This is a genomic window from Conexibacter sp. CPCC 205762 (assembly GCF_030646155.1).
Lineage (GTDB): Bacteria > Actinomycetota > Thermoleophilia > Solirubrobacterales > Solirubrobacteraceae > Conexibacter.
This window is the reverse complement of record NZ_JAUTDN010000005.1, coordinates 111,559-169,229: the sequence shown is the minus strand read 5'-3', so window position 1 is coordinate 169,229 and position 57,671 is coordinate 111,559. Positions and strand designations below refer to the sequence as shown.

The following is a 57,671-nucleotide window of genomic DNA, read 5'->3' as shown; positions in this document are numbered from 1 at the left end:
CTCGTTCTCCTCGGGCTCACCGCTGCTTCGTCTGCACAGGTGGGCGCGTTGAGTGCCGCCGGAGCGTTCGGCAGAGGCGCCAACCAGTCGATGATCAGATCCGTCAAGGCGATCACCGAGGCGCTGACGAACAACCTGCTCGGCTTCATCGGCGCGACGATCGTGCTCGTCATCGTCGGTCTCGCCGCCGGCCACATCTACGGCGACGAGCGCGCGCACGAGAAGACGCTGAGAGTCGTCAAGGGCGTCTTCATGCTCGTCGCCGCGACCGGGCTCGTCGCCTAGGCGATGCGTCGCGCCGCCGCGATCAGCGTCGGAGCTGTCGGCGTTCTGCTCGTCGTCGCCGCGCCGGCGGCGGCGGCGACGCCAGCGGCACTGCTCGACTTCCCGTCGGTCAAGGAGATCGTGCAGGACGTCGTGAAGTTCTTCTTCTCGTCGTTCTTGGACGCGCTCGTGCCGGACTGGCTGCGCGACGGGTCTGTCGACCTGATCCGCCGGCTGGTGACGGTGCCGGACCCGACCGACCGGAAGGTGTGGCCGACGCTCGCGACATTGTCGGAGGGCGTTCGCTGGATCGCGATCCCGCTCCTGTCCCTGGCGTCGGTGGCGTCGTGGACGCAGCAGTGGCTGCAGCAGTTCGCGGGACGCGCGGTCGCGTTCGAGCAGGCGCTGACGAGAACGGCGCTGGCAGCGATCCTGCTCGTCGCCTACCCGACGTTCATCGGCAACGCGGTCGCGCTGACTAACAGCGTCAGCGCCGCGCTGCTCTCCTCACCGGCGGCTGCCGAGGGACTGGAGCGGATGGTCGGGCTCGTCTTCGCCGGCAGCCTGCTGTCCGGCAACGGGCTGCTGCTGGCGCTGCTCGGGATCGCCGCAGTCGTTCTGGCGGTCGGCTTGCTGATGATGAGCGTCGGACTGCTGGTGCTGTTCGCCCTGCTGTACGTGTCGGCGCCGCTGGCGATCGTCAGCTCCGTCGTCGATGAGACGCACGGCATCTGGGCGGCCTGGCGCTACACGCTGTTGAGCGCCGCGTTGGTTCCCGTCGGCTGGTGCGTCCTGTTCACCACGGCCGGCGCCTTTACAGCCGACATGACGCGCTGGTCGGCGGGCGTCTCTGGCGAGCTGGGCGCCCAGTTCGTCGGCGTGCTGGCGGCGATCGTCATCCTGCTGCTCGCCGTGCGGTGGCCGCTGCTGCTGTGGAGCGGGATCAAAGGCAGAATCGCGGGCGCGCTCGCGACCGTCGGCCCCGCCGCGCGGGTCGAAATCGGGGGAAGCGCCGCCGTTCGCGGCGGCGCGCGTGTCGCTCGCGCCGCGCTGGTGCGCGCTGCGACTCGCCCGGCAACGCAGCTTGCGACGGCAGCAGCGGGCGTCCAGCCGGCGTTCGCGATGGCTGGTGCCCGGCGGTCTGTCAGCACGACCGGCAGGACCGCCGAGGGCGCGCCTGCTGGAGCCGGCGCGCGCCAGCGAGAGTGGCCTGCCAGAGACGGGACGGCAGCGCAGCGCGATACCAGCCGCGCGACGACGACCTCGGTTGAGGGTGCTCCTGCCGGCGCGGCTCCGCGCAGCCGTGCGGCATCGCCTAGCTCGAGCGCTGCTGCGCCGAACGTGCCCGGCCCGGGTGAAGCGAGGGCGCAGGCCACGCCCGCTGGCGCGGGCGGTACGAACCGCCGGCAGCCAGACAGCAGCGAACGTCCGCCGACGAGGGCCGCCAGTCCAACGTCGCGGCGAGCGCTCAGACCTGCCCAGACGTCGAGAAGCGACCGGACACCGCCACCGCCCGCCGCAGGTGACGACCGCAGATTGGCCGGTAGGGCCGCAACGCCGTCGCGAGCGACGGCGACTCCGTCGGCGGCGCCATGGGCCCAAGGACCGATCCCGCACAAAGCCGGCGGGGCCGGTGCGAAGCCGTCGCCACGCGCAGCCGGCGCGGCGCGGCGCGGCGCTGGCGCCGTCGGTCCGGTTTGGCGCCCGCCCCCTGCGCCGCGCGATCCCGCGCCGATCTCATCGGCACCACCAGGGGCAGCGCGGCCGATGCAATCGCCAACGCCTGCGTCGAGCCGCGGCCCGGTCGCCCCGAGCGCGGCAGCGCCCGCGAACGTACCGTCTCGTGATCCGCGACCCCCGTCGCCGGTTCCGCCAGCCCCGCGTTCAGCGCCGGTGCGGCGCGTGCGACGGAAGTGGCGGGAGGGCTGAGCGATGTTCCATCCGACCGCGCGGCGGCTCGACGAGCCGTACAAGATCGGCGGGTTCACCGTTTGGCAGTGGTTGACGCTGCTGCTCGGGGGCGGCGGGCTGATCGCCCTGTTGCGCGAGCTGGAGGTCGGGATCCAGCTCGGCGGCTTCATCGGCACGCTCTTGGTCGGCGTACCGGCGATCTGGTGGCTGATGGGCGAGTCGGGACGGATCGAGCCGGGCGAGCTCGTCCTCGACGCGATCCGCCACATCGGGCATCGCCGCTACGCCCCGGGCGCCGGCAGACCGGCGTCACTCCTGATCGAAGGGGAGCCCGTCGCATCGAGCTCTCGGGGAGGCAACCGGTGACCGCGGTCGTCTTAGGCGCCAGACGTCGCGCGGCCCAGGTCGGTGATCTGCTGCCGCTCGTCGGGTTCGACGGCGAGCAGCGGGCGCTTTTGGAGGACGGCACGGTGGTGTCGGCGTTCGCGGTGCAGCCGTTGGATCCGCTCGTGCTTGACGAGGAGCGGGTCGGTCAGCTGGCCGGGCAGGTGCACAAGCTGCTGGCGCGCGTCCCCGCAGGGCAGCAGCTGTCGCTCTACGTTGACTCCGACCGACTGGACGTCGACGAGCTGAACAGCGACCAGAACGCGAGCGCCGACCGCGTCGCGCGTGAGATCACGAAGGAAGGCCGGCCAGAGCTCGCGGCCGCCACGCGGCTGTTCGCCCACGCACAAGCGGACACGCTCCGGCAGCACACGGCCGCGAGCCGGCTGCGCTACTACGTCGTCTGTCCAACGAAGCCCGAGCGTGCCTCGCGACCGCGCCGAGACCGTCGTGGCAGCATCGCGCGGATCGCGCCAGACGCGCTGGCAGCAACCGTCGCCGAACACGAGCGTTACATCGCCGCCGTCTTGGCGGGGTTGCAGGCGATGCGCCTCGGCGTGCGTCAGCTGAGCGCCGCCGACCTCGTCCACCTGCTGCGCGAACGCTGCTCACCGAGCGCGCCGTCAACGGGCCAGCGCCCGACCGACACCGGCTTGCTCGCGCCGATCGACACCGTCGAACGTGCGGACGAGGCGACGATCGCGTTGAAGACGGCGATCTGCGACGAGCAGCTCGACGCGCGCGGGCGCAGCCACCTGAGCTGGGAGCGGTGCGTCGAGCGGGTTGTGCGGCTCGGCAGCGTCCCGGACGAGACCTGGCTGGGGTGGACCCAGTACCTGACGCTGGCGACGCTGCCGTTCACGCTCGCGGTCCACTTCCACGGCCGCGACCGCTTCCGTGAGCGGTCGCGGCAGAAGCGCCGCTACAAGCAGATCTGGGCCTCCAACCGCGGGCAGGAGCGGCTCGGCAAGCTCGTCGACCCTGACCGGGAAGACGCTGAGGCTGAGGCGCGCGAGGTCACCGCGACGCTGAAGCGGCAGGCCGCATCGACTGTCTACGACGTCTGCGTCTACCTGGCGATGCGTGAGCCCGGAGGTGATCTCGCGCGGCTCGCTGACGAGCTGAGAATGACCTGCCGGGAGCTGACCGCCGCGACCGACGCGGTCGTCAACGAGTGCCCTTTCGCGCAACTGCCGCTGTGGCGGGCGACGCTGCCGCTCGGCATCGATGAGCCGCGCCGCGGGCGCCGCTACCTCTCGCTCAACGCGGCCGACACCTGGCCGCTGATCGGCGCCGGCAGCGGCTCGCCGCCGAGCCCGACCGCGATGCCGCTCGGTCTCGCGCAGCCCGGCCGCGAGTTGGTGTGGATGGACCCCTTCGACAGCGATCATCCCAACCATGTGACCGTCGTCAGCGGCCAGTCCGGCGGCGGCAAGACGATGGCCGTCAACCTGCTCGTTGGTCGCGCGCTCGCGAAGGGCGCGACGGGGGCGGTGATCGACCGCTCCGGCCACTGGGACTTCCTGGTCGAGACCGTGCCGGGGGCTGCGGCGGTGCGGATCGGTGGCGGCGTCGGCGAGCACCGTCTCAACGCGTGGGACGGGCCGCCGACGAGTGCGAAGGTCGCCTTCCTCGTCGCGCTGCACGAGCTGATCCTGACCGACGCCGACTCGTCCGTCAGCTCGCTCGGCGCCTTGGAGGAGTCGCTGTTGGGCTTGTCGATTCGGTCGGTCTATCGGCGCTGCGCGATCAGCTGCGAGACGCCGCGCGAGACGCTGCTGCAGGAGGAACTGCTGCGCCGCCAGCGCCAGGCGCAGGCCGACGGCGCACACGAGCTGGCCGGCACGCTGCGGCTGCTGGCCGAGAGCCTGCACAACTACGTCGGCGACGGCCCCTACGCCTGGTTGTGCGATCACGAGACGACCGTCGACGTCGATGCGCCGCTGACCGTCTACGACACCCGGACCCTGCCGGACAGCGAGGCGCCGGCGGCGATGTTCGTGATCTGCGAGGCGATCGTCCGGCGGATCGAGGAGGAGCGCGAGCGGTTCCTCGCGACCGACCATGCCGAGGCGCCGCTGCCGTGGGCGGGGAAGGCGTTCCTGGTCTTCGAGGAGGTGTGGAAGCTCGTCAAGCGCGCCTCGACCGGCCGCTGGGTCAACGAGCTCGCGCGCCGTAGCCGTCACCTCGCGTTGTGGCTGGTGGCGATCTCGCAGCAGCTCGGCGACTTCGACGGGCCGCAGGCCGAGGCGTTGATCTCGCAAAGCTCGATCCGACTCGTCGTGCGGCAGAGCGCCGGGCAGCTCGACCGGCTCGCCGAACGGCTCGGGCTCGCGCCTGCCGCAGTCGAGCTGCTCCGCGAGCTGCAGACGGTCAAGCGCCACTACAGCCAGATCTACGTGCAGAACGGCAGCCGCGGCGAAGGGGTCGTGACCGTCATGCCAGGAGCGTGGGAATACTGGCGCGCAACCTCCGACCCCGTCGGCGACGAACCGATGCGTCGGCAGGCCCTGCGAGACGTCGGCGGCCACGGCTGGGCGCGCGCCTGGCGCGCGCTCGAACTGCTCGCCGACCCCGCCCGGCGAGACCGACGGGAGGCGCAGCTGTGAGAGTGGCGCTCGTCCACGCGCTGCGGCTGCGGGCGGCGACGGCAGTCGCCAGCGGCGCCGGCCGGCTGCTCGCTGTCGCGGCCGTGCTGCTCGCGGCCGTGCCGCTGCTGCTGGTCACGGCCGTCGTGTCGGTCGTCGGCACGCAGCGGCAGGCGGCCGCCACGAGGTGCGAGCAGGCCGGCGCAGCCGGCGGGCCAGCCGTCGGCGGCGGGATGCCTGCCGGGCTGAGCCCCGGCGCTCGGGCTCGCTTCCATGAGCCGTTGCAGCTTGAGCCCGGCCGCTGGTACCGCACCGGCGCGACCTGGTTCCCCGACGGCACCGGCGCGATCCCGGATTCCCGGCAGAGCGACCTCACGCAGCATCCGGACAGCTTCGCGGAGCTGTCGCTGGCGCCGACCAACCCGGCAAACACACGGACGTTCCGGTTCGAGGACGCCAACGCGCTCGGCACGCTGCCGTTCATGACTGCGCTGCGCGTCGCCAAGGGCGACCGCAGCCTCGTCGTCTACAAGCGCGACGTCGGCTACGGCCAGGGGACCGACGTCACCGCCAGCGGCGAGCGCTTCCGCATCGACCTCCTCAAGTCTGCCGCCGACGAACTCGGCGTCACCAAGGACGAGGTGAAGATCGCCCTCGCCCCAAGAACCGGTGCCGGCGCGACACTCGGCGAGACGCCCGACAGCGTCCAGACCGACGGCGCCGATCTCGCCGGCGCCGACTGCGCGGCGATGCTGCAGCAGCCGACCGGCGGAAGCGGCCCGCTGCCGCTGACCGCCGGCGAACGGGCGCGATTGCTGCCGAGCGGGCTCGCGGCCGCGCCGCGCAGAGCGCCGCGCGCCGTCCGGGAGATCATCGCCGCCGGCAACCGCATCGTCGGCAAGCCGTACCTCTACGGCGGCGCTCACGGCAGCCCGCTCAGCGTCGTGATGCCGGCCTACGACTGCTCCTCCTCCGTCAGCTTCCTGCTCTACGGCGCCGGGCTCGTCGACGTCAACGACACGCCGCCGTCCGGCGAGATGGCGACCTCGCTCGGCCTGCCCGGTTACGGCCGCTGGGTGAGCGTGCTCGCCAACGGCGGTCACGTCTACGCCTACGTCGCCGGACTGCGTTGGGACACCCACAACGCGGTCGCCGGCGAGCAGGGCGTCGCCGGCATCGGCTGGCACACCGGCCGCCGCGACGACCACGCCTTCACACCCCGCCACCCGAAAGGACTCTAGGCATGCCACGACCTCCCGCACTCCTCACCGCCGTGCTCGCCGCCGTAACTGTGACCGGCTGCGGCCTCAGCGATCCGCTCAACGACCAGTTCGCGGCCGACACTCCGGCGACGGTCCCGGTCGACAACGAACTGCCGGGATCCGCGCAGGGGCCGACGACGCCGGTCGCGAACCCGGCGACGACGGCGGTCGTCGCGGTCCAGCGCTACGGCCGCCGCTACATCAACTGGGACTACCGCTCGCTCAAGCGCGTTCAGCAGCAGCTCGCCGCCAGCTCCGTCGGCGCCGCCTCAGCGATGAACGCTCGCGCCGCCGCCCGGATCGACGACGACTACGAGCTGCGCCGAGGCAGAATCGCCAACCGCGGCGAAATCGTCGCGCTCGCCCCACACCGCGGCGTCGAAGCAACTGCAGTCACACGGCGGTTCGTCGTCGTTACGCTCGAGCTGACGACCGGCGGCGCCGCCTACGACGGCCTCAGGCCGGCGACCCATGTCACGTTCGCCGTTGCCCGCCGCATCGCGGGCGGCTGGGTCATCAGCGCCTGGGAGCCGCAGTCATGAGCGCCCGCACCCACCTTCGCGCCGGCCGCGTTCGTCTTGCTCGCAGCCCGATCTCGACCTTCGGCGCTGTCTTCGCGCTCTTGTCGGCAGCGACGGTCGGCAGTGCGTTCGCGTTCGCGATCGTGCCGCCGCTCGGCGCAGCGGCCGAGCTGTGGATCGGCGATCGGCTGCAGCTCTACCCGCACGCCGTGCCGACGGTCGAGGCCGCGGTGGCGACGCTGGTCTACAACGTTCGCGTCGCGATCTGGCCGCTGGTGCTCGTCGCGCTCGGCTGCCACCGAGATCGCGACCTGCGCGTCCTCGGCAACGCGCTCGTGTCCGGGTTCCTCCTCGTCAACGCTGCCCTTGTCGGTGCCGCTGGCGCGGTCGGCGGCGTCGACCTGTTGCCCTACCTCATCCACCTGCCGGTCGAATGGGCCGCGCTCGCGCTCGTCAGCACAGCGTGGTTCCACGCCAGTGCGACCGGGCCGACCCGCAACCAGGCGGTCGAGCTCGTGGTCGGCTTTCTGCTGCTGCTCGCCGGCGCCGCCGTGCTGGAGACCTGGGCCGTCCCGCACCTCTGAGAAAGGAGACGACCATGGGCACCAGCCGCTGGAGCCGAATGCTCCTGCTCCTCGTGATCGGCGTCGTAGGAGTGGCGGCGACGGCGAACTCGATCACCTGGAGGGTGCTGGACGGCGTACTGCGGAGTTCGCCGGGGGCGGGCGTTGCGGCTTCGCCCTGGATGCTGGTCGTGATCGGGCTGCTCTCGCCCCTCGCGCTGGTCGCCTGGGTCCGCGTCGACCGCTGGCGCGGTCAGTCCCATGCCGCTGCCGCGTCGTGGAGCCTGCGGCGGAGGGTGTCGCCGCGGGCGTGGGCGAAACCGCGCGACTGGCTGCACCTGCAGCCGCGAGACGCGGCACGCGCCGGCGTCGTCCGCCGGACGGTCACGGCGGTGCTGCGGACCGTGGTCGGCGAGTGGCGTGAACCCGATCCGCGCGACCGCTGGTCGTTGGGTCGGCTGCGCGGCGCCGCGGTCTGGTCGGGGAGGGAGATGCACTTCGGTCTGTTCGCGGCGTCGCGCTCGGGGAAGACGATGCGGGCGCTGATCACGCAGGTGCGCTCGCATCCCGGACGGCTCGTGGTGATGTCGAACAAGCTCGACGTCGTGATCCACACGATCGCGGCCCGCCGTCAGCGGGGACCGGTGTGGATCTTCGCGCCGGCGAGCGACCTGTCGGCGCTGCGCGCCAAATGCTGCGGGTGGACGCCCCTGACGGCGTGCAAGTCGTGGAGAGGCGCGCTGGCAATGGCGCAGTGGATCTTCGATGCCGACCCGTCCGCCTCGGCGACGTCCGCTGGCTCCAGCGGCGCCCGCTTCTACAACCGCGAGGCGGTCGAGACACTGATGCCGGCGCTCCTGCACGCCGCCGCGCTCGACGACCGGCAGATGGGGGAGGTGCTCGGCTGGCTGCGCGGCGGACTCGACGGCCTCGACGAACCCCGCGAGATCCTGCTCGCCCACGACGCCGAGGCGGCCGCGGCACGTGCGCTCGCCGACGTGCAGCAGCTCGACGAGCGCGCCCGCTCCTACCTGCTCATCTCGGCCGCGCAGCTCATCAGCGCCTATCGCATGCCCGACGTTCAGGCACACGAGCAGCACGACTTCGACCCGGGACGACTCGTCGAGGACGGCGGGACGCTCTATCTGATCGCTCCCGACAGCCAGCAGGACCTGATGGCGCCGATCTTCGGCGGACTGCTCGGCGAGCTGCTGCGCGCCTGCGAACTCGCCGCCCAGCACGCGCACGACCCGCGCGAGGTGCCCGTCGTCAAGGTCGTCGTCGACGAGGCCGCAAACCTCGCGCCGCTGCGGAAGCTCCCGACCTACCTCGCCGTCAGCGGCGGCTGGGGCGTGCGCTGGATGCTCGTCTACCAGTCAGTCGCCCAGCTGCGCCAGCGCTATGGCAGCGACGCCGACACCGTCCTCGCCAACCTCCAGCTGCGCGGCGCGATGGCGCCCGTGCTCGACAGAATGACGCGCGACGAGTTCGTCGCGCTCCTCGGCGACGAGCAACGCTACGAGACTTCGCGCACCGCGAACACATGGGGATCGACCCGGTCGGTAACACGGCAGCAGCGGTCGCGACCGAAGCTCTCCGCTGACGACCTCCTGCGGCTGCCGGAGGGGGTTGCGGTCGTCGTTCACGGCCGCGACCTCCCAGCGAAGGTGACGCTGCCGTTCTGGTGGGAGGCCGAGGGCGCCGGCTCCGCCGCAGCGGCGCACGAACGTGAGGCTCCGTCGCGGTGATGACGGCCGCCAGCATCCCTGCGTCGGCCGCCTGCGACTACGCCGAGTACCTCGATGGCAAGACGGTCGCGCCGCAGCAGGGCGACTACTACCTTGGGCCCGGCGGGACACCGGCCGAGGCGCCAGGACGCTGGATCGGCAACGCCGACGCGCTCGCGCGTACCGGCGCGACGCCGGGACGTGTCGAGGCGCTCGACCTGCGGGCGCTGATGGCCGGCCGCCGTCCAGGCGAGCCGGAGAGCTTCCTGCGAGTCGCCGGCCCTAACGGCACGCGCGCCGCGGGCATCGACGTCACCTTCTCGGCGCCGAAGTCGCTCTCGATCGCCTGGGCGCTCGCCGATCCTGTGCAACGTCGCGAGATCGAGCAGGCCCACCACGCTGCCGTCGAACGCGCAGTCGACTACCTGCGCGAGCGCGTCGAGCTGAGCGCCCGCTGGGATCCGGCAAGCAGACGGTCGCGACCCGTTCGCGCCGCGCACCTGCACACGGCCGAATTCCTGCACACGACCGCGCGCGGCGTCGGCGCCAGCGCCCCCGACCCGCAGATCCACAGCCACGTCATCATCACCAGCGCCGAGCGCGACGACGGCAGACTCACCGCCATCCGCTCGCGACCGCTGCTGCGCTCGGCACGAGAGGGCGGCGCGTTCTACCGCGCCGAGCTCGCGCAGCAGCTCCGCGAGCTTGGCTACGAGATCGTCGCGGCCGGACAGGACGGCCGCTACTTCCGCATCGCCGGGATCTCGACGGAGGCCGAGCAGGCTTTTTCCAAGCGTGCGGCGGAGGTGCAGCAGGCGGCACGGCAGTTTCGCGCGGATCACGGCCGCGAGCCCGAGCGCGGCGAGCTCCGGGCACTTGCACTCCGCACCCGCTCCGACAAGCACCCCCACACCCGTCACGAGCTCGACGAGACCTGGATCGCGACCGCCGCTCCACATGGCCTCACCCGCCAGCACGTCGCGGCGCTGCGAGACGGGGAACCGGCCGACGCGCCGGACCGAACGGCCGGTTGGCGAGCGGCCGTCGAGCTGGCGGTGACCGCAAAGCGCGCCGTCTTCGACGAGCGCGAACTGCGCACCGTTGCGCTCGAGCAGGCAGCCGGCTACGGCCTCGCACCGCGCGCGGCGCTCGCGTCGACCGACAACTTGCGCGCGGCGGGTCGCGTGCTCGACCTTGCCGACGGGCAGATGACGACGGCGCTCGTGCGGGAAGCTGAGACACAGATCGAGATGAGCTTCCGCACGATGTCCGCCGACGCCTCGCGCCACGTGAGCGACCGCGACCGCGAGGCCGGCATCGCGATCGTCGAGCAGCGGCTCGCCGCGGCGCTGAGCATCGAGCAGCGCGCCGCCGTAGCGAGCATCACCGGCGCCGGCCGCGCCGCACTGCTGATCGGCCCGGCCGGCACCGGCAAGGGCGTCGTCATCGACGCCGCCGCCCACAGCGAGCGCGCCGCCGGCCGCGACGTCTACGGCGTCGCCGTCGCCGGCCGCACCGCCCAGCGCCTCGGCGAAAGCGCGCCCGCCCTCGCGAGCCGCGTGAAGACGATCGACGGGTTCATCGCCTCCGTCGAGCACGGCCGCACGCCGCTCGGCGAGAATGCGACCGTCTACGTCGACGAAGCGGGAATGGCCGACACCAACCGCCTGCACCGTCTCACCGAACTCGTCCAGGAGCGCGGCGGGGCGATCGTCGCGATCGGCGACCCGCGCCAGCTGCCCGCGATCGGCGCCGGCGGCATGTTCGAACGGCTCGCCGGCACCGTTCCGACGGTCGAGCTGCACGAAGTCCATCGCGCCAGCGATCCCGCGGAGCTCGCCGCCTGGAGCGCGATGCGCGACGGCAACGCCGAGACCGCCCTCGACTACTACCGCGCGCACGGGCACGTCCACCTCAGCGACACCCGCACCGAGGCCGCCGAACAAGCCGCCCAGGCCTACGACCGGCTCGCCGCCGAGCACGGCCACGACCGCGTCGCGCTGATGAGCGACGCCAGCAACATCGAGATCGACCACCTGAACCTGCGCATCCAAGCACTGCGCCGCGCCCGCAACGAGCTGTCGAACGACCGCGTCGCGCATCCAGCAGGCCACCACCTCCACGCCGGAGACCGCATCATCTGGACCCAGCCGATGGCGGTCCCCGGCGCTGCCCGTGTCGAAAACGGCCACCGCGGTCAGATCGTCGACATCGACCAGGCTGCTGGCGGCTTCGTCGTTGCACTCGACGGCGACGGGCGCCAGGTGACGGTCGCCAGCGGGCGGCTCGACATCGTCAGACTCGGCTACGCGACCCATGTCGTGCGGGAGCAGGGCGCCACCGTCAGACGCTCCGTCGTCATCACCGGCGGCTGGCAGACCTCCCAGGAGACCGCCTACGTCGAAAGCACCCGCGCCACCCACGGCGTCGACTGGCACATCGCCCGCGACGACCTCGACGGCGACCACGACGCCGACCGCGTCAGCCACCTCGCGCGACGCATGAGCACCAGCCGCGCGCAGACGCCCTCGCTCGCCAGCGAGCTGATCGACCATCGGCGGGCCAGCGGCGATCCCCATCAGGCGCTGCACATCGAGCGCCTTGCCGCTGCCGTTGCGGAGCCGGCCCTCGACACGATGCGAGACCGGACGCCGGGCCTCGAGCCGTGAGCGCGAGCAGACGGAGCCCACGGCTGCAGCTCGTCCTGGGGCCGAGCGAGCGGGAGACGCTCGCACTGCTCGCGCGCCGCGCCAACGAGCCCGAGGCCACTGCCGCCGCGCGCATCCTCTGCACAGCTCTCACCGCTCCTCCCGCGCCACCCTGCCCGCCGGCGTCGTCGCCTGCCGCTGAGCCCGCAGACGCCGACGCGCTGTGGCTGCCGCCCAGCAACCACAGCGACGCGATCGGCGCGCTGCGGGGCCGCTACCCGCGCGAGCTCAGACACCTCACCGACGAGCTGCTCGCCGACCGTGCCGTCGCCGAACAGCTCGCAGCGCTGACGGTCTGGCGCGCACAGCTCGACGGCGGCGAGTACGGCGACCCCCGCATGGAACTCGCCTTCGCGCACGAACTGCGCTCCCTCGGCGGCTGGCTCCAAGCCATCGCCCGACGCACCCGCTGAGCCGCAACAACCACCGCTAGCGCGTGGAACGCGCAACGCCGCACCGTACTCATCAGCCGCAGCGCAGGACACCTCCCGTCGACCCCCAGCAGCCGAGGAATCCCCAGAAGCACGGACAGACTAGATGCACGGAGTGCGGAGGACCCCGCGGCTGGGGTGGCGGGCGCGAGATGGCCGCGGCGTCTCGCCAGGCTCCAACGTCGCTGTCGGCGAGGCTCGCGGCGACGCAGCCGGTCGATCTCGAGACTACGCTGACGATCTCATTGTCCTGGCCGAGGCGGGCGACGGTCGGTTCGAGCGGTAGTCGGCGCATTGGGTGCGCCGGTTGGCCGGGCATGAAACGCAGCCGCGCCGGACGCCAGCCCCGATTCAGACGGTCAAGCTGAGCATTCGGGCGCTGTTCGTGGCGCCAGCAGACCGCTAGAGCCGCGGATTTTTGAACACCACGTGTTCGGGCAGTCTCGCGAGGTCTCTCCTGCCGCTAGGTGCCATCGGACCCTCGGGTCTGAGCCACCTCTTGTCGTAGGTCACCAGCATCCACCGGCCTCTTTCGTGAGCCATGCGAACGGTGTATTGCTCCAGCGGCAGCGAGACCAATCTGCCTCTCTGCGACAGCGTTTCCATCGCGATGAACTTCACGTCCGCGCGTCCGCTCTTGAGCCTCGTCGATTTCCATTGACCGACCGTAATGGCCTCCGTCCACGGCTGTGTATAGGCCCTGCCGCCAACGTTGGCGATCGCGTCCGAAACCAGTCTTGTCCGTCTCTCAACCCAACCATTCGCGACGTAGCGCTCCATCCGGTTCCGAAGAACCTGAGGCTCATAGGCTCGGGGCAACGCAGTCGCGTTGACGTCTGCGAGTACGAGTCTGACGCTCGCATTGCGCGCATCAGCTTGGGCCACGCCGCTCGTGGCCGACATCGGTCTAGCGTGATCGGTTCCGCCGCAACCGAGAAGACTTGCCGACGCGACTGCGGCGATCATGACGCAGCTTAGTCTCATTATCTCAGTCTGACGTGGATGACGCGGGTTCTCATGTTATCTCTCGCGATGGCGCTAGTTTGATTGTTCCATCCTGTGCGCCATGTCTCTTCTTTCCGATTGGTGCTGTGCTGCGAGATCTTCGTATTGGTGCCGTCAACCTTGACGATAACCGCGAGATGGCTCCAGCCGTGGCCCGTCCCCCAGTCGTATTCGACCACGTCCCCCAGTTCTGCTCGCGGAGACAGTTTTGCGGCCCCAGGTCTGGCTCTGATAAGGAACGCGATTCTGCGTGTGTTTCGCATGTAATAGTCGAAATCTCGGACAAGCGCCCAACTTCCCGAATACCGACGTTCCCATGAGATACGGCGCATGAACCACTTCTCCGTCATGTTCAGACCGCCACCGAAGTGCCAGGTTTGGCTGACGAAGTTGGTGCAGTCGTTCAGTTCGAATCCAGCGAACAGCCCGGTCCGAGGCGACAAGGCGTGTGCGTTGGCGTCTGCGACGACTCCCAGACGGTTGAACTTCGATGCTCCTGAGCTCGATGCTCTTGGGGTCGGAGGCGCAGGAGGTGAAGCGCCCCCGTTGTTGTCTGTCAGCGCCCGGCCGATTTGGCAGGACGGATCCGATGATGGATCGCAGCCTGCGGCCGAACCGTCGTTGTAGCGCTCCGGGGCACCGCCCGTCTCCTCGCCAGGAAGCGGGGGGTCGTCCGCTTGCGATGCCTCTGCGATAGGCGTCTCGTCCGTCGGGCCGTCAGGACCATCGGTCGCGATCTGGGCTCGTTCGGGTGCGGTCATCGGTGCGCCGAACCGGTAGATCGTCTGGTGGGTTGTTGGGTCTGCGAACGCGCTGTGCGTCGCGGAGGCGCTTGAATCCAACCCAAAATCCCAGCGGGCTTGTCGGGCGTCGGCTGTCAGAGAGTCCTCATAATATCCTCTGTCCGTCGGCGCGAGATTCCTCCAATTGGACTGGCGCCCGGGGTCTGTTGTTGCGCCCATAGCGACGAGGAGTCTTATGAGTTCAGCGGTGGTGTCGACGTGTTGATTGCTTCCACCGAATCGCCACGAAGTCGGGTACGTGACTCCTGCAACTCCGTCCCACGTAAGGGGGCTTCCGATGGGCGTCCGATCAAGGAACCCTTGCGGAACTACTTCGGTCGCGTTCAGATCGATGCCGAGCTGAGTGGCGACAGCGGCGGATGTGACGTGATGTCGCACACCCTCGCGAAGAAGATATACGGCCGCTTCTCCATTGGTCCGCACGCTCTCGGACACACCAACGATGTCGCCGAGGCGAGGAAGTGACTGGAGCGCACCGTCCGGAAGGACGCGGACCGCGTTGCCGCTGATCCCGAACGGCTGCAGAGTTTGAACCCAGTGGCGCGCAGATCTCGCGATGTAATACACGGCGGGATCGCTTCTTTCACGGATCAGAGAGCCGTAACAGTCGGCGAGAACGCGATCCTTGTCCATCTGACGGAGCAACGCCCAGATCGTCTCTGGATTGCTGCTCGTCCAGAGGTCGCTCTCAAGCCGCTGGAAGTCGATCGCATCATCGAGGCCGCCATAGAGCCACGCGGCTCTGTAGAACGTGACATCCCAGTCCATTCTTGCCACGTTGGTCGCCAGATCGCTCGTCTCTACCCGCAGGTGATGGACGCTGTCGGTCCATCCGAGCGCGAGCGGATCGACAGTGAAGTCCGCATTGAGAGCCGTTGGCAAGCAGGAGAGCGGGCCGCAGACGCGCTCTTTGTGCCCGAGCAGGAGATGCGGCGGGCTCAACAGCAGCTCCCACAAGTCGATTGTTCTCACACCGGACCCGGAGTCGTCGGTCATGACTCGGATTGAACCCGACGCGACACGGTCGCTGCTTCCCGCATACCAGAGCCCCCCGCTGGCTGCCGTGAACGGAGGCGTGTTATCTACCTTGATGACGAGCGGTGCAGTCTTCGTTGGGTTTGGCGAGGCGGAGACCAGCACCTCGATGGTATGGGTGCCCTCGCTAAGTCTTCTCGTGTCGATCTCGAATCTGGCGGAGTTGGAGAAGGCGAATCTCCCTCTCCACCAGCCGTAGCAGACTCTGGACTGGTCGAGCCGGAGGACGCTGGCGCAGTCGGTGCGGTAGCACCCGGAGGTGGCGCAGCCGGCTTGAGTGCCGCTGCCTCTCCCATCGATCAACAGCGTCATCGAGTCAATCCCACCGGTCATTCCTGGCGTTGTGCAGTTGAGAGATCCGCCGCATCCGCCGTCTGAACCCCAAGCGCGGACGCTGAAGTTGCCGCTAGCAAGCGCCACCGGGCCGCCCGACAGCACCTGGTTGCCGTCGGGGCCGTAGAGGACCGCACTCGGGGGAGAATCGACCATGGTCGGCCCCTGGCTGGGGTCGCCGGTGCTGTTCATCGGCACGTCGCCGATGAGAAGGTCTTGGGTGTGACCGTTGGCAAGTCTGAACCGCAGCGTTCCTGCGCTGTCCATATTCACGCGGAGGTGACACGTGCCACCCGAAGCCACGCCGAAATCGGAGCACTCGTCGGGATCTCGGCCTGCCCACGACAACTCGCCCCAAACGAAGTCGATGCCTTCGATCGAAGCAGCGTAGGCGCCGATGTTCTCGATTTCGAGGTCCGCGAACCCGTTGGAGGTAATCCAGGTTGAGTTCGCCCCTACCTGCAGGAACGGGCCGGTGGCGGCGTCCGGCACCTCGATCGGGATCGGCTGAAGGCTTTGAAGATCGATGGGGACGTCCCGATAGATCTCACCCTCGCTCCAGACGCGGACTCTGCCTCTGGTGCCTTCGAGGGTCACGGTACATGGGCTTCCAAGGACTCTATTTCTCGCGGCCGGGAGAGCATGCCCCGTGCAGCTGTCGGGTCTCGGAGTCCCACCCCAGTCGAGGTCGCCATCGGCTACCTCGACTCTGGTGATCAGGGCGTCAGCAGCACCGAAGTTCGTCAGGTTGACGGTGCCGTTGCTGAAAGACGCGAACAGGTTGACACCTATGTTCGGCGGAGATCTTGGCGGTTCGGGTTCGGGTTCCGGTTCCGGCTCGGGGTCGGGCAGGGACGCGCCGCCGAGCGCTGCGTACTCCACGGTTCTGTCATCGAAATAGAAGGCCAGGACGCCGCTTGAGCCGTCGAGGCGCAAAACGCAGGGGAAGCTGTATCCGGTGCATTCATCAGGATCGCGACCCGACCAACTGAGATCGCCTGAATAGATCGAGACGTTGGTTATCGCGCCGCCGCTCGCCGAGCCTTCCCAGTTTGCCCAGACTTCTCCGTTGGACTCGTCGAGAACGACTCTGGCCTGAGCAAGGGGACTCTGGACCGCTGCGAGCAGCAGAGCCGACGACAGGGCAAGCAGCAGACCGAGAAGGACCCGCCTTACTCGCTCCTCGCCTCGGATCTGCCGCGTGGCGGTGCCGCGACGCATCCGTGCTCGCATCTCTAGACCTCAATCTCTGTCCGGTCTCGGCTGGTACCGAGACGTAGCCCCAAGTCGGCGCCAGGATAGTGATCGTCGTTCTCACACACAACCGCTGCTCCGTCATGTCCATAAATTTCTGGTGTGCCGTGGGTTGAAGTGTTGAAGCGTCCGGCGTTCAACACTCGGGACGGGCGGCGCCCTCGCTCTCCGCCTGTCGGTCGCTGGTCTCGACGGATCGAACAAGGGGTGCGCAATCTCGCGGCGCTGCCGCCGGCGTAGGACGAGGCGCGGCTGTGAGGGCCGCGTTGCGTAGCTACGCGGCGCCGAAGCGAACGCGAGCGTTAGCTGGAGTGCGCGGAGCGCTCTGACCGACGGCGTCGCTACCGTCGCCGGCCGTGACGACCCGTCGGCCGGTGATCTTCTCGCTGATTGCACTGGTCGTGCTTGTCGGCTCTGCGATCGCCGAGCAGCCGGGCGCCCGGTCGAGCGCGACGTGCGCTGATTACCGGACTCAGGCAGAGGCGCAGCGCGAGGCTGACACCGTTGATGCCGACGGTGACGGGGTGTACTGCGAGGCGCTGCCGTGTCCCTGTCTCGGCGCGACGGATGAGAGGTCGGCTGGGCTGGGGAGGGGGGAGCAGAGCTGCGAGCGTGCTCGGCGAACCGTCGAGGTCGGCATCAGCTCGACGCGATATCCAGCCGTGCTGGCCCATATCGAGACTGCCGTGACGGCCGGCTGGCCGCGCGTGCTGAAGATCAACCGCAGGGGCGCCGAGCAGCGGCGGCAGAGAGCGCTCAGAGGCTGGCCGACCAAGCCGGGCTACGACCGCGACGAGTGGCCGATGGCGATGGCGCGACGCAGCTGGAGAACGCACGTCGCTTACGTTCCGTCTGCTCAGAACCGCGGTGCCGGTGCGACGATAGGTGTCAAGCTGCGCCGCTTCTGCGACGGCGTTCGGTTTACCGTCGTCGGCTACTAGTCATGGTGGCGTCGGCCGTCGCCGCTCCTCACTTTTGTTACACTTTATACGGTGAATTGGTGCTGTTTGCGTATTGATTCGCAACATCAACACACGTAGAGTTCTGCGTACAACATAAAGCGGCCCGGGTCGGTGCGCCAACACCAAGCCCGGGCCTACACAGGAGGCGTTAGCTCCTATGCCATTTCATCGTACTTCGCCGTCGGATACGGCTGCTCTGGTCGAGCAGAGAATCTTCGGCTGTGCTGTCCGCGAGTTGCGGGCACGCCGCGGCCTTTCGCAAGAGCAGCTTGGGTTCCACTCCGGTCTGCACCGAAACTACGTCGGCGCGATCGAGCGCGGCGAGATCAATCCGACCTTCCGCACGCTGCTGACGGTCGCTGGTGGACTGAGTCTGCCGCTCTCCGAGGTGATCTCCCTCTACGAGCTGCGCCGCCCCGAGCACCTCACCGCTGAGGGCGACGATGCGTAGCCGTGTGCCGCACGTGCGCGTCAAGCTCGCAGGCGTCTACGGCTTCGACGACGTCGAGCGGTTGCGCAGTGACCTCGACCCGCTCGCCGTCCTGGGCGAACCAGCGACCGTCGAGCTCGACCTCACCGAACTGGTCGACCTCAGCGCGCCAGCGTCCGCCTGGCTGACAGCCGTCGTCGGCCGGGCACAGCTCCTCGACCTCGTCCTGCACAGCACCATTCTCGGCGGAGCGACAGGCGGGGCGGATCCCGGCGCTGGTGGAACCTTCCGCAAGGTGGAGGAGTTCGCGTCGAACCCGGACCTGCGCCGGATCATGCCCGGCCTGGTGAAGGAAGTGGCGGAGCGTATCGGCGCTGACAGCGCGGCCGCCGGCAGCCTTCGCGTCTGTCTCGACGAACTGGCTGAGAATGTCGTCGCCCACTCCGGCTCGCCTGCCGGCGGCATGATCGCCGTCCGTCACGACAGCGACAGCAGCACGCTCGAAATCGCAATCGCCGACACCGGCATCGGGATCCGCACCTCGCTGCAACGCAATCCCGCCTACGCCACCCTGCAGGATGACGTTGCGGCAATCACCACGGCTCTGGAGCCCAATGCCACCGGGCGACCGCGCACCAACGGGGGGTTCGGGCTTGCCGTCGCGCGGGGACTCGCCCAAGCGCACGAGGCCTCGCTGCGCGTCCGGTCAGGCCGAGGGGCGGTCAGCGTAGACGGAATGACGCAGCGGGCGGTGCGAACCACGGGCGAGTTGCGCGGCACCATCGTGGCGCTGCGGATCGCGACCGACAGCCCCCTGTCGATCAAACACGTCTACGACGTGCTGCACGACGCATTCGAGTTGCGGATGCGGCAGCAGGGCTTCGGTCACGGCGAGATCAATGAGCCGGCCAGGGCGCAGACAGTCTCGGGCGTGCATCTCGCCACCGAGCGTGCCTCAGTGCCGGCAGACTCGGTGGGCACTCCCGCCACTCAGGATCTCGATGCACGCGACACCTACGCCGAGCGCGTGCTGCTTGGCGACTCGGTCGACGAACAGACGGTGCCGTTCCTGCATCTGGGGCCGGCCACCTACGCACTCGGACGCTACTTCCCGCGCAAGCACGCACTCCACACTGTCCACGGGCTGACCCGGCTCGTTCGCGCGGCCAAGCGCGACTGGCGCGCTTGCGAGCTGGTTGCCGACCTGTTTGCGACGACCGTCCCCCAGCTCTTCGGCAGTATCGGATCTCCCGACATCGTGGTTTCGGTGCCACCCCGTCCGGGCCAGGCATTCGACCGGCTCGCGGCCGCCCGGTCGCGTGTTGCCGCCAGATGCGGAGCCCGAGACGGCGCCGACGCGCTCAGCATGCGGTGGCTCGTGCCCGACTACAAGCGGATGGGGCGCAGAGACCGGATCGCGTGCTCAGCAGGCAGGTTCGTTGCTCGTGACGTAGCTGGTGCCAACTGCCTCCTGCTCGACGACGTGATCAGCACAGGCGCCCAATCTGGAGACTGTCGGCAAGCCCTCGAAGCTGCTGGCGCCCGATCGGTCACAGTCGTCGCACTGGCGGCCGCGCCCTGCCGCGACGGCCAAGGCGAGTACCGGCTCGCAGCCCCGATACGCCGGCCGAGGACCGTCGCGGGCTGCGGCAGGCACTTGCCGAAGCGAGCGGTCGCCTCCTGATCTGCCTCTATCCTGTAAGCCAAATGGGCGTCAGCACGACACACACCACCATCAGACCAGCAGACCTGTTCGGGCCGGTTCTCGTTGGTCGAGACGAGGCCGCGGACCTGCGGCGCGACGTCGAGCAGCGCGTCGAGGCCGGAGAGCGAGTCGTGTTCGACTTCTCCGGCGTCGTCGCCCTGGCGCCCTCCTTTGCCGACGAGCTGCTCGCCAAGCTCCCACCGCACGCGCTCGACGGCGGCAAAGTCGCCGTCGAGCATCTCGACCGCTCCAGTTCGGGGCTCGTCGAGATGGCGATCTCGCGTCGGCGGTAGCCGCTCGGACGAGCGGCGCGACTTAGTGCCGCTCCACGAAGTACCGTTGGTAACAAGGACTCAGGACCGTATGGGAAGTTCGTACGTGTGCTGGGATCGACACGCACGCTTGACTCGCACGCCTGTCGCCTGCGCCACAAGCTCGCACGCGACGGCGAGCAGTTCGTCATCAACGTGTGGGGAATCGGCTATCGCCTCTGTGACGGACCGGTGGGGGCGCGATGAGCGTCGTGGTGGCAGTCAGCGGTTGGGTCGCAGCACTTGCGGCGACCGGCGCGGGCCGACTCGTGCTGGCACGGCGGATGGAGCTGGTCGCGCGGGCGGCCCACGAGCTGCGTGCGCCGCTCACCGCGGCGCGGCTGGCGACCGAGCTGTACCTGCGCGGCGACCTGCCGCTGCGCGTGACACGGCCGGAGGCGGCCGTCGGAGGCCGCGGCGGGCTTGCGCCGGCCCGCCCTCTGCGCGTCATCCCGCAGCCGTTCCGCGACGCGCTGGAGGGGATCGGCCTGGAGCTGGACCGGGCGCGGCTCTCCCTCAGCGACCTCGCCGAGGCACCGCACGGCCGCCGCGCCGCCGACCGGATCACGACCTTCGACGTCGGCGTCCTGCTGGTCGACGCCGCCGAGGCGTGGCGGGCCGCGGCGCGCGAGCGGGGCGTGCGGCTGAAGGTCGACCAGCCGGTCGGCCGCGTGCTGGTCGACGGTGACCGCGTGCGGCTGGGGCAGGCCTGCGGCAATCTGCTCGCGAACGCGATCGAGCACGGTTCGCCGGCCGACGACGACGGGGAGATCGTGCTGCGAGCGCGGGCCGGCCTCCACACCGTCCGGATCGAGGTGCTCGACGCCGGCCCCGGGCTGCCTGCGCCGGTCCCGCAGCTGGTCCGCAGACGGCCCCGCGGCGGCCGTCGCAGCCGCGGCCGCGGGCTCGCGATCGCGGCCGACATCGCCGCGCGCCATCGCGGCCGGCTGGCGGTGGCGCCAACCGATCAGGGCGCGCGGATGGTGCTGGAGCTGCCGACGGCGGTGGCGCGATGAGCCATCGCAGACGAGCGCTCCTGCTGCTGGCGCTGGCGTTGCTGCTGGGGCTGCTGGCGGCGTCGAGCGTGCAGCGGCGCGAGGCGGCGCTGAACGCAGCGGTCGGGCCGTCGGCGACGGTTCTGGTGACGGCGGCGCCGGTCGCGGCCGGCGCCGCGCTGGCCGACGCGCGGCCGCTCCTGCGCGCGCTCCCGCGCCGCTGGGCGCCGCCAGACGCGCTGACCGATCCGGGCCTGCTGCGCGGCGCGCAGGCCGCTGTGGCGCTGCCGGCCGGCGCCTATGTGACGCGCGCCGTGCTGCGCACGCCCGGAGCGGCGGCCCCGGCCGTCGGGCCGGGGGAGCGGGCGGCGGAGATCGTCGCCCGCGGCGACCCGGAGGCGATCGTCGCGGGCGGGCGGGTCGACGTGCTCGTGACGCGCGACGGCGTCGACGGCCGCCCTGGCTCGACCGTGCTGGCGCTGGAGGACGTCGAGGTGCTCGCCGCAGCAGCGGTCGCCGGAGCCGAGATCGCTCCGTCCGGCGGCGGCGCGGAAGCCGGTGCGCGTGTCTCGGCGACGCTGCGGGTGACCGTGCGCCAAGCGGTCTTCCTGACGGCCGCGCAGAGCTTCGCGCGCGAGCTGCGGCTGCTGCCGCGCGCCGCGGCCGACCGACGTCACGGCCGGCTCGGGCTCGCGATCGACGAGCGGCTGAGATGAGCGTTCTGGACGCGCGCGCCTCGCGCGTGCGCGAGACGCGCAGCGGGCATGGTGCCGGGAGCCGGAGGTCAGCGCGCCAGAGCGATCCGTCCGCTCCAACGGCGTCATCCGCAACCCGGACTCAAGGGATCGCTCCCTCGCGCCGATCCTCCCGCAGAGCGCATGTCACGGAGACTGTCGCCAATCGGGGTCGTGCCCGCCGCCGCAATCGCGTCGGCGACCGTTGTCGTGCCGTCGTCCGGCACGGCCAGCTCGTCGTGGGTGACGGTCGCGTGAAGCGGGCCGAGGCGCCCTCGCGGCACGAGATCCGGGCCGAGCTGGCGATCGGTCTGCCGTTCCTGGCGGCAGCGATCGCGATCGCGCTGCTGTTCGACTCCGGCCGTTCGCTGGAGGCCGGTCCCGCGGTGTTGCTGGTGCTCGCCTACGGCGCGCTCTCGCACGTCCGCTTCTATGCCGGCGCCGGCCACACGGTGCCGACGCAGCTCGTCTTCGTGACGATGCTCTACACGCTTCCGACCGAGCTCGTGCCGTTGCTGGTGCTGATCGGGATGATCGTCGGCAACGTCCCCGACTACGTTCGCGGCAAGCTCCATCCGGGGCGCGCGCTGATGCTCCCGGGCGACGCCTGGCACGCGGTCGGGCCGGCGCTGGTGCTGCTGACGGCCGGCGCGGTCGACGCGACCGGCGGCGACTGGATCTGGCTCGCGCCGGCGCTCGTCGCCCAGTTCGCGATCGAGCTGGTCGTCTCCGCGATCCGCTCCAAGCTCGCACTCGACATACCGCTGCGCGACCAGCTGCGCGCGCTCGAATGGGTCTGGCTGGTCGACGCGCTGCTGACGCCGGCCGGCGTGCTCGCCGCGATCGCCTCCGTCGACCGCCCCTACGCCTTCCTGCTGGTGCTGCCGCTCGCGCTGCTGCTGACCGTCTTCGCGCGCGAGCGCAACGAGCGGCTGGAGCAGGCGCTGGAGCTGGGCGACGCCTACCGCGGCATCGCGATGCTGCTCGGCGACCTGCTCGAGGACGCCGACGAGTACACCGGCGGCGATCACACGAAGGGCGTCGTCGCGCTGTCGCTGGAGGTCGCCGAGGAGCTCGGCCTCGACGCGCGCGAGCGCCACAACGTCGAGCTCGCGGCGCTGCTGCACGACATCGGCAAGATCGTGATCCCGACCGAGATCATCAACAGACCCGGCCCGCTCGACGCGAGCGAGTGGGAGCTGATGAAGACGCACACGATCGAGGGTCAGCGGATGCTCGACCGCGTCGGCGGCCCGCTCGCCGACATCGGCCGGATCGTGCGCGCCTCGCACGAGCGCTGGGACGGCAGGGGCTACCCCGACGGCCTCGCCGAGCGCAGCATCCCGAAGGAGGCGAGCGTAGTCGCCGCCTGCGATGCCTTCAACGCGATGACGACCGATCGCTCCTATCGCTGCGCCCGCTCGCCCGAGGCCGCGCTGGACGAGCTGCGGGCGCACGCGGGGCAGCAGTTCGCGCCCGAGGTCGTCGAGGCGATCGTGCGCGTCGTGATGCGCGAGGCGATGCGCAGCGCAGAGGACGCGGTCCCGGTCGCCGACGGCCGCCGGCTGCCGGCCAGCGAGCTCGCTCAGGCGGGGATCGACGTCAGCTCGTCGTCGCCGTCGTCGTCGCTCTCCTGAGCGGCGGCGTCGGTCTCGGCCTCTTCGTCGAGCGCGCCGCAGGCGGCGTCGGCCCAGCGCAGCGCCGCGATGTACAGCTCGGTCATGTTGAGGCCGGGCAGACGCTGCTCGACCTCGCGCAGGTCGCCGCGCTCGTAGGCGATGATCGCGGCGAGCGCGTCGCCCATCGGGCCGCTGCGGTCCAGCAGCGCGACGCGCGCCTCCTCGTTGAGCGGCAGCGCCTCCAGCACCTCGTCGAGCGGCGCGTCCATGATCGCGTCCATGACGGAGAAGAGGCCGACGGTGAAGAAGGCGTCGGAGCCGACCGTCGCCGCCGGGCGGCGACGTCCGATCAGCTCGCAGAGGCGCCCGCGCAGCAGCGCGGTGACGGTCAGCTCGTTGGGCTTCTCCTCGTCGCCGGAGAGCGCGATCAGCGTCGCCCAGCGGCGGACCGCCTTCATCCCCAGCATCATCAGCGCCTCACGCACCGAGGCGACGTGGCGCGGGAGGTTGAAGAAGGCCGAGTTGAGGTAGCAGAGCAGCCGGTAGCTGAGCCCGACGTCGCGCGTGATCACTCTCTCGAACTCCTCGAACGAGAGCGTCTGCGAGTAGAGCGTCGCGAGCGAGTGCAGCTCGGCCAGCCTCGTCGTCGGCGGCGTGTGCGAGCGGACGACGTCGGGCGTGCAGAAGAAGAATCCCTGGAAGCCGTGGAAGCCGAGGTCTCTGCAGCGCTTCAGCAGGGCGGGCGTGTCGACGCCCGCGGCGATCAGGTTGGTGGTCGCCGCGCCGAAGCGGTCGGCGGCGTCGCCCAGCTCGTCGGGGGAGAGGCTGGAGACGTCGAGCTTGATGCTGTGGGCGAGCTGCGCCAGCGGCGCGTCCGGCAGCGGCCCGAGCGGGTCGCAGGCGAGCGATATGCGGTACTCCTGCTCGGCCAGCCGCTCCAGCACGGTGCGCACGGCGGAGTCGGCCGAGTCGGGGGCGGCGACCTCGAGCACGACGCGGTCGGCCGGCAGCGCGAAGGCGTGCAGCTCCAGCAGGAACCGCCGTGACAGCCGCACGTGCGCGGGCTGGCGGCCGACGACGACGCCGACGCCGAGACCGGTGAAGGTCTCGACGATCACGCTCGCGGTGGCGCGCTCCTCGTCGAAGCCGGCACGGCCGCTGGCGCCCCGGAACAGCAGCTCGTAGCCGACGACGCGCATCCAGCGATCGTGGATCGGCTGGCGCGCGATCGCGACGTCTCCGTCGGCGGATGGGAACGGGTGGTCGGCGAGCTCGACGCTCATCTCCCAGTTGATCGGCCGCAATCGCCGCAACTTGCGTCTTCAGGGGGCGAAATTTTCGTTCAGCGGGCTCTACCCCCTCATGAGCGGACGAGCGGAAGCGCTGGATGAGGCGGCAGCGGCGCTGCACGGGCAGCTGGTGCAGCGGGCCGGGGAGGACGGCGGGGAGGCGCCGGAGCGGATCGCGGCGCTGGTCGCGCGCGACGGCGCGCTGCTGAGCACGGCCGAGCGCGGAGAGCTGAGCCGGCGGGTCGCGGAGCGCGCCTTCGGGCTCGGGCCGCTGGAGCCGCTGCTGGCGGACACGACCGTCGACGAGGTGATGGTCAACGGCCCCGAGCGCGTCTGGGTCGAGCGGGCGGGACAGATTGAGGAGACGGATGCGGCGTTCGCCTCCGAACGGGAGCTGCGCCACGCGATCGAGCGGATCCTCGCCCCGCTCGGCCGCCGCGTGGACGAGGCCGCTCCGCTCTGCGACGCGCGCCTCCCGGACGGGTCGCGCGTCAACGTCGTGATCCCACCGCTGGCGCTCGACGGCCCGCTGCTGACGATCCGCCGCTTCCGCCGTCGCGGCTTCGACCCCGACGATCTCGTCGCCGCCGGCACGATCGACCGTTCGCTGCACGACTTCCTGCGCGCCTGCGTGCGCGCACGGCTGACGCTGCTGGTGAGCGGCGGCACCGGCTCCGGCAAGACGACGACGCTCGGGGCGCTGTCGTGCTTCATCCCGCAGGGGGAGCGGATCGTGACGATCGAGGACGCCGCCGAGCTGCGGCTGCGGCAGCCGCACGTCGTGCGGCTGGAGGCGCGGCCGCCGTCGCTGGAGGGGCGCGGCGAGGTGACGATCCGGCGGCTTGTCCGCAACGCGCTGCGGATGCGGCCCGATCGGATCGTCGTCGGCGAGGTGCGCGGCGGCGAGGCGCTCGACATGCTCGGCGCGATGAGCTCCGGCCACGACGGCTCGCTCTCGACCGTCCACGCCGGCTCGGCCGAGGAGGCGCTGCGGCGGGTCGAGACGCTGGCGCTGATGGCCGACGTCGCGCTGCCGCACGCGGCGATCCGCGAGCAGGTCGCGAGCGCGATCGACCTCGTCGTCCAGCAGCGCCGCCAGGCCGACGGCAGCCGCCGCGTCGGCGAGGTCAGCGCCGTCGAGCGGGTGGCGGGCGGCATCGGCGTCCGCCCGGTGTATTCGCTGCGCGACGGCGTCGCACGCTGGCACTCCCCGCTCCCGTTCGCGCTCGCCGAGCGGCTGGGCGACGCGGGGTGGGGCGGGGTGGAGGCGTGAGCGCGGTGACGGAGCGGCGGCAGGCGCCCACAGCGCGTGGGCGCAGGCGACGGGCAGTCGCGAGCGGCGGCACGGGCCGATGACGGCGGCGCCACTGGCTGGTGCGGCCGCGGCGATCGCGGTCGCGGCGCTGTGGGAGTCGGTCGCGGCGGCGGAGGCGCTCGCACCGGCACACTGGCTGGAGCGGACGCTGGCGCCGCTGTCGGCGGTCGCGCGCGGCGGGCGCGAGCCGAGCACGCCGGAGCGGCGGCGGCTGGCGCTGGTCGGCGCGGCGACGCTCGTCGCCGGCGGCTGGCTGCTCGCCGGACCGGTCGCGGGTCTCGCGTGCGGTGCCGGCGGCCCGTTCGCGGTCACGGCGCTGCTGCGAGCCCGGCAGCGGCGCTACCGCGCCGAGCTGGAACGAGCCGCGCCCGCGGTCGCGCGTGCGATCGCCGACGCGCTCGGGGCCGGGCACTCGATCGGGACGGCGCTGAGCGAGGCCGCGGACGGCGCCAGCGGGGCGGCCGCCGTCGAGCTGACCGCGATCGCCGCCGCACTCGCGCTCGGGACGCCTGCGGAAGCGGCGCTGGAGCAGTTGCGGACACGTGCCGGCAGCCGCGCGTTCGACACGCTCTGCGCCGCGATCCTGCTCCAGCGCGAGGCCGGCGGCGACCTGGCGACGTTGCTGCGAGAGCTGGCGGCGGCGCAGGAGCAGGCGGCCCGGCTCGCCGACGACGCCCGTGCGGTCACCGCCCAGGCGCGCTTCACCGGGCTCGTCGTCGGCATGCTGCCGGCCGGCGCGGCGGCGCTGGCCGAGCTGGCGCGGCCGGGCACGCTCGGAGAGATCGCCGCGGTGCCGATCGCGGCCTGGATGGCGCTGTTCGCGCTGGTGCTCCAGTTCGCCGCGCTGGTCGCGATCCGCCGGCTGGCGCGGGTGATCGCATGAACGCCGCGCCGCTGTCGGCACGACAGGCGCGCGCGATGCGCGGCCGCAAGGCGACCGCCACTCCCAGACCCCGCCCGATCTCCGCAGCGGAGCGGCAGTGGACGGGTGTACGCAAGAAGGTGAGACGGCCTGCGAAAGCCGTAGGCCCCTCGGGTGACGCGCGTGGCGCGGCTGCGCCCGCCGCGCCCGATGTCTGCTCAAGCTCCGATGCAGGTGACGAGCGGGCGCGCTCGTGACGCGGGCGGTCCTGCTGGGGTGGCTGGCCGGCGTCTGCGCGGCGGTTGGGACCGTCGAGCTGGTCGTGGCGCTGCCGCGGCATGGCGGGGCCACCGGGGAGCGCAGCGCGTGGTGGCGCGCGCTGCTGCGGCTGCTCGCCCGGCTCGGGCGCCGCGCCGGTGCGCCGGCAGCGCCGGGCGACTTGCGGGTGCGGATCGCCGCGGCCGGGGCTCCGTTCGGGCTGCGGCCGGGTGACGTGATGGCGGTCAAGGGCGGCGCGGTCGTGCTGGCGTTCGGCGTCGCGCTGCTGCTCGGCGCGCTGCTGCCGGGGCGGTTGGCGCTGCTCGCGCCGGTCGCGCTGCCGGCGGCTGCATTTCTCGCCCCGGACCTGTGGCTGCGCCGTCGCGCGCGTGCGCGCGGGCGAGTGGTCGAGCGCGAGCTGCCCGACCTGCTCGACCTGCTGCGGGTCGCGCTCGCCGCCGGGCTTCCGCTCGAACGGGCGATCGGCGACGTCGGCCGGCGCGCGAGCGGTCTGCTCGCGCGCGAATGGCGGGCAGTTGCCGCCGAGGTGCAACTCGGCGTGCCGCGCGAACGTGCGCTCGCCGGCTTCGGGGAGCGCTGCGCGTGCGATGGCGTCGCGGCGCTCGTGCGCACGCTCGACCGCGCCGCCCGTCACGGCGCCCCGCTCGGCGAGGCGCTGCTCGCCCAGGCGGCCGAGGCGCGCGCCGCGAACGCCCGCCGGCTCAACGAGGCGGCCGCCCGCGCCGCGCCGAAGATCCAGCTCGTCGTCGCGCTGCTGCTCGTCCCGTCGGTCCTGCTGCTGGTCGCCGCGGCGCTGCTGACCGCGTTCGCCGGCGGATGAGGGCGCGGCGGGCGGCGGCGTGGCGTGCGCGGCGGGCGGCGGCGTGGCGTGCGCGGCGGGTGGCGGCGTGGCGTGCGCGGCGGGCGGCGGCGTGGCGTGCGCGGCGGGGTGGCGGGCGGCGGCGTGACGGGTGATGGTGTGGCCGGCGGCGGGGAGGGTGGTGACGCGTCCGGCGGCGGCGTGACGGTGCGCGGCGGGGCGAGTAGGTTGGGCTGCATGGACCGCTTCGCGCTCACCGATCTCGACCATCCGATCGTGCAGGCGCCGTTGGCCGGCGGGCCGTCGACGCCGGCGCTCGCGGCCGCCGTCTCGGCGGCCGGCGGGCTCGGCTTTCTCGCCACCGGCTACAAGACACCGGAGGCGGTCGGCGAGGACGTCGCTGCGGTGCGGGCGCTCACCGACGCTCCCTTCGGCGTCAACGTCTTCGCCGGCGGCGGGGCGCCGGCTGCTGCGTCGGAGGTCGAGCGCTACGCCGGCGAGCTGGCGGGGGAGAGCGAGCGGCTCGGGGTCGCGCTCGGCAGCCCGCGCTTCGACGACGATCAGTTCGCCGCCAAGGTCGAGCTGCTGATCGAGGCACGGCCGGCGGTCGTCTCGTTCACCTTCGCGCTGCCGCCGGCCCGGGTCGTCGAACGCCTGCACGCCGTCGGCAGCGCCGTCTGGATCACGGTCACGACGCCGGGCGAGGCCCGCGCCGCCGTTGCTGCCGGGGCCGACGCGCTCGTCGTCCAAGGCGCCGAGGCGGGCGGCCACCGCGGCACCTTCGACGACGCCGAGCCAGGTGAGATCGCCCTGCTCCCACTGCTGCAGCTCGTCACCGCCGCGACGGCGAGCCACGCGAGCGTGCCGGACGGCGCAACGGCAGAGGCGGCGAGCGGCGCGCGGGTGACGGATGGCGCCGTGGCGCCGACGGCGGACGGCGCCGGCGTGACGGATGGGGTCGCGGCGCTGACGGCGGGCGGCGCGGGCGTGACGGATGGGGTCGCGGCGCTGACGGCGGGCGGCGCGGGCGTGACGGATGGCGCCGTGAAGTCGCCCGGCCTGCCACTCGTCGCCGCCGGCGGGATCGCCAACGGCGCCGGCGTCGCCGCGGTGCTTGCCGCGGGCGCCGCAGCCGCGCAGCTCGGCAGCGCCTTCATGCTGACGCCCGAGGCCGGCACCTCAGCGCCTCACCGAACCGCGCTCGCCGACCCAGCGCCGACCGCGCTCACGCGCGCCTTCAGCGGGCGCAGCGCGCGCGGGATCGTCAACCGCTTCATGCGCGACCACGACGCCGCCGCGCCGCGCGCCTATCCCGAGATCCATCACCTGACCGCGCCGCTGCGCGCGGCCGCCCGCGCGAACGGTGACGCCGACGCGATCAACCTGTGGGCCGGCCAGGCCCACGAGCTGGCCGAGGCCCGCCCGGCCGGCGAGCTGGTCACCCAGCTCGCTGTCGACGCCCGCACCGCCCTCCGCACCGCCGCCGCCCGCTTCGGCGCCTGACGCCGCCGCCCGCGCTCGCGCCTGACGCCGCTCACCGCGCGCGACGCCGCGCGCCGCTGCCGCGCGCCGCTGCCGCGCGCGCCCGCTGCTGCCGCGCCGCGCCACCCACTGACGCTGCCTCCACCGCCTCCCACCGCTGCGTGGGGGAGCGTGGGGCGTCCCACTTCGGCACACCTGACGGACGGAAACCCCACCGTCCCGGCATTCGCCTGCAAGACGACGCCCAGATCTGGGCGCTGCATGCGGCTGTGCGGATTCCGCCGCTGAGGCCTCCCACTCCGCCCCACCGCGCGATGACCCGTGCTGAAGGGGAAATCGGGAGGTCGGCGAACTCACAGCTGTGACCGGTGGGTGAAAGGGCGGCAGATGAGTTGCAAAGTGGGAGAGAGTGGGTTAGCTTGCTCGGCACACGGACCGGAGTGGCAGGGCTCCTCCCACCCAGCCACTCCGGTTCGGAATCTCTTCAGGCGATGACCCTTGACGTTCCGCGGCACCTTCGACCTCACGCTCGACGCGAAGAACCGGCTGACGGTTCCGACGCGATACCGGGCCGCTTTTGCGGAGGGAATCGTCTTGGCCGCGGGACTCGAGGACTGCGTCGCGATCTGGCGCCCCGAGGATTACGACGCGTGGACGGCGTCCGCGCTCGAGGGGCACAGCCCGCTCTCGCCGGAGTTCCGCAAGCTCAAGCGCCACTTCACGGCCAACTCGCATCCGACCGAGCTGGACGGCGCGGGGCGCGTCATGGTGCCCAGATTCCTGCTCGACAGCGGGAAGCTGACGAAGGACGTCAGCGTCGTCGGGGCCGGGGAGTGCCTCGAGATCTGGGATCGCATGGGCTGGGCCGCGTACAACGGCGAAGTGCTGGAGAACGTCTCGGAGATCGCCGCCGGCCTGCAGTCGACCGGCGGCTGAACAGTTTCCATAACCAGTGGCCACACTGCTTGACATGACCGGCATCCACATCCCCGTCCTCGCTGGCGAGCTGATCGAGCTGCTCGACCCGCAGCCGGGCCAGGTCGCCGTCGACTGCACCTTCGGCGGCGGTGGCCACGCGCGGCTCGTCGCCGACCTGATCGGCCCCACCGGCACGTTGATCGCGATCGACCGCGATCCGATCGCCGAACAGCGCTTCGCCGAGCTGTCGGACGAGGTCGCCTGCGCGACCCGCTTCATCCGCGCCGACTTCGCCGCCGGCCTCGAGCTGCTGCGCGACGAGCGCCAGCGCGCCGACCTCGTCTACATGGACCTCGGCATGTCCTCGATGCAGGTCGACACCTGGGAGCGCGGCTTCTCCTACGCCTACGACGCGCCGCTCGACATGCGGATGGATCCCGACCAGGAGCTGTCCGCCCACGGCATCGTCAACAGCTGGGACGAGCGCCAGCTCGCCCGCCTGCTGAAGGAGTACGGGGAGGAGCGCTACGCGAGCAAGATCGCCCGCGCGATCGTCCGCACCCGCGCGCAGGCGCCGATCGAGACGACGCAGGAGCTGGTCGAGGTGCTCAAGAGCGCGATCCCGGTCCCGGCGCAGTTCGCCGGCGGCCATCCCGCCAAGCGCACCTTCCAGGCGATCCGGATCGCCGTCAACGCCGAGCTGGAGCAGGTCGACGAGGCGCTGCCGGTCGCATGGGAGCTGCTCTCGGTCGGCGGCAAGCTCGGCGTCATCACCTTCCACTCACTCGAGGACCGGCGTGCCAAGCGCTTCCTCGCCGATCGTGCGCAGGGCTGCATCTGCCCGCCCGACCTGCCCGTCTGCGCCTGCGGACGGACGGCCGAGGGCGAGCTGTTGAGCCGTCGCGCGATCGCCCCCAGCGCGGGCGAGGTCGCACACAACCCGCGCGCGAAGTCGGCGCACCTGCGTGGTGCGCGCAAGCTGAAGGAGCTGTCGTGAGCCCGGCGCCCGCCACTGCCGCCGCCCGTCGTCGAGCTGCCGGCCCCGGCGGCGCAAGCGGGGACGGAGGACCGTCGCGACGCAACCCCGCGGCGCCCTCCCGCCGGGTCTCCGGCCCGGCTGCGCCCGCACGCGCGGCCGAGGCCCACGAGCTGCCCGAGACGGGCCTGCACACGGCCGCGCCGAGCATCGCGGAAGAGCTGTACGAGCGCGTCGAGACGGCGCGCACGCCGCGCGTGAAGCGCACGTCCGCGCCGCGGTTTGCGGAAGACGAGCCGCGTTATGCGGAAGACGAGCCGCGGTTTGCGGAAGATGCGCCGCGTTCTGCGCAGGCTGCGCCGCGCAAGCGCACGTCCGCGCCGCGTGGTGGGGCGCCGCGTGGCGGCGGGTCCGGCGGCGGAGTCGGCGTCGCCGCGATGCGGGCGGCGATGAAGGAGCGCAAGGCGGACGCAGTCCGTACGGAGGCGCGCGCCGTTTCGCCGGCTCGCGCGGGCGCGTCGGTGCGCGGTGACGTCGGTCCGCGGATGGGCTCGCGCGGTGCTGCGGGCGTCGGCGGGCGTGGTGGATTTGGAAGCGCGGGCGCGTTGACCGGGCGTGTCGCGGCGGTCGCCGCAGCCGCTGCTGCGACCGCGCTGCCGCTGCGTGAGACCGCTCCGCCCGCGCCGCGACGGGTGCCGCGTCCGGCTCCGGCGCCGCGCCCTGCGCGCGGGGCGCGCAGCGATCTGCCGCTCGGCGCGCGCTTCGTCGCGTGGGTGCGGGCGCTGCCGGACCATCGTCTGCTCGACCGCCTCATCGGCGGCCGGCTGTGGATCGTCCTGATCGGCACGCTGCTGGTCGGGCTCGTGACGCTGCAGCTGTCGCTGCTGAAGCTCAACGCCGGCATCGGCGAGGCGGTGCAGAAGAGCGCCCAGCTGGAGGAGCAGAACCGCGCGCTGCGGCTCTCCAACTCGCAGCTGTCGGACTCCGAGCGGGTCATCGCCGAGGCGGGCAAGATGGGCCTCGTGATGCCGCCGCAGGGCTCGCCGCGGTTCCTGCACACCGCCGGCAGCGACGTCGGCACCGCGATCCGCACGATCAGAGCGCCCGACGCCGCGGCTGCCGCTGCCGCGTCGGCCGCAGGCGCGACCGACGCATCGACGAGCGACAGCACGACGACCGACGCGAGCACCACCGGCAGCGGCGCCGACACGACGTCGACCGACACGACCTCGACCGACACGACGACCGACGGCAGCGCCGCGGGCGTCGCCGGCACGTCCGATCCGACCGACACGAGCGGCGCCGCGACCGGCACCGCAGCGACCGGCACCGCCGCGACCGGCACCGCGACCGACGGCACCGCGACCGGCACGGACACGACCGGCACCGGCACCGACACGTCCGGCACGGGCACCGACGCGACCGGCGCGGACAGCGCCGGCTCCGGCGCCGCGCCGACCGGCACCGCCAACAGCGGGACCACCGACCCCACCGGCAGCACCGACGCCAGCGGCGGCGGCGCCCCGATCGGGTGACGCGCGTGGCGGAAGCGGCCTCGGCGCTGGGAACGCGCGTGGCGGAAACGGCCTCGGCGCTGGGAATTCGCGTGGCGGCAGCGGCCGCGACGCTGGGAACGCGCATGGCGGCAGCGGCCTCGGCGCGGGGGACTCGCGTGGCGGCGCACGCCGGCCGTGAGGGCGCGTCGCGCGCGGCGGCGGGCGGCCGGCGTGAGGCCACGGCGGCATCGCCGGGGAGCCGCTCCTGATGCCCTCGATCACCGACCGCCGCATCGGACTGCTGTTCCTCGTCTTCGTGCTCGCGCTCGGCGCCGCGTTCCTGCGCGCCGGCTGGCTGGGGGCCGTCAAGGCTCCCGCGCTCAAGCAGGCCGCCGCCACCCAGCAGATCCAGACGGTCACGCTGCCGGCCCCGCGCGGGACGATCACCGACCGCACCGGCGCGGTGCTGGCGCTCTCGGAGGCCGCCAGCGACATCTCCGCGACGCCGTACCTCGTCAGACCGAGCGAGAAGAACAGAACCGCCGCCGCGCTCGCCCCGCTGCTGCAGCAGGACGAGGCCGACGTGCTGAGAAAGCTCAACGGCGACAACGGCTTCGTCTACCTCGCCCGGCGCGTGCCGGCGGCGCGCGCGAACGCGATCAAGAGACTCGGGATCGAGGGCGTCACGCTCACGCCCAGCACGCTGCGCAGCTACCCGCGCGACTGGCTCGCCTCGCAGGTGCTCGGCTCGGCCAGCGAGGAGCCCGGCGGAGGCAGCGGGCTCGAATACGGCGAGGACAGAGTCCTGCGCGGCCAGGACGGCGTGCGCAGAATCGTCAACGACGCGCTCGGGCAGGCGATCTCGGTCAAGGACGAGAGGCCGACCGTCCCCGGCAGAGACATCCAGCTGACGCTCGACGCCGGCCTGCAGGAGAAGGTCGAGTCGGTGCTGGAGGGCGTCGGCAAGACCTACCGGCCCAGAGGCGCGACGGCGATCGTGATGAACCCGCAGACGAGCGAGATCCTCGCGCTCGCGAACTGGCCGCGGGTCGACGCCAACGACCCCGGCGGCGCGCCCGCCTACGCGCAGCAGAACCGCGCCGTCGGCATGACCTTCGAGCCGGGCTCGACCTTCAAGGCGTTCACCGTCGCCGGCGCGCTCGACGACGGCACCGCGACCCCCGAGAAGACCTACTACCTGCCGACCGAGCTGCACATAGCCGACCGGATCCTGCACGACGACCACGCGCGCGGCGAGGAGACCGCGACGGTCGCGCAGATCCTCGCCGAGTCGAGCAACATCGGCGCGGTCAGAGTCGCGCTCGACATGGGCGCCAGACGCTTCAGCCAGTGGGTCGACCGCTTCGGCTTCGGTCACAGAACCGGCGTCTCGCTGCCGGGCGAGGAGATCGGCCTCGTGCCGACCTACGACGACTACTCCGGCTCCTCGATCGCGAACCTGCCGATCGGCCAGGGCCAGGCGGTCACGCCGATGCAGATGATGCAGGCGTACGCGGCGATCGCCAACGGCGGCGTCCTGCGCGAGCCGCGGATGATCGAGAAGGTCGGCGGCGTCGCCGTGCCGGGGGCGAGAGGGAGACGGATCCTCTCGCAGCAGTCGGCCGCCGAGGTGCGCGAGATGCTCAAGGGCGTCCTGTCGGCCGGCGGAACCGCCGCCGAGGCGGCGATCCCCGGCTACGACCTCGCCGGCAAGACCGGCACCGCCAACAAGGTCGACGCCGACACCGGCGAATACTCGAGATCCCGCTACATCGCCTCGTTCATGGGCTTCGCGCCGGTCAGAGACCCGAAGCTGCTGGTGTCGGTCGTCGTCGACGAGCCGCAGGGCTCGATCTACGGCGGACAGGTCGCCGCGCCCGCGTTCCAGAAGATCGCGGCGTGGGCGTTGCCCTACTTCGGCGTGCAGCCGAATTGAATGGCGCGCGGACGCTCGCGAGGGGAAGGGTCGGGCGGCCCGAGTACACTCGTCGCCCGATGAAGCTGCTGGACGTGATCGGCAGCGCAGACGCCTCTCCACTCGCCGCCCCGCAGGGCGACGTCGAGATCGCCGCGCTCGCCTACGACAATCGGACGGTCCAGCCGGGAACGCTCTTCTTCTGCGTGCCCGGCTTCAGCCGTGACGGACACGACTTCGCCCCCGACGCGGTCGCGCGCGGTGCTGCCGCGCTGGTCGTCGAACGGCCGCTGGGGCTGGGCGTGCCGGAGGTGCTCGTGCCCTCCGTGCGCGCCGCGATGGCCCAGTTCGCCGCCAACTTCGAGGACCGCCCGAGCGAGTCGCTCGACGTCGTCGGCGTCACCGGCACCAACGGCAAGACGACGACCGCCTACCTCGTCCGCGGCCTGCTGGAGGCCGCCGGCCGCCAGACCGGGCTGCTCGGCACCGTCGCCGCGATCGTCGGCGGGCAGCAGCGCGAGGTCCAGCGCACGACCGCCGAGGCGATCGAGCTGCAGCGCGACTTCCGCGCGATGCTCGACGGCGGCGACGTCGCGGCCGCGATCGAGGTCTCCTCGCACGCGCTGGAGCTGCATCGCGCCGACGCGACGCTGTTCGCCGCCGCGATCTTCACCAACCTGACGCAGGACCACCTCGACTTCCATCCGACGATGGAGGAGTACTTCCTCGCCAAGCGCAGGCTGTTCGAGCCGGCGCTGCTGGACGGCGTCGCGGTCGTCAACGTCGACGACCCCTACGGCCGCCGGCTGGCGCAGGAGCTGCGCGCCGAGGGCGCCGGCCTCGTCACGATCGCGATCGATCACGAGGCCGACTACCGCGCCTCGAACCTGCAGGTCAGCCTCACCGGCTCGACCTTCACGGCGCAGACGCCGGAGGGCGCGTTCGACCTGCGCACCCCGCTGCCCGGCCGCTTCAACGTCCAGAACGTGCTCGGCGCCGTCGCCGCGGTGCGCGCGCTCGGCGTCCCGCTCGCCGAGATCGCCGCCGCGCTGCCGCAGGCCGGGCGCGTCCCCGGCCGTTTCGAGCCGGTCGACGAGGGGCAGCCGTTCGCCGTCCTGGTCGACTACGCCCACACGCCCGACTCGCTCGACAACGTGCTGCAGGCCGCCCGCGGCCTGACCGAGCAGCGCGTCATCAGCGTCTTCGGCTGCGGCGGCGACCGCGACCGCACGAAGCGCCCGCTGATGGGGGAGATCGCCGCGCGCCTCTCCGACGAGACCTACGCGACCTCCGACAACCCGCGCTCGGAGGACCCGGCCGCGATCCTCAGAGACGTCGTCGAGGGCACCGGCACGGGCCCGCACGTCCACGTCGAGGTCGACCGCCGCACGGCGATCGGCGCGGCGATCGGCGCAGCGCGCGACGGCGACGTCGTCGTGATCGCAGGAAAAGGGCACGAGCAGGGGCAGGAGTTCGAAGGCGGCCGCAAGACGCCGTTCGACGACGTCACCGTCGCGCGTGAGGCGCTGCGGGCGCTGAGAGACGGGGTGGCCTGAGCGATGGGACGGATCCTGATCGCGGGCACCGCCTCGCTGCTGCTCTGCATCTTCCTCAGCCCGAAGTTCATCGCCTTCATCCGCGAGCGCGAGTTCGGCCAGCAGATCCGCGCCGAGGGCCCGCAGGGCCACCACTCGAAGGCCGGCACGCCGACGATGGGCGGGATCATCATCTTCCTCGCGGTCTCGATCCCGTTCCTGATCCTGACCGAGTACGACTGGCTCGCGATCGGCGTCTTCGGGACCGCGATCGCCTGTGCGCTGATCGGCTTCGTCGACGACTACACGAAGGTGATCCACAAGCGCTCGCTCGGCGTCAGAGGGCGCACGAAGCTGATCGCGACGATCGCGATCTCGATCGGCCTGTGGCTCGCCGCGACCAGAGGCGCCGGGCTGCAGCCGACGCTGCGGCTGCGGATCGTCGACGCGCAGATCGACCTCGGGATCCTCTATCCCGTCTTCATCTACCTCGTCGTCGCCGGCACCACCAGCGGCGTCAACCTGACCGACGGCCTCGACGGCCTCGCCGCCGGCTGCGCCGCGATCGTGCTGCTCGCCTTCATCGGCATCACCTACATCACGACGGGTCAGCAGGAGCTGTCGCTGCTGGCCGCCTGCCTCGTCGGCGCCTGCGTCGGCTTCCTCTGGTTCAACTCGTTCCCGGCCAACATCTTCATGGGCGACACCGGCTCGCTCGGGCTCGGCGGCGCGATCGCCGGGCTCGCGGTGATGACGAAGACCGAGATCCTGCTGGTGATCCTCGGCGGGATCTTCGTGATCGAGACGCTGTCGGTCGCGATCCAGGTGTTCGCCTTCCAGACCTTCAGGAGACGCGTCTTCCTGATGGCGCCGATCCACCACCACTTCGAGCTGCGCGGCTGGTCGGAGACGAAGATCATCCTGCGCTTCTGGATCATCGCCGCGGTCTGCGCCGCGATCGGCTTCACGATCTACCAGCAGTCGATCCGCTGAGCGGCTTCTGAACCGGCGCGCTCGCGCGGCAGGGTCCGCGGCGCGCCCGTCGAAGCTGTCTTGGATGGATGCCGCCGTCGACCTCGTCAGATGAAGCGCCGCGACCGCGTACCGACGCAGCCGCGGCCGATCGAGCACCGCGTGCTGATCACGGCGACGCTGTGCCTGATCGCGATCGGCGCGGTGATGGTCTACAGCGCCTCCTCGGCCCGCAACCTGCTCGAGGCGGGCGGCTCCGGCACCGGCTACCTGATCCGCTACGTCGGCCTCGGCCTGATAGCGCTCGCCGGGATGCACATCATGGCCCGGCACGGCGTCGAGCTTCTGAGAAGACTGACGCCGCTGCTGCTGCTCGGCTCGTTCGCGGCGCTCGTGCTGGTGCTGATCCCGGGCATCGGCACGGAGGTCAACGGCGCCCGCTCGTGGCTGGGCCCCGGCATCTTCTCGCCGCAGCCGTCGGAGCTGATGAAGCTGGCGCTGATCCTCTACTGCGCGCAGTTCCTGGCCGCGCACCCGCGCCGGATCCAGACCTTCAGAGGGATGATGAGCCCTGTCGGCTACGTCGCCGGCGCCGCCGCCTTCCTCGTCATCATCGAGCCCGACACCGGCACGACGATCGTGATCGTCGGGATCGTCGCCTCGATGCTGATCGTCGCCGGCGTGCCGATCAGGTACCTCGGCTACTGCGCGGCGATCGGGCTCGTGCTGCTGCTGATCCTGGTGCTGCTGCAGCCCTACCAGCAGGACCGCCTGACCTCGTTCATCGACCCGTGGGCGGCCAAGTCCGGCGAGGGCTTCCAGTCGGTGCAGGGGCAGATCGCGCTCGGCTCCGGCGGGCTGTTCGGCGTCGGCATCGGCCAGTCGGTGCAGAAGGTCTTCTACCTGCCGGAGGCCCACACCGACTTCATCCTCGCGGTGATCGGCGAGGAGCTGGGGCTGGTCGGCGTCTCGGTCGTGATCGCGCTGTTCGGCCTGATCGTCTGGTCCGGACTGCGGATCGCACGGAGCGCGCGCGACCAATATGCAAAGCTGCTGGCCACCGGCCTCACGGCCCTGATCGCATGTCAGGCACTGCTCAACATCTTCGTCGTGCTCGGAATGGCGCCGCTGACCGGCGTCCCGCTGCCGTTCGTCTCGTACGGGCCGACCAACCTGATCGTGATCCTGGCCGCCGTCGGGCTGCTGCTGAACCTCGCCGACCGCAACCGCGCGTACATGCGGCTGGTCGATACGGATCGCGAGCCGCGTGAGCGCCCCGTTGCGGATCGTGATCGCCGCCGGCGGGACGGCGGGCCACGTCGTGCCGGCGCTGGCAGTCGCCGACGCGCTGCGGGCTGACGGCGCCGAGGTCACCTTCATCGGCGGCGAGCGGGCTGAGCGGGAGCTGGTCCCGGCGGCCGGCTACGAGCTGAAGACGCTCGCGGTCGAGGGGATCAGCCGCTCCAACCCGCTGAAGGCGGCGCGGGCGGTCGTGAAGGCCGGCGCGGGCGTCGTGAAGGCGCGCGCGCTGCTGCAGCAGCTGCGGCCCGACGCGGTGATGGGCGGCGGCGGCTACGTCGCCGGCACCGTCGGCGCCGCGGCCGCCTCGCTGCGGCTGCCGCTCGTGCTGACCGAGGCCGACTCGCACCTGGGGATCTCCAACAAGGCGCTGGCGCGCTTCGCCAGACGCGTCTGCCTCGCCTTCCCGCTCGACGGGCGCGAGGGGGAGAAGTATCTCGTGACCGGGCGGCCGGTCCCGCCGCCGGCGACCGATCGCGCCGCGGCGCGGGCCCGTTTCGGCCTCGGCGACGCAGAGACGGCCGTGGTCGTGTTCGGCGGCTCGCTTGGGGCGCGCTCGATCAACACGGCCGCTTTGAGCGCGTTCGCGGCGCCGTCGCTCGACGGGCAGCCGCTGCGGATCGTCCACGCCGCCGGCGCGCGCGACTTCGATTCGCTCAGATCGCCCGGCGACCACTACGACCTGCGCAGATACATCGACGGCTTCGGCGAGGCGCTGCTCGCGAGCGACCTCGTCGTCGCCCGCTCCGGCGGCTCGATCTTCGAGATCGCCGCCGCCGGCAGAGCGGCGATCCTGATCCCGTACCCGCACGCCGCCGCCGACCACCAGACCGCCAACGCGCGCTGGATGGAGCAGGCTGGCGCCGCGGTGGTGGTCGCCGACGCCGACCTGAACGCGGAACGGCTGGCGCGCGAGGTCTCCGCGCTGGTCGGCGACCGCGCGCGGCTGCAGCAGATGGCCGCCGCCTCAGCGTCGCTGGCGCGGCCGGACGCGGCGCGGGCGATTGCGGCAGAGCTGCTGACGGCGGCTCGCGCGGGCGCCGACGCGCGCTGAGCAGCTCAGCCGAGCGACGAGCTGGTCAAGGCTGCCGGGCGCTGAGCGCGACGGCGCGTCCGCACGCCCGCGAGGGCGCTGACGACCGCCGGTCGCGCTGCCCGGGACGCGGGGCGGCAGGGCGACCGGCGGTCGTCGGCGCGGCCGGCGCACGGCTCCGCGGGGGATGCGGAGCCGCCGCACGGATGCGCCGGCACGGCTGAGGCGGCTGCGGTCCTACTGCAGCCCCATGTTCGGCTCCCCTTGGGCGTTCAGCCCGTTGGCGACGCGCACGCACGTGCCGCCTCTGACCGCCCCGCCGTTGTACGCCAGCCGCAGGCAGTTGCGCATCGCCAGCTGACCCCAGTAGTTGGCGTGGATGCTCTCCTGCAGCTGGTACGGGCCGACGAGCGTCGTGACGGTGCGGATCTGGTTGACCCACTCGCTGTTGTCGACCGCGCCGGCGCTTCTCCAGTTCGCGATCCCGCGCTCCTCCAGCAGCCCGACCGTGTTCTCGCACAGCCGCCGGCCGTCGAACGCCTGCTGCAGGTCGAGCAGTCTCGTGTTCGGCAGGCCGCTCGCCGGCAGCGCGTTGCGCATCGTGTTGTTCATCGCCGGCACGACGACGTCGTTGGCCCAGTTGACGTCCCGGTTCCAGGCGCCGCAGCCGCCAATCGTCTGGCGCGTGAAGCCCGTCTCCGGGTAGCGCGCTCTGTCGCTGCGCGGGATCGGATCCCAGTAGGTCTGGCCGACGATCGTGTACTGCGAGGTGCTGTAGCCGGCCGCTCTCATCGCCTGCGCGACCCGCAGCAGCGCGTCGCGGACGTTGGCGGTCTCGGTCGCCTGGCGGGCGGCGGTGAAGCGGTTGGCGATGTCGGAGTCGTCGGAGCAGTAGTTCTTCCACCACGACGGCGACGTCAGCCAGTTCTCGACGCAGCGCGTGACGACGTCGGCGAAGCCGTAGTTGTTCGCGCTGATCATCACGACGACGGCCGTGACGTTGTGCGTCGCGGCGTACTCCTGCAGCAGCAGCGCCTGGCCCTTGCGGCCGGAGGCGTCGCTGTAGAAGTCGACGCCGGGCTTGAAGTCCTGGCCCGAGCCGGTGCCGACGGTGCTCGTCTGAGCGCCCGAGCAGGCGAAGTTGACGCCGGTCACGCCGCCGCCGATGAACGCCTGCGCGCTTCTGGAGCGGTGGCAGTTTCTGATCGCCTCGCCGCTGGGCGTGTCCCAGTAGGCGGTCGATCCGAGCGCGTCGATCTTCGACGACGCGTCGTTCGTGTTGCCGGCCCAGCGGCCGGCCTCGCCCGAGATCGCCGAGTCGCCGAGCGTGACGACGTTCGGCGTGCCGACGCCCGGTCCGTCAGCGTGCGCGACGGCCGGAACGGCGCAGGCGCCCGCAAACGCGAGCGCGCAGGTGACCCCGCGCACGCTGCGCGGGCTGATGTCTCCCCACATCGAGGTCTCCTCCCCGTGATTCGCCCCGGCTCACGCCGAAGCGCTGATGGGGGATACCACGATGAGGCGGGGCGACAAACCCCGTTGTTGGAATTTTGTTCAGTTAGGCGGCGAGCGGCTCGGCGGCGGGGCGGCGCGCCTCGCGGAAGGTGACGATCCGGCCGCGCTGCTCGTCCCACAGCTTCAGCCGCGGCGCCTTGAGCGCGTCCCAGACGGTCAGCACCGGCACCTGCTGGAAGACGTCGAGCCCGTCGTGCGCCGCCTGCAGCTTGTAGTTCGGCACGCGCGCGGAGAGGTGGTGGACGTGGTGGAGGCCGATGTTGCCCGAACACCACTGCAGCGGCTGCGGCAGCTTCAGGTAGGAGCTGCCGCGCAGCGCGGCGTCGGCGTACGTCCACGTGTCGCTCGACTCCCAGTAGGTGTCCTCGAACTGGTGCTGGACGAAGAACAGCCACACCCCGGCGCCGCCCGCGAACAGGATCAGCAGGCCCTGGATGATCAGGAACTGCTGCCAGCCGACCAGCAGGCACATGCCCGTGACCGCGATCGCGACCGCGACGTTCGTCATCCAGACGCTGTGGCGGATCCGTCTGCTCATCGATCTGTTCCACAGCCGCGGCTGGATCGTGAACGACCACAGCGGGCCGAGCGTGAACAGCACGAACGGGCTGCGGAAGATGCGGTAGCCGATCCGCGTGCCGCGGCTGGCGGCGTTGAACTCGGCGACCGTCATCGTCGGCACATCGCCCTCGCCGCGGCGGTCGAGGTCGCCGGCGGTCGCGTGGTGGACCGCATGGCTGTGACGCCACGACGCGTACGGCGTCATCACCAGCAGGCCGGTGAAGCGGCCGAGCCACGTATTCGCCGCCTTCGCCTCGAAGAACGAGCCGTGGCCGCAGTCGTGGAAGACGATGAACGAACGCAGCAGGAAGACCGAGGCCGGGACCGCGAGCGCCAGCGTCAGCCAGAACGAGACGTCGTTCAGCGCCCACACCATCACCGGCCACAACAGCAGATACGGCACCACGGACGTGGCGAGATCCAGCAGCGCCCGGCCCCGATCGGGCGTCGCGTAGGGCGCGACGTCAGCGCGCCAGGGGTTGTTCATGGTCGGTGTCACAAGCGGATCATGGCGGGTCCGGCGGCGGTGCGGAGCAGTGCCCGCCACCGGATCGTGGTGGGGTTGTCCCCCGGGGTCAGGGCCGCACGAGCCCGAGCCGGTAGGCGAGGATCACCGCCTGCACCCGATCGCGCAGGTCGAGCTTGCCGAGCACGCGCGCCACGTGGGTCTTGACGGTCGCCTCCGACAGCACCAGCCGCGCCGCGATCTCGGCGTTCGTGCGGCCGGCCGCCAGCTCCAGCAGCACCTCGCGCTCGCGCGGGGTGAGCGCGGCGAGGCGCGGGTCCGTCTCGCTGGAGACGCTCGGCTGCGGCTCGGCGGGGAGCTGGTGGGAGAAGCGGTCCAGCAGGGCGCGCGTGACGCGCGGCGCGACGACCGCGTCGCCGGCCGCGACCGCGCGGATCGCGGCCGTCAGCTGCTGCGGCGGCACGTCCTTCAGCAGGAAGCCGCTGGCGCCGGCGCGCAGGCCGGCGAAGGCGTAGTCGTCGAGGTCGAAGGTCGTCAGGATCAGCACGCGCGCGCGGACCTGCCGTTCGGCCAGCCGGCGGGTCGCCTCGATCCCGTCGGTGCCGGGCATCCGCACGTCCATCAGCACGACGTCGGGATCGAGCTGCAGCGTGAGCGCGACCGCCTCGTCGCCGTCGCCGGCCTCGCCGACGACCTCGATCCCCGGCTGCGCGCTCAGCACCATGCGGAAGCCGGCCCGCAGCAGGGCCTGGTCGTCGGCCAGCAGCACGCGGACGCTCATCGCGGCAGGCCCGCGCAGACGCACCAGCCGCCCTGCGGCCGCGGCCCCGCCTCGACCGTGCCGTCGAACAGCGCCAGCCGCTCGCGCATGCCGGCGAGGCCGTGGCCTCCCTCCGGCTGAAGCGCGGATGCGCCATCGTCGCTCACCACGACCGTCACCGCGTCATCTTCCCAGCGCAGCGTCACCTCCGCGCGCGAAGCGTCGCGCGCGTGCTTGCGCGTGTTCGTCAGCGCCTCCTGCACGACGCGGTAGAGCGCCAGCTCCGCGCCCGGCCCGAGCGGGCGCGGCTCGCCCGTGACCGTCAGCCGCGTCGGCAGGCCGGCGGCGCGCGAGTCCTCCAGCAGCGCCTCCAACTGGGCGAGGCCCGGCTGCGGCGCCAGCGGCGCGTCGCCGTCGCGCCGCAGCACGCCCAGCAGCCGCCGCATCTCGCCGAGCGCCTCGCGGCCGGTCGCGGCGACGTTCGCGACCGCCGCGTCGGCCTGCGCCGGGTCGCTCGCGCGCGTGAGACGAGCGCCGTCGGCGAGCGCGACCATCACCGACAGGCTGTGCGCGACGACGTCGTGCAGCTCGCGTGCGATCCGCGCCCGCTCGGCCGCCGCCGCCAGCGCCGCCTCCTGGTCGCGCTCCCGCTCCAGCTGGGCGGCCCGCTCGTGCAGCGCGGCGAGCTGCTCGCGGCGGGTGCGGACGTAGACGCCGAGCACGGTCGCGGCGACGGTGCAGGCGCTCAGCGTCAGGAAGGCCGGCGACAGCGCGCCCGCGCCCGACCATCTCGCCGCCGCCAGCAGGCAGCCCAGCTCCAGCACCGCGACCGCCGCCACGACCAGCCAGCGGCGCCGCTCGTGCGCGGCGACCGTGTAGATCGCGATCAGCAGCGACAGGTCGGCGATCGAGATCTCCAGCGTCAGCCACTGCACGAACGCGGCGATCGCGACCAGCGCGAAGACCGGCACCGGCCAGCGGCGGCGGACGGCGAGCGGCAGCACCATCGCCGCCGGCACGAGCCAGCCGGCGCGCGGCGGGCGCGGCTCGCCCCAGGCGACGGCGAGCGCCAGCAGCAGCGTCAGGCCGAGGCCGTCGACCGCGAGCGGGTGGCGCGCGGCCCAGGCGCGGGCGCGCTCGAGCATGCTCATGAAGCAGCCTCGGCCGGGAAGGCGAGCCGCAAGGCGAGCGTTCACGACGGAACCCGAGGCCGCAGGCCGAGTGGTTTCGCGCTCACGCGTCCTTTCGCAGCAGCGACCAGATCCCGCCCGCGAGCACGACCGCGGTGAAGGCGGCGAACAGCAGCAGGCCGGCGCCGGGCGCGAGCGCGTCCGGATCCGGTCTCGCGAGCGCGACCGACTCGAGCGCGTTCGACGGCAGGTACGGCGCGACCGCGGTCCACAGCTCGCCGACGATCGGCAGCACCAGCACGATCCCGAACAGCGTCGCGATCGCCGCCGCGGTGTTGCGCAGCAGGAAGCCGAGCGAGGCGCCGAGCAGCGCGGTCGCGGTCAGCACGACCGCCTGGCCGACCACCGCGCGCAGCACGCCCGGGTCCGACAGGCTCGCGTGCCAGTGGGCCGACATGACGGCGCTGCCGAGGAACCAGGCCGCGAACGAGGCGGCGAGCGTCGTCGCTCCCAGCACGAGCGTCAGCAGCGTCAGCTTCGCGGTCAGGACCGGCAGCCGGCGCGGGACGGCGGCGAGCGTCGCGCGGATCATCCCGGTCGCGTACTCGCCTGTGACGACGAGCACGCCGGCGACGCCGAGCAGCAGCTGGCCGAGGAAGCGGCCGCCGACGTGGACGTCGTAGGAGACGGAGACCGACTGCCGCTGGAGATCGCTCATGGTCGCCCACTGATGGTTGCGGATCAGCCCGACCATCACCGCCATCCCGACCATCGCGGCGAGGCCCGCGGCGAGCGTGAGCGTCGTCGAGCGGAGCGAGCGCAGCTTGATCCACTCCGAGCGCAGGACGCGCGGGAAGCTGACTGCCGAGGCGCTCGCGGGCGTCTGCCGCAGGGCGCTCATGCCGCCACCGCCTCGTACTCGACGGCGTCGCGCGTCAGCTCCATGAACGCCTCCTCCAGCGTCGCCCGCTGCGGTGTCAGCTCGTGCAGGGTGAGGCCGTGGTCGCGCGCGACGGTGCCGATCTGCGCGCTCGTCAGGCCGCTCACCTCCAGCTCGTCGCGGGCGCCGCTGGCGACCGCGACGCCCGGCCCGGCGAGCCGCTCGCGCAGCGTCGTCGCGTCGGGCGTGCGCACCAGCACGCGGTCGCTCGCGGCCCGGCGCGTCAGCTCCTCGACCGGCAGGTCGGCGATCAGCCGCCCTCTGCCGACGACGATCAGGTGGTCGGCGGTCAGCGCCATCTCGCTCATCAGGTGGCTGGAGAGGAAGATCGTGCGGCCCTCGGCGGCGAGCCCGCGCAGCAGCGTGCGGACCCACAGCACGCCCTCCGGGTCGAGGCCGTTGACCGGCTCGTCGAGGATCACGGTGCCGGGGTCGCCGAGCAGCGCGGCCGCGATCCCCAGCCGCTGGCCCATCCCGAGCGAGAAGGCGCCGGCGCGCTTGCCGGCGACCTGGCGGAGGCCGACGAGGTCGATCACCTGCTCGACGCGGGCGTGCGGGATCGCGTGCGTGGCGGCGAGCGCGCGCAGGTGGTCGCGGGCGCTGCGGCCGGGGTGGATCGCGTGCGCCTCCAGCAGCACGCCGACCTCGCGCAGCGGGGCGCGGTGGTCGCGGTAGGCGCGGCCGTCGACGCGCGCTGTGCCGGCGGTCGGCGCGTCGAGGCCGACGATCATCCGCATCGTCGTGGACTTGCCGGCGCCGTTGGGGCCGAGGAAGCCGGTCACTCTGCCGGGCTCGACGCGGAAGCTGAGCGCGTCGACGGCGAGCCGGTCGCCGTAGCGCTTGGTGAGGTCGGTGACGTCGATCATGGCTGGCGACGTTAGGTCCGGCGCGCCGTTCGCGAAACGGCCGTGCGGGCGATCTTCCGCGTCCGCGCGTACGCCGCGCGGATGACACCGTACGCCGGTCGGGCGGGCCGGCGCGGTGGGGCTAGCCCCCGCATCGGGACGGGTGCGCGCAGCCGCGCGCTGACCGATCCGCTCCAATGACGCCGGGCCTGTCGGCGACCACCATCTCGTGCATGATCTTCCCTGCGATGCCCGGCACCGACCGCGACAGCGAGGCGCGGCCCTCCGACGACTACGAGGTCACGCTCGCGCTCCACGGCGCGATGGCGGGCCTGGTCGGGGCGGTCGTGACGATCGTCTGGGCCGCGACCGGCGCCGGCTCCTTCTGGCCGATGTGGGCGTGGCTGGGGCTGCTGGTGACGCTCGCCGTCCACGCGCTCGGCCGTCATCTCGTCGACACGCTCGAAGGGCGGCTGCGGCCGTTCGTCTTCCACGTCGAGGTGACGGTCGTCGTCTGCGCCTTCGAGATCGTCATATGGGCGATGTCGGGCGGCGGCTACTTCTGGCCGATCTGGCCGATCGTCGGGCTCGGCTCGCTGCTCGCCGTCCACTGGATGGTGCTCAACCGCGGCTGGCTGCCGACGCGCAGAGAGCGTCAGCTGACCGAGCGCGTCGACCAGCTGACGCGCACGCGCCGCGGCGCGCTCGACGTCCAGGCCGCCGAGCTGCGGCGGATCGAGCGCGACCTGCACGACGGCGCGCAGGCGCGGCTGGTCGCGCTGTCGATGCAGCTGGGGCGGGCCGAGGAGCGGCTGGAGGATCAGCCGGAGGTGGCGGAGCTGGTGCGCGCCGCGCGCGGCGAGGCCGGCGCGGCGATCAAGGAGCTGCGCGACCTCGCGCGCGGGATCGCGCCGCCGGTGCTGGCCGACCGCGGTCTGGTGGCGGCGGTGGAGGCGCTCGGGCAGCGCTCGGCGGTGCCGGTGACGGTCGAGGCGCGGATCGAGCGGCGGCTGCCGCCGGTCGTCGAGACGGCCGCCTACTTCGTCGTCGCGGAGGCGCTCACGAACGTCGCCAAGCACGCGCCGTCGGCGGGCGCGCGGGTCGTGCTGGCCGAGCGCGACGACCGGCTCGTGGTCGAGGTCGCCGACGACGGGCCGGGCGGGGCTGCTCTGGACTCCTCCGACGACGCGCGCGCCGCCGGGTCCTCGACGGGCCTGGCCGGGCTGCGCAACCGCGTCGAGGCGCTCGACGGCGAGCTGCGCGTCACCTCGCCGGAGGGCGTCGGGACCGCGGTGCGGGCGGAGCTGCCATGTCGATAGAAAGAGTGCCGATGCGCGTCGTGATCGCCGAGGACAACCTGCTGCTGCGCGAGGGGCTGGTCGCGCTGCTGAGAGAGCGCGGGATCGACGTCGTCGCACAGGCGGAGGACGGCGACGGCCTGCTGCGGATCGCCGCCGGCCACAAGCCCGACCTGGCGATCGTCGACGTGCGCCTGCCGCCGTCGTTCACCGACGAGGGCGTGCGGGCCGCGATCGAGGCGCGCAGACGCGACCCGAGACTGGCGATCCTGATCCTCTCCCAGTACGTCGAGCCGGTCTACACCTCCGAGCTGCTGGCGGCCGGCGACGGCGGCGTCGGCTACCTGCTGAAGGAGCGCGTCGGCGAGGTCAGAGCGTTCGTGGAGGCGCTGGAGCGGGTCGCCTCCGGCGGCACCGCGCTCGACCGCGAGGTCGTCGCCGAGCTGGTCCGCGCCCGCCACGCCGGCGACAGCGGCGGCATCGCCGGCCTCACGCCGCGCGAGCGCGAGGCGCTGGCGCTGATGGCCGAGGGCAAGACCAACGCCGCGATCGCCCGCGCGATGGTCGTGACCCCGGGCGCGGTCGAGAAGCACGTCTCGAACATCTTCTCCAAGCTCGACCTCCCGGCCACCGACGACGACCACCGCCGCGTGCTCGCCGTGCTCGCCTTCCTCGGCGCCGGCGACAGCTGATTCCCCGCGATACAAGATCCGGTGTGTAGACATCGGATCGGCCCGTTCGTACGGTGGTTTGCATGACGATCACAGCGAACAGTCAGCGCCCGCCGCTCGTGATCCTCCCGGAGCTCGTGGAGGCCGACCGGCGCGTGGCGAAGCACAACGGACGCGAGCCGCTCGATGCGGAAAGACTGCGCCGGACCGTGGTGCAGGCGAAAGAGCACATTGACGAGCTGCGAGCTCGCGGCGTTCCGGTCGAGGATCCGGCAGGCGAGGAGGACGATCCGTACGAGCAGCGCCATCTCGCGGCGCGATGGAACCGCATCGCCGATAACGGCTTGCACCTGGAGGAGGCGGCATGACCACATCGACGGCGACGAGATGCGGCGTCGTCCTCATCGATGCGTCGGCGCACAGCCGACGCAGCATTTCGATCGGTTGTCGCAGGTGCTGGACTTCAAGAGCGTCTGGCTGGCGCCGGCGGGGTCGTTGACGTAGGGGCGAGGCGCGTGGGGGCGGGGTCGGTCGCTAGGGTCTTCGGCCGTGACGGACGTGAGACCTTGGGCCGGGCGGCGGCTCCACTTCATCGGGATCGGCGGCGCTGGGATGAGCGGGTTGGCGTTGGTCGCCGGCGCGCTCGGCGCGGAGGTCAGCGGCTCCGACCGGGCCGACTCGCCGACCGTGGCGAAGCTGCGCGAGGGCGGGGCGACGGTCGCGGTCGGGCACGACGCCGCGAACGTGCCGGCGGGGGAGGGGGTCGAGCTGGTCTACTCGACCGCGGTCCCGGCCGAGAACCCGGAGCGCGCCGCCGGGCGCGAGCGGGGGCTGGTCGAGCTGCATCGCGCCGACCTGCTCGGCGAGATCACCGCGCTGCCGGGCCACCGCTGCATCGCCGTCACCGGCACGCACGGCAAGACGACGACATCGAGCATGGTCGTCCACGCGCTGATCGGCTGCGGGCTCGACCCCGGCTACCTCGTCGGCGGCGAGGTCCGCTCGACCGGCTCCAACGCCGGCTGGGGCGGCGGCGAGCTGATCGTCGTCGAGGCCGACGAGTCCGATCGCTCGCTGCTCAGACTCCACCCGGACGTCGCGGTGCTCACGAACGCCGAGCTCGACCACCACGCCACCTACGGCTCGCGGCTGGAGGTCGACGAGACCTTCCGCGAGTTCCTCGGCAGAGCGTCAGCCGGCGTCGTCGTCTGGGATCGCCCGGACCTGGTCGCGCTCGCGCCCGGCGGGGAGGCGGCCGCTGCGCGCGGCGAGACGACGGGCGAGGCGGGGGCGGGCGAGGCGGGCGCGGGCGGCGTGGGCGAGGCGGGCGCGGGCGGCGCGGGCGAGGCGGGGGCGGGCGGCATCGCGGTCGTCCCCTACGACGTGCCCGAGCCGATCCTCGACGCGACCGGGATCAGCTTCGGCTGGCGCGGGCACGACGTGCGGCTGACCGTCCCCGGCGCTCACAACGCGCTCAACGCGGCGGCGGCGCTGGAGGCCTGTCGGCTCGCCGGTGCCGACCCTGGCCAGGCCGCAGCGGCGCTTGCCGACTTCCGCGGCGCCGGTCGCCGCTTCGAGCTGCTCGGCACCGCCGCCAGCGGCGCGAGGATCTACGACGACTACGCCCACCACCCGACCGAGGTGGCGGCGACGGTCGCGGCTGCGCGCACGCTCGCGCCCGGCCGCGTGGTCGTCGTCTTCCAGCCGCACCTCTTCTCGCGCACGCGCGCGTTCGCGCGTGAGTTCGGCGCCGCGCTCGCCGCCGCCGACCTCGTCGTCGTGCTCGACGTCTACCCGGCGCGCGAGCGTCAGGAGGAGTTCCCCGGCGTCAGCGGCCACCTGATCGCCGCCGCCGCGGCCGACGCGCGCCGCGACGGCCCGGCGGACGGCGTCGCCTGGCTGCCCGGCTTCGACGCCGCCGAGGCCTACCTCAGAACCGCCCTGCGCCCCGGCGACCTCGTGCTGGCGATGGGCGCCGGCGACGTGAACGCGCTCGGCCGCCGCCTCGTCGGGTAGCGGCGCCGCGCGTCGCGTGGGCGTCTGGGGCCGGCCGTCGCGCGGGGGAGGGCCGCCGGCTCGGACGCGCTGCCTGTCGGCGAAACGTCCGCTCAGGCGATTTCGAGCAGGCGTCGCGGGCTCTGGGTCGAACCCCTCGGTTGCATGTCCCGATCCGCCCCCCCACCGTCCGCGCGCCTGCCGCTGCTGCGCAAGCTGGGCATCGTGCGCGACGGCGCGCCCGCGCACGCCGCACCGCGGCCGCCGCGCGGCGCACGCGTCGCGAGCCTGACGCGCGTCCGCCCGCGCCGACCGCGGCTGCGCACGATCGTCGTCGCGCTGCTCGCGACGGCGCTGCTCGTCGCCGGCTGGTTCTGGCTGCGCGACTCCTCGCTCGTCGGCGTCCGCACGGTCACCGTCACCGGGCTCAACGGCGGCCAGGCCCAGGAGATCGAGCGCGCGCTCGACAACGCCGGCCGCAGCATGACCACCCTTCACGTCCGTCGCGACGCGCTCGACTCGGCCGTCGCGCCCTTCTCGATCGTCAAGCGGATCGAGGTCACGACCGACTTCCCGCACGGGATGAGGGTCCACGTCGTCTCCAACGTCGCCGTCGGCGCGGTCGAGCTCGACGGCAGACGGACCCCCGTCACCGCCGACGGCACGCTCCTGCGCGACGTCGCCGCCGCCGACACGCTCCCGCTCGTCCCGCTCCACGGCACGCCGACCGGCTCGCGCCTGAACGAGGGCGAGGCGATCGCGGCCTTCGCGGTCCTCGGCGCCGCCCCGACCGCCTTCCGCCACCGCGTCGAGCGGGTCGCGACGACGAGAGCCCACGGACTCGAGCTGCAACTGCGCGACGGACCGGCGCTGTGGTTCGGCGATCGCGAGCGGCTGACCGCCAAGTGGGCGGCCGTCGCCGCCGTCCTCGCCGACCCGCAGGCGGCCGGCGCGGCCTATGTCGACGTCGCCGCGCCGGAGCGCCCGGCGGTCGGCGGACTGCCCGACGGCGCTCCGGCGACGAGCGAGAGCGACGACCCGGACCTGCCCGACGGCGCGACCGTCGACCCGCAAAGCGGCGCCCTGCTCGATCTTGGCGCCGACGACTCCTCCTCCAGCACGGACACGGCAACGCCCGATCCCACCGCGGAGACCACCCCCTGACCTAACCGTCAACCTGAGGTCGAGCCCTTGGCCGGAGCGCAGAAAACGCTCCACAACTGCTAGAGAGTTCGGCATTCTGCAACGCATCTTGCGTGCGGCAGACCTCGTTGACACCCAGCCGAAAAAGCCCGTAACGTGCGACAATCCAGTCACTGGCGTGGGGCAAACTCTCAACGCTAACTCCAGCCTCGGACGGTAACCCTCATGGAAAGCGGCAGCTATCTCGCAGTCATCAAGGTCGTCGGTGTCGGCGGCGGTGGAACCAACGCGGTCAATCGCATGGTCGACGCCGGCCTGCGCGGCGTCGAGTTCATCGCTGCGAACACGGACGCCCAGGCGCTGCAGATGTGCGACGCCGACATCAAGCTCAACATCGGCCATGAGCTGACCAGAGGCCTTGGTGCCGGCGCCAACCCCGAGGTCGGCCACGGCGCCGCCGCCGAGTCGCGCGACGCGATCAAGGAGGCACTGAAGGGCGCCGACATGGTCTTCGTCACGGCCGGCGAGGGCGGCGGCACGGGCACCGGCGCCGCGCCGGTGATCGCCGAGATCGCCAAGAACGAGATCGGCGCGCTCACCGTCGGCGTCGTCACGCGGCCGTTCAGCTTCGAGGGCGCGAACCGCAACCGGCAGGCCGAGGAGGGCATCCAGCGCCTCCGCGAGCAGGTCGACACGCTGATCGTGATCCCGAACGAGAAGCTGCTCGGCGTCGTCGAGCGCCGCACGACGATCATCGAGGCGTTCCGCGAGGCCGACAACGTGCTGCGCCAGGGCGTCCAGGGGATCACCGACCTGATCACGATCCCCGGCCTGATCAACCTCGACTTCGCCGACGTGCGCACGATCATGCACAACGCCGGCACGGCGCTGATGGGCATCGGCACGGGCTCCGGCGAGACGCGCGCGGTCGACGCCGCCAAGGCGGCCGTCTCCTCGCCGCTGCTGGAGGCCTCGGTCGAGGGCGCGACCGGCATCCTGCTCAACATCACCGGCGGCCACGACCTCGGCCTGTTCGAGGTCAACGAGGCGGCCGAGATCGTCTCGGCCGCGGCCGACACGCAGTCGAACATCATCTTCGGTGCCGTCATCGACGACTCGATGGGCGACGACGTGCGCGTGACCGTGATCGCGACCGGCTTCGAGCACGGTGGCGGCGGCCCGGTCCAGCGCGCCACCAACGAGGCGCGCGAGACGGCCAGAACGACGCGCAGGCGGCGTGACGTGACGATGGACGACCGGCAGCGCTCGTCGCTGGAGATCAGCGACGACGACATCGACATCCCGAGCTTCCTCCGATAGGGCGCACGGGCGGGGTGGGCGGCCCTCGGAACGGCCGCCCACGTTGCTAGATTCCCGCGCTCGATGAGCGCCCCTGAGACGTCCCTCCGCCGCACCTCGCTGTACGCCGCGCATCAAGCCGCCGGCGCCAAGCTGGTGCCGTTCGCCGGCTGGGAGATGCCGGTCCAGTACCCCGCCGGGATCAGAGCCGAGCACCTCGCGGTGCGCCACGCCGTCGGCGTCTTCGACGTCTCGCACATGGGCGAGATCGAGACGCGCGGCCCTGGCGCGCTCGCCTTCCTGCAGCGCATCCTCTCCAACGACGTCGAGAAGATCGACCAGGGCGGCGCGCAGTACAGCGTCCTCTGCCAGGAGGACGGAGGCGTCCTCGACGACCTCTTCACCTACCGGCTCGGCGAGGACAGGTACCTGACCGTCACCAACGCCGCCAACCACGCGCAGGACCTGGCCTGGTTCCAGCAGCAGGCGAAGGCGTTCGAGGAGGTCGAGGTGATCGACCGCGCGGCCGATTTCGCGATGCTGGCGGTGCAGGGCCCGGAGGCGCGCGGCCTCGTCGCGGTGCTGACGGAGGGCGGCGCCGACGCGCTGCCCGGCCGCTTCCGCGTCAGCGAGTGCCGCGTCGCGGGCGTCGACGCGCTCGTCTGCGGCACCGGCTACACGGGCGAGGACGGCGTCGAGCTGCTCGTCCCTCCGGCCGACGCACCGGCCGTCTGGGAGGCCGTGCTGGCCGCCGGCGCCGCGCCCGTCGGCCTCGCCGCGCGCGACACGCTGCGGCTGGAGGTCTGCTTCCACCTCTACGGCAACGACCTGATGACGACGCGCGGCCCGATCGCCGCCGGTCTCGGCTGGTGCTGCAAGGAGGCGACCGGCTTCATCGGCTCCGAGGCCGTCGCGAAGGCGCGCGCCGAGGGCCCGAGCGAGAAGCTGACGCCGTTCGTCTTCACCGGCGCGGGCATCCCGCGTCAGGGCAATCCGGTCGTCGGTGGCGGGGTCGTCACCAGCGGAACGCTTTCGCCATCTCTCGAGGTGGGTATCGGGATGGCCTATCTGCCGGTGGAGCAGGCCGTGCCCGGCACGGAGATCGAAGTGGACGTGCGCGGCAAGCTGCGCCCGGCCGTCGTCAAGGAAAAGCCACTCTTCAGAAAGGGCAGCTAATGGCCGACGCCAGCTATCCCGAGGACCTGCTCTACCACGCCGAGCACGACTGGGCCAAGATCGACGGCGACGTCGCCACCTTCGGCGTGACCTGGTTCGCGCAGGACTCGCTCGGCGACGTCGTCTTCTTCGACCCGCCGGCGGTCGGCGCTCAGGTCACGGCCGGAGAGGGCTACGCTGAGGTGGAGTCCGTCAAGGCCGTCTCGGATGTGATCGCCCCGCTCAGCGGTGAGATCGTCGAGGTCAACGAGGCCCTCAAGGACACCCCCGAGCAGATCAACGACGACCCCTACGGCGAAGGCTGGATGGTCAAGGTCAAGCTCAGCGACCCGTCGCAGACGGAGACGCTGCTGAGCCAGGCCGACTACACCGCCCAGCTCGGCTAGACGGGTCTGACAGAGGTCATATGAGCACGTACACCTCCGCAACGGACGCCGATCGGCGCGCGATGCTCGACGCGATCGGCGTCGACTCGATCGAAGCGCTGTTCGCCGACATCCCCGCCGCCCTGCGTCTGGACCGCGGGCTCGACCTGCCCGCGGGGCTCTCCGAGCAGGAGGTGTACGCGCATCTGCGTGCGCTCGCGGCGAGAAACGTCTCGACCGAGGACGAGATCAGCTTCCTCGGCGCCGGCATGTACGACGCCTACGTCCCGGCGCTGATCGACTCGATCATCCTGCGCTCGGAGTTCCTGACGCCGTACACGCCGTACCAGCCGGAGATCTCGCAGGGCGGCCTGCAGGTGATGTTCGAGTACCAGACGGCGATCTCGGAGCTGACCGGCCTGCCGGTCTCCAACGCCTCCGTCTACGAGGGGCCGAGCGCGGTCGGCGCGGCCGGCTACCTCGCGAAGCTGACCAACGGCCGCCCGCGCGTGCTCGCCTCGCGCGGTGTCCATCCGCACAGCCGCGAGACGCTCACGACGCTCTCGCACGGCTACGGCCAGACGGTCGAGGAGATCCCGCTGAAGGACGGCGTCACCGACATCGAGGCGCTGAAGTCCGCGCTTGCCGACGACGTCTCCGCGGTCGTCCTGCAGCAGCCGAACTTCCTCGGCTCGGTCGAGGACGTCGCCGCGCTCACCGCCGCCGCGAAGGAGCACGGCGCGCTCGTCATCTGCGCCTGCGACCCGGTCCCGCTCGGGATCCTCCAGCCGCCCGGCGAGCAGGGCGTCGACATCGCCGTCGGCGAGGGCCAGACGCTCGGCAACCGGCTCGACTTCGGCGGCCCCTCTTTCGGCTTCTTCGCCGCCGCGCAGGAGCACATCCGCCGCATGCCCGGCCGCATCGCCGGCGAGACGACCGACGTCGACGGCCGCCGCGGCTTCGTGCTGACGCTGCAGACGCGCGAGCAGCACATCCGCCGCGAGAAGGCGACCTCCAACATCTGCACCGCGCAGGCGCTGAACGCGCTCGCCGGCGTCATCTATCTGTCGTGGCTCGGCCGCGACGGCCTCGTCGAGCTGGGCGAGCTGCTGGTGCAGCGGACCGCCTACGCGCGCGAGCGGCTGGCGCAGATCGACGGCGTCGAGCTGCTGCACGAGGCGCCGGTCGTGCGCGAGTTCGCGGTCGCGCTCGACGCGCCCGTCGGCGCCGTCGTCGAGCGGCTCGTGTCCGAGGGCATCAACCCCGGCTACATGCTCGCGACCGACTATCCGGAGTACGAGAACGGGCTGCTGATCGCGATCACCGAGCAGCGCTCGCGGGCGCAGATCGACCGCCTCGCGGAGGCGCTGGAGCGTGCGCTGGTCGCCGAGCGAGCCGCCACCGTCGGCGCCGGAGCGGGGGCGCAGGCATGAGCGCGACCGTCCCCACCCAGCCGGTCGAGGGCCTGCCGATGCAGCGCGACGAGATCAAGACGATCTACGAGCGCTCGGTCGAGGGCCGCCGCGCTTTTGCCGCGCCGCCGCTCGACGTCCCGGTCAAGCCGCTCGACGAGCTGATCCCTGCCGCGCTGCGGCGCAGCACGCCGGCGCAGCTGCCGCAGGTCTCCGAGCCGGAGATCGTGCGCCACTACAACCGCCTGAGCAAGCGCAACTTCGACCTCGACACCGGCTTCTACCCGCTCGGCTCGTGCACGATGAAGCACAACCCGAAGCTGCACGAGCGCGTCGCCGGCCTGCCCGGCAACGCCCGCCTGCACCCGCTGCAGGACCCGGCGCGGGCGCAGGGCGCGCTGGAGCTGATGCACGGCCTGCAGGAGTCGCTCGGCGAGATCGCCGGCATGCCGCACGTCTCGCTGCAGCCGTCGGCCGGCTCCCACGGCGAGCTGGCCGGCCTGCTGCTGACGCGCGCGTACCACGAGGACCGCGGCGAGCAGCGCACGAAGGTGCTGACGCCCGACACCGCGCACGGCACCAACCCGGCGACGGTGACGATGGCCGGCTACGAGGTCGTCAAGGTCGGCACCAACGCCGACGGCGGCGTCGACGTCGACGACCTGCGCGCGAAGGCCGACGACTCGGTCGCCTGCCTGATGCTGACGAACCCGAACACGCTCGGCGTGTTCGACCCGCAGATCGAGGAGATCGCGCGGATCGTCCACGGGGTCGGCGCGACGCTCTACTACGACGGCGCCAACCTCAACGCGATCATGGGCATCACGCGCCCGGGCGACATGGGCTTCGACATCGTGCACTTCAACCTGCACAAGTCATTCACCCAGCCGCACGGCGGCGGCGGCCCCGGCGCCGGCCCGATCGCCGTCTCCGACCGGATCGCGCCGTATCTGCCGCGGCCGCAGGTCGTCAAGCGCGAGGACGGCACGTTCGACCTCGAGCACGACATCCCCAAGTCGATCGGCAAGCTGCGCGGGTTCCAGGGCAACTACGGCGTCTTCGTGCGCTCGTACGCCTACATCCGCTCGCTCGGGGCGGAGGGGCTCAGAGAGGCGTCGGAGATCGCCGTCCTCAACGCCAACTACCTGCTCGCGCTGCTCAGAAGAGCGGGCGTCGCCGAGTATCTGCCGGCCGCCTTCGACCGTCTCTGCATGCACGAGTTCGTGCTGTCGGGCGCGCCGATGAAGCGCGACCTCGGGATCAGAACGCTCGACCTCGCCAAGCGCCTGCTCGACCACGGCGTCCACCCGCCGACGGTCTACTTCCCGCTGCTCGTCGACGAGGCGCTGCTGCTGGAGCCGACCGAGACGGAGACGAAGGAGACGCTCGACCACTTCGCCGACGTGATCGCCGAGATCCTGGCGGAGGCGAAGGCCGATCCCGAGATCGCCCGCAACGCGCCGTACACGACGCCGGTCCGCCGCCTCGACGAGGCCGGCGCGGCGAAGAAGCCGGTCATTCGGCAGCCGCTGTAGCGCCCGCGCCGTCAAGGAGCGTCCTGTCCGGCCGAAGAGCCGGGCAGGACGTTTCCCAAGGAAGAGGGTCGCATGCATCGCCGAGCTGTTCGCCGTACTGCCGCCGGGCTCACGCTGGCGGGAGCGTTGCTGCTGCCCGCGACGGCCGCCGCCGTCTCGTTCTCCGCGCTCGGCCCCGTGCCGATGGGCGGCACGCCGAACGCGCTGGCGGTCGCCGACTTCGACGCCGACGGGCTGCCCGACGTCGCCGGCACCGTCTCCGCCTCGGCGGGACCAACAGCGTCGCCGTGCGCCTGTCGACCCGCTTCGGCACCTTCTCCGGCGGCTCGACCGTCGTGATCGGCAGATTCCCGACCGGCGTCGTCGCCGCCGACCTCGACGGCGACGGCAACGTCGACCTCGCGACCTCCAACTACCAGTCGAACGCGGTCTGGGTGGCGCGCGGCACCGGCGACGGCAGCTTCGGCGTGCCGCAGAGCCACGACATCGGCGCCGGCAGCTACGCGATCGCGGCGGGTGACGTCAACGGCGACGGCGCTCGACCTCGTCACCGCCAACCCGTTCGCCAACGCGGCGTCGGTGCTGCTCGGCGACGGTGCCGGCGGCTTCACCGTCACGTCGATCGCGGTCGGCGCCTTTCCGGAGAACGTCGCGGTCGCCGATCTCGACGGCGACGGCGACGACGACGTGATCACCTCCGACGTTCGGCAGCGCGCAGGCGCCGGTCCCGCAGGGGACGGCGGGCGCGACGCGGACGCTGACGCTGACCAACGACGGCCCGATGCCGCTGCGCGTCGGCGGCCTGCTGTTCGGCGGCGACGATCCCGACGACTTCGCGCTCTCCT

Annotated in this window: 49 protein-coding genes and 3 pseudogenes (1 of these 52 running past the window's edge); 43 read left to right on the top strand and 9 right to left on the bottom strand. The window is 72.1% G+C overall.

What is annotated here, in order from left to right; all coding sequences use genetic code 11:
• Positions 1-48: 48 nt before the first annotated feature.
• From Q7L73_RS07390 to Q7L73_RS07350, 9 genes are all read left to right on the top strand, one after another.
• The gene (locus Q7L73_RS07390) at positions 49-285 is read left to right on the top strand and encodes a hypothetical protein (RefSeq protein WP_304687733.1); all 237 of its coding nucleotides are present in this window, start codon (positions 49-51) and stop codon (positions 283-285) included.
• 3 nt (positions 286-288) lie between these two features.
• Entirely contained in the window at positions 289-2,193 is a 1,905-nt protein-coding gene (locus Q7L73_RS07385; RefSeq protein WP_304687731.1) for a hypothetical protein, read from the top strand.
• 68 nt (positions 2,194-2,261) lie between these two features.
• A complete protein-coding gene (locus tag Q7L73_RS07380; protein WP_304687729.1) occupies positions 2,262-5,168 on the top strand; it encodes a VirB4 family type IV secretion system protein in 2,907 nt (968 codons plus the stop codon).
• Positions 5,165-6,388 (top strand): hypothetical protein, encoded by a 1,224-nt coding sequence (locus Q7L73_RS07375; protein WP_304687727.1) that lies wholly within the window; start codon positions 5,165-5,167, stop codon positions 6,386-6,388. Before Q7L73_RS07380 ends, Q7L73_RS07375 begins: the two co-directional genes overlap by 4 nt.
• Before the next feature lie 2 nt (positions 6,389-6,390).
• A complete protein-coding gene (locus Q7L73_RS07370) occupies positions 6,391-6,951 on the top strand; it encodes a hypothetical protein (RefSeq protein ID WP_304687725.1) in 561 nt (186 codons plus the stop codon).
• Entirely contained in the window at positions 6,948-7,514 is a 567-nt protein-coding gene (locus Q7L73_RS07365) for a hypothetical protein (protein ID WP_304687723.1), read from the top strand. The genes Q7L73_RS07370 and Q7L73_RS07365 overlap by 4 nt, the downstream gene beginning before the upstream one ends.
• 14 nt (positions 7,515-7,528) lie before the next feature.
• A complete protein-coding gene (locus Q7L73_RS07360; RefSeq protein ID WP_370552362.1) occupies positions 7,529-9,241 on the top strand; it encodes a type IV secretory system conjugative DNA transfer family protein in 1,713 nt (570 codons plus the stop codon).
• Positions 9,241-11,889, top strand: a complete 2,649-nt coding sequence (mobF, locus tag Q7L73_RS07355; protein WP_304687721.1) for a MobF family relaxase — start codon at positions 9,241-9,243, stop codon at positions 11,887-11,889. Before Q7L73_RS07360 ends, mobF begins: the two co-directional genes overlap by 1 nt.
• A complete protein-coding gene (locus Q7L73_RS07350; RefSeq protein WP_304687720.1) occupies positions 11,886-12,341 on the top strand; it encodes a hypothetical protein in 456 nt (151 codons plus the stop codon). The genes mobF and Q7L73_RS07350 overlap by 4 nt, the downstream gene beginning before the upstream one ends.
• Positions 12,342-12,761: 420 nt before the next feature.
• Here the strand turns inward: Q7L73_RS07350 and Q7L73_RS07345 are convergent, their stop codons facing one another.
• Positions 12,762-13,325 carry a hypothetical protein gene (locus tag Q7L73_RS07345; protein WP_304687718.1) on the bottom strand — a complete coding sequence of 188 codons (564 nt, stop codon included), beginning with the start codon at positions 13,323-13,325 and terminating at the stop codon, positions 12,762-12,764.
• Positions 13,326-13,342: 17 nt separating this feature from the next.
• Positions 13,343-16,756 (bottom strand): amidase domain-containing protein, encoded by a 3,414-nt coding sequence (locus Q7L73_RS07340; protein WP_304687716.1) that lies wholly within the window; start codon positions 16,754-16,756, stop codon positions 13,343-13,345.
• 389 nt (positions 16,757-17,145) lie between these two features.
• Here Q7L73_RS07340 and Q7L73_RS07335 point away from each other — a divergent pair, with 389 nt between their 5' ends.
• The 8 genes from Q7L73_RS07335 (at position 17,146) to Q7L73_RS07300 (ending at position 23,563) form a co-directional block, all read left to right on the top strand.
• Positions 17,146-17,730 carry a NucA/NucB deoxyribonuclease domain-containing protein gene (locus tag Q7L73_RS07335; RefSeq protein WP_304687714.1) on the top strand — a complete coding sequence of 195 codons (585 nt, stop codon included), beginning with the start codon at positions 17,146-17,148 and terminating at the stop codon, positions 17,728-17,730.
• 178 nt (positions 17,731-17,908) lie between these two features.
• Entirely contained in the window at positions 17,909-18,202 is a 294-nt protein-coding gene (locus Q7L73_RS07330) for a helix-turn-helix domain-containing protein (protein WP_304687711.1), read from the top strand.
• Positions 18,203-18,215: 13 nt separating this feature from the next.
• Complete coding sequence (locus tag Q7L73_RS07325) at positions 18,216-19,865, top strand: ATP-binding protein (RefSeq protein ID WP_304687709.1); 1,650 nt, start codon at positions 18,216-18,218, stop codon at positions 19,863-19,865.
• Positions 19,866-19,888: 23 nt separating this feature from the next.
• Positions 19,889-20,179: an STAS-like domain-containing protein gene (locus Q7L73_RS07320; RefSeq protein WP_304687707.1), complete on the top strand. Its 291-nt coding sequence runs from the start codon at positions 19,889-19,891 to the stop codon at positions 20,177-20,179.
• A gap of 87 nt (positions 20,180-20,266) precedes the next feature.
• A complete protein-coding gene (locus Q7L73_RS07315; protein WP_304687702.1) occupies positions 20,267-20,404 on the top strand; it encodes a winged helix-turn-helix domain-containing protein in 138 nt (45 codons plus the stop codon).
• A gap of 8 nt (positions 20,405-20,412) precedes the next feature.
• Positions 20,413-21,213, top strand: coding sequence for a sensor histidine kinase KdpD (locus tag Q7L73_RS07310; protein ID WP_304687690.1), 801 nt, complete (start codon positions 20,413-20,415; stop codon positions 21,211-21,213).
• Entirely contained in the window at positions 21,210-21,908 is a 699-nt protein-coding gene (locus Q7L73_RS07305) for an RcpC/CpaB family pilus assembly protein (RefSeq protein WP_304687685.1), read from the top strand. Before Q7L73_RS07310 ends, Q7L73_RS07305 begins: the two co-directional genes overlap by 4 nt.
• A 272-nt stretch (positions 21,909-22,180) precedes the next feature.
• The gene (locus Q7L73_RS07300) at positions 22,181-23,563 is read left to right on the top strand and encodes an HD-GYP domain-containing protein (RefSeq protein WP_304687668.1); all 1,383 of its coding nucleotides are present in this window, start codon (positions 22,181-22,183) and stop codon (positions 23,561-23,563) included.
• Here Q7L73_RS07300 and Q7L73_RS07295 read toward each other — a convergent pair.
• The gene (locus tag Q7L73_RS07295) at positions 23,512-24,828 is read right to left on the bottom strand and encodes an EAL and HDOD domain-containing protein (RefSeq protein WP_304687663.1); all 1,317 of its coding nucleotides are present in this window, start codon (positions 24,826-24,828) and stop codon (positions 23,512-23,514) included. The two genes, Q7L73_RS07300 and Q7L73_RS07295, sit on opposite strands and share 52 nt — an antisense overlap.
• 79 nt (positions 24,829-24,907) lie before the next feature.
• On the opposite strand from Q7L73_RS07295, the gene Q7L73_RS07290 reads away from it, so the two are divergent.
• From Q7L73_RS07290 to murG, 12 genes are all read left to right on the top strand, one after another.
• Positions 24,908-26,107 carry a CpaF family protein gene (locus tag Q7L73_RS07290; protein ID WP_304687656.1) on the top strand — a complete coding sequence of 400 codons (1,200 nt, stop codon included), beginning with the start codon at positions 24,908-24,910 and terminating at the stop codon, positions 26,105-26,107.
• Between the two features lie 79 nt (positions 26,108-26,186).
• Positions 26,187-27,032, top strand: a complete 846-nt coding sequence (locus Q7L73_RS07285; protein WP_304687650.1) for a type II secretion system F family protein — start codon at positions 26,187-26,189, stop codon at positions 27,030-27,032.
• A 232-nt stretch (positions 27,033-27,264) separates the two neighbouring features.
• A complete protein-coding gene (locus Q7L73_RS07280; RefSeq protein ID WP_304687644.1) occupies positions 27,265-28,110 on the top strand; it encodes a type II secretion system F family protein in 846 nt (281 codons plus the stop codon).
• A gap of 216 nt (positions 28,111-28,326) precedes the next feature.
• Positions 28,327-29,592, top strand: coding sequence for a nitronate monooxygenase (locus tag Q7L73_RS07275; RefSeq protein WP_304687638.1), 1,266 nt, complete (start codon positions 28,327-28,329; stop codon positions 29,590-29,592).
• Between the two features lie 477 nt (positions 29,593-30,069).
• Positions 30,070-30,507 carry a division/cell wall cluster transcriptional repressor MraZ gene (gene mraZ / locus Q7L73_RS07270; protein ID WP_304687624.1) on the top strand — a complete coding sequence of 146 codons (438 nt, stop codon included), beginning with the start codon at positions 30,070-30,072 and terminating at the stop codon, positions 30,505-30,507.
• Positions 30,508-30,523: 16 nt separating this feature from the next.
• The gene (gene rsmH, locus Q7L73_RS07265; protein ID WP_304715514.1) at positions 30,524-31,486 is read left to right on the top strand and encodes a 16S rRNA (cytosine(1402)-N(4))-methyltransferase RsmH; all 963 of its coding nucleotides are present in this window, start codon (positions 30,524-30,526) and stop codon (positions 31,484-31,486) included.
• A gap of 584 nt (positions 31,487-32,070) precedes the next feature.
• On the top strand, positions 32,071-33,000 hold the full coding sequence (locus Q7L73_RS07260) for a hypothetical protein (RefSeq protein ID WP_304687601.1): 930 nt from the start codon (positions 32,071-32,073) through the stop codon (positions 32,998-33,000).
• Between the two features lie 229 nt (positions 33,001-33,229).
• A complete protein-coding gene (locus Q7L73_RS07255) occupies positions 33,230-34,897 on the top strand; it encodes a penicillin-binding protein 2 (protein ID WP_304687600.1) in 1,668 nt (555 codons plus the stop codon).
• 59 nt (positions 34,898-34,956) lie between these two features.
• Positions 34,957-36,432, top strand: a complete 1,476-nt coding sequence (locus tag Q7L73_RS07250) for a UDP-N-acetylmuramoyl-L-alanyl-D-glutamate--2,6-diaminopimelate ligase (protein WP_304687599.1) — start codon at positions 34,957-34,959, stop codon at positions 36,430-36,432.
• Between the two features lie 3 nt (positions 36,433-36,435).
• Positions 36,436-37,404 carry a phospho-N-acetylmuramoyl-pentapeptide-transferase gene (mraY, locus tag Q7L73_RS07245; RefSeq protein WP_304687597.1) on the top strand — a complete coding sequence of 323 codons (969 nt, stop codon included), beginning with the start codon at positions 36,436-36,438 and terminating at the stop codon, positions 37,402-37,404.
• Between the two features lie 90 nt (positions 37,405-37,494).
• Complete coding sequence (gene ftsW / locus Q7L73_RS07240; RefSeq protein ID WP_304687594.1) at positions 37,495-38,742, top strand: putative lipid II flippase FtsW; 1,248 nt, start codon at positions 37,495-37,497, stop codon at positions 38,740-38,742.
• Positions 38,651-39,736 (top strand): undecaprenyldiphospho-muramoylpentapeptide beta-N-acetylglucosaminyltransferase, encoded by a 1,086-nt coding sequence (gene murG / locus Q7L73_RS07235; RefSeq protein ID WP_304687590.1) that lies wholly within the window; start codon positions 38,651-38,653, stop codon positions 39,734-39,736. Before ftsW ends, murG begins: the two co-directional genes overlap by 92 nt.
• A 216-nt stretch (positions 39,737-39,952) precedes the next feature.
• Here the strand turns inward: murG and Q7L73_RS07230 are convergent, their stop codons facing one another.
• From Q7L73_RS07230 to Q7L73_RS07205, 6 genes are all read right to left on the bottom strand, one after another.
• Entirely contained in the window at positions 39,953-41,170 is a 1,218-nt protein-coding gene (locus Q7L73_RS07230; protein ID WP_304687588.1) for a hypothetical protein, read from the bottom strand.
• Between the two features lie 103 nt (positions 41,171-41,273).
• Entirely contained in the window at positions 41,274-42,290 is a 1,017-nt protein-coding gene (locus tag Q7L73_RS07225) for a fatty acid desaturase (protein WP_304687586.1), read from the bottom strand.
• 76 nt (positions 42,291-42,366) lie between these two features.
• Positions 42,367-43,038 carry a response regulator transcription factor gene (locus tag Q7L73_RS07220; RefSeq protein WP_304687584.1) on the bottom strand — a complete coding sequence of 224 codons (672 nt, stop codon included), beginning with the start codon at positions 43,036-43,038 and terminating at the stop codon, positions 42,367-42,369.
• The gene (locus tag Q7L73_RS07215; protein ID WP_304687581.1) at positions 43,035-44,168 is read right to left on the bottom strand and encodes a sensor histidine kinase; all 1,134 of its coding nucleotides are present in this window, start codon (positions 44,166-44,168) and stop codon (positions 43,035-43,037) included. Before Q7L73_RS07215 ends, Q7L73_RS07220 begins: the two co-directional genes overlap by 4 nt.
• A gap of 82 nt (positions 44,169-44,250) precedes the next feature.
• Positions 44,251-45,048 (bottom strand): hypothetical protein, encoded by a 798-nt coding sequence (locus tag Q7L73_RS07210; RefSeq protein ID WP_304687574.1) that lies wholly within the window; start codon positions 45,046-45,048, stop codon positions 44,251-44,253.
• Positions 45,045-45,953: an ATP-binding cassette domain-containing protein gene (locus Q7L73_RS07205; RefSeq protein ID WP_304687572.1), complete on the bottom strand. Its 909-nt coding sequence runs from the start codon at positions 45,951-45,953 to the stop codon at positions 45,045-45,047. Before Q7L73_RS07205 ends, Q7L73_RS07210 begins: the two co-directional genes overlap by 4 nt.
• 212 nt (positions 45,954-46,165) lie before the next feature.
• On the opposite strand from Q7L73_RS07205, the gene Q7L73_RS07200 reads away from it, so the two are divergent.
• From Q7L73_RS07200 to Q7L73_RS07145, 14 genes and pseudogenes are all read left to right on the top strand, one after another.
• Positions 46,166-47,251, top strand: coding sequence for a sensor histidine kinase (locus Q7L73_RS07200; protein ID WP_304687570.1), 1,086 nt, complete (start codon positions 46,166-46,168; stop codon positions 47,249-47,251).
• An 11-nt stretch (positions 47,252-47,262) separates the two neighbouring features.
• Complete coding sequence (locus Q7L73_RS07195) at positions 47,263-47,922, top strand: response regulator transcription factor (RefSeq protein ID WP_304687568.1); 660 nt, start codon at positions 47,263-47,265, stop codon at positions 47,920-47,922.
• A gap of 62 nt (positions 47,923-47,984) precedes the next feature.
• The gene (locus tag Q7L73_RS07190; RefSeq protein WP_304687565.1) at positions 47,985-48,269 is read left to right on the top strand and encodes a hypothetical protein; all 285 of its coding nucleotides are present in this window, start codon (positions 47,985-47,987) and stop codon (positions 48,267-48,269) included.
• 181 nt (positions 48,270-48,450) lie between these two features.
• Positions 48,451-49,917 carry a UDP-N-acetylmuramate--L-alanine ligase gene (murC, locus tag Q7L73_RS07185; RefSeq protein WP_304687562.1) on the top strand — a complete coding sequence of 489 codons (1,467 nt, stop codon included), beginning with the start codon at positions 48,451-48,453 and terminating at the stop codon, positions 49,915-49,917.
• Between the two features lie 144 nt (positions 49,918-50,061).
• On the top strand, positions 50,062-51,060 hold the full coding sequence (locus tag Q7L73_RS07180; RefSeq protein WP_304687560.1) for a cell division protein FtsQ/DivIB: 999 nt from the start codon (positions 50,062-50,064) through the stop codon (positions 51,058-51,060).
• Positions 51,061-51,264: 204 nt separating this feature from the next.
• Complete coding sequence (gene ftsZ / locus Q7L73_RS07175) at positions 51,265-52,359, top strand: cell division protein FtsZ (protein ID WP_304687557.1); 1,095 nt, start codon at positions 51,265-51,267, stop codon at positions 52,357-52,359.
• A 63-nt stretch (positions 52,360-52,422) separates the two neighbouring features.
• Positions 52,423-53,514 carry a glycine cleavage system aminomethyltransferase GcvT gene (gene gcvT, locus Q7L73_RS07170; RefSeq protein ID WP_304687555.1) on the top strand — a complete coding sequence of 364 codons (1,092 nt, stop codon included), beginning with the start codon at positions 52,423-52,425 and terminating at the stop codon, positions 53,512-53,514.
• On the top strand, positions 53,514-53,900 hold the full coding sequence (gcvH, locus tag Q7L73_RS07165) for a glycine cleavage system protein GcvH (RefSeq protein ID WP_304687553.1): 387 nt from the start codon (positions 53,514-53,516) through the stop codon (positions 53,898-53,900). The genes gcvT and gcvH overlap by 1 nt, the downstream gene beginning before the upstream one ends.
• A 20-nt stretch (positions 53,901-53,920) precedes the next feature.
• Positions 53,921-55,312: an aminomethyl-transferring glycine dehydrogenase subunit GcvPA gene (gcvPA, locus tag Q7L73_RS07160; RefSeq protein WP_304687551.1), complete on the top strand. Its 1,392-nt coding sequence runs from the start codon at positions 53,921-53,923 to the stop codon at positions 55,310-55,312.
• Complete coding sequence (gene gcvPB / locus Q7L73_RS07155) at positions 55,309-56,826, top strand: aminomethyl-transferring glycine dehydrogenase subunit GcvPB (RefSeq protein ID WP_304687549.1); 1,518 nt, start codon at positions 55,309-55,311, stop codon at positions 56,824-56,826. The genes gcvPA and gcvPB overlap by 4 nt, the downstream gene beginning before the upstream one ends.
• A 72-nt stretch (positions 56,827-56,898) precedes the next feature.
• Entirely contained in the window at positions 56,899-57,165 is a 267-nt protein-coding gene (locus Q7L73_RS07150; protein ID WP_304687546.1) for a VCBS repeat-containing protein, read from the top strand.
• Positions 57,114-57,350, top strand: a pseudogene (locus Q7L73_RS28680) (FG-GAP repeat domain-containing protein); the annotation flags it as partial. The gene Q7L73_RS07150 and the pseudogene Q7L73_RS28680, both read left to right, overlap by 52 nt.
• Positions 57,343-57,507 (top strand): annotated as a pseudogene (locus Q7L73_RS28675) (FG-GAP repeat domain-containing protein); the annotation flags it as partial. The pseudogenes Q7L73_RS28680 and Q7L73_RS28675, both read left to right, overlap by 8 nt.
• A 55-nt stretch (positions 57,508-57,562) precedes the next feature.
• Positions 57,563-57,671, top strand: a pseudogene (locus tag Q7L73_RS07145) (choice-of-anchor D domain-containing protein) (its annotated part continues 650 nt past the right edge of the window); the annotation flags it as partial.

Coding starts and splice junctions, on each gene's coding strand:
- Q7L73_RS07385 (WP_304687731.1), top strand. CDS start 289: ATGCGTCGCGCCGCCGCGATCAGCGTCGGAGCTGTCGGCGTTCTGCTC.
- Q7L73_RS07370 (WP_304687725.1), top strand. CDS start 6,391: ATGCCACGACCTCCCGCACTCCTCACCGCCGTGCTCGCCGCCGTAACT.
- Q7L73_RS07365 (WP_304687723.1), top strand. CDS start 6,948: ATGAGCGCCCGCACCCACCTTCGCGCCGGCCGCGTTCGTCTTGCTCGC.
- Q7L73_RS07360 (WP_370552362.1), top strand. CDS start 7,529: ATGGGCACCAGCCGCTGGAGCCGAATGCTCCTGCTCCTCGTGATCGGC.
- mobF (WP_304687721.1), top strand. CDS start 9,241: ATGACGGCCGCCAGCATCCCTGCGTCGGCCGCCTGCGACTACGCCGAG.
- Q7L73_RS07345 (WP_304687718.1), bottom strand. CDS start 13,325: ATGATCGCCGCAGTCGCGTCGGCAAGTCTTCTCGGTTGCGGCGGAACC.
- Q7L73_RS07340 (WP_304687716.1), bottom strand. CDS start 16,756: ATGCGTCGCGGCACCGCCACGCGGCAGATCCGAGGCGAGGAGCGAGTA.
- Q7L73_RS07330 (WP_304687711.1), top strand. CDS start 17,909: ATGCCATTTCATCGTACTTCGCCGTCGGATACGGCTGCTCTGGTCGAG.
- Q7L73_RS07320 (WP_304687707.1), top strand. CDS start 19,889: ATGGGCGTCAGCACGACACACACCACCATCAGACCAGCAGACCTGTTC.
- Q7L73_RS07305 (WP_304687685.1), top strand. CDS start 21,210: ATGAGCCATCGCAGACGAGCGCTCCTGCTGCTGGCGCTGGCGTTGCTG.
- Q7L73_RS07295 (WP_304687663.1), bottom strand. CDS start 24,828: ATGAGCGTCGAGCTCGCCGACCACCCGTTCCCATCCGCCGACGGAGAC.
- Q7L73_RS07290 (WP_304687656.1), top strand. CDS start 24,908: ATGAGCGGACGAGCGGAAGCGCTGGATGAGGCGGCAGCGGCGCTGCAC.
- Q7L73_RS07285 (WP_304687650.1), top strand. CDS start 26,187: ATGACGGCGGCGCCACTGGCTGGTGCGGCCGCGGCGATCGCGGTCGCG.
- Q7L73_RS07275 (WP_304687638.1), top strand. CDS start 28,327: ATGGACCGCTTCGCGCTCACCGATCTCGACCATCCGATCGTGCAGGCG.
- Q7L73_RS07255 (WP_304687600.1), top strand. CDS start 33,230: ATGCCCTCGATCACCGACCGCCGCATCGGACTGCTGTTCCTCGTCTTC.
- Q7L73_RS07250 (WP_304687599.1), top strand. CDS start 34,957: ATGAAGCTGCTGGACGTGATCGGCAGCGCAGACGCCTCTCCACTCGCC.
- mraY (WP_304687597.1), top strand. CDS start 36,436: ATGGGACGGATCCTGATCGCGGGCACCGCCTCGCTGCTGCTCTGCATC.
- ftsW (WP_304687594.1), top strand. CDS start 37,495: ATGAAGCGCCGCGACCGCGTACCGACGCAGCCGCGGCCGATCGAGCAC.
- Q7L73_RS07230 (WP_304687588.1), bottom strand. CDS start 41,170: ATGTGGGGAGACATCAGCCCGCGCAGCGTGCGCGGGGTCACCTGCGCG.
- Q7L73_RS07220 (WP_304687584.1), bottom strand. CDS start 43,038: ATGAGCGTCCGCGTGCTGCTGGCCGACGACCAGGCCCTGCTGCGGGCC.
- Q7L73_RS07215 (WP_304687581.1), bottom strand. CDS start 44,168: ATGAGCATGCTCGAGCGCGCCCGCGCCTGGGCCGCGCGCCACCCGCTC.
- Q7L73_RS07210 (WP_304687574.1), bottom strand. CDS start 45,048: ATGAGCGCCCTGCGGCAGACGCCCGCGAGCGCCTCGGCAGTCAGCTTC.
- Q7L73_RS07205 (WP_304687572.1), bottom strand. CDS start 45,953: ATGATCGACGTCACCGACCTCACCAAGCGCTACGGCGACCGGCTCGCC.
- Q7L73_RS07200 (WP_304687570.1), top strand. CDS start 46,166: ATGATCTTCCCTGCGATGCCCGGCACCGACCGCGACAGCGAGGCGCGG.
- Q7L73_RS07195 (WP_304687568.1), top strand. CDS start 47,263: ATGCGCGTCGTGATCGCCGAGGACAACCTGCTGCTGCGCGAGGGGCTG.
- Q7L73_RS07190 (WP_304687565.1), top strand. CDS start 47,985: ATGACGATCACAGCGAACAGTCAGCGCCCGCCGCTCGTGATCCTCCCG.
- Q7L73_RS07180 (WP_304687560.1), top strand. CDS start 50,062: ATGTCCCGATCCGCCCCCCCACCGTCCGCGCGCCTGCCGCTGCTGCGC.
- ftsZ (WP_304687557.1), top strand. CDS start 51,265: ATGGAAAGCGGCAGCTATCTCGCAGTCATCAAGGTCGTCGGTGTCGGC.
- gcvT (WP_304687555.1), top strand. CDS start 52,423: ATGAGCGCCCCTGAGACGTCCCTCCGCCGCACCTCGCTGTACGCCGCG.
- gcvH (WP_304687553.1), top strand. CDS start 53,514: ATGGCCGACGCCAGCTATCCCGAGGACCTGCTCTACCACGCCGAGCAC.
- gcvPA (WP_304687551.1), top strand. CDS start 53,921: ATGAGCACGTACACCTCCGCAACGGACGCCGATCGGCGCGCGATGCTC.
- gcvPB (WP_304687549.1), top strand. CDS start 55,309: ATGAGCGCGACCGTCCCCACCCAGCCGGTCGAGGGCCTGCCGATGCAG.
- Q7L73_RS07150 (WP_304687546.1), top strand. CDS start 56,899: ATGCATCGCCGAGCTGTTCGCCGTACTGCCGCCGGGCTCACGCTGGCG.